Here is a 57362-nt window from a genome sequence, read left to right on the forward strand (position 1 = left end):
GCCATGTGGGCGACGAATTGAAGCACCAGCCGGTGGTACTGTCCTCGTTGATGCCGGACGAGACCACAGGTATGGCCGATCGTGAGGGGGGTCGGTCGATAGCTGTCGAACCCGCCGAGGGTGCGCCTCGGTCGGCCCCCATTCCGTCGGTGATCCCGACACCGGACGCGGTCTGTGACGCCCCCGACCCGACCGGTGTCGTGGTCTGGCATCGGAAACACCTCCGGGTGGACGACCACCGGGCGCTGTCACAAGCGGTCGCCGATGGCGACGCGGTCTGCCCGCTTTTCGTCTTCGACCCGGCGTTCTACGGGAGAGACGGACTGGCGTGTGACGCCCGGATCCGGGTCCTCGAAGAAGCGGTCACGAGTCTCGACCGCGTGTACGCCTCGACACCTGCACAGGAGACACGGGTGAAAACAGGGGACACGACAGCCCGCGCCGAGGCGATGATGGCGGCAGACTCGTCGGACAGATCAGCAGAGACTGACGCGACATCGACCGACACCGACTCGATGTCGACTGGTTCAGCTGTGACGCCACCGGACACCCTTCGCCGGCCAGAATCGCCGGGGATGACGTTCGGCTACGGCGATCCGGTCGAGCTCCTGGCTCGGTTCGTCGAGCAGGGCTGGACCGTCGTGACGATGGCCACACCGACGAGCCGGTACGGAAAGCGACGAGACGAGCGGGTTCGGGACGCCTGTGGAGACGCGGTCACGTTTGTCTCTGGTGACGGGCTCGTCCGCGGCGAAGAATGGTCGCGATCGAACTGGCAGACACACGTTACGGAGTGGCTCGAATCACCCCAACACGACCCTGCGTGGGACGCCACCGAGACGCGCCGCGTCACGATCGAGACTGGGGTCACCCCGGCAGCGGTGGACCGTCACTTCGATATCACGCCAACGAAGACGCAGGTCCCCACAGGGACACACCGCGCCGCGAACGCCGCGTTATGCGCGTTCACAGACCGGATTCAGTCGTATCCCAGCGCCATCTCGGCGCCACAAGACGCAAGAGAGGGAACGAGTGGCCTCTCACCGTACCTCAACTTCGGGCTGTTGTCGGTTCGGCAGGTGTATCAGTACGTCACCGAACACGCGCCGTCATGCCGGGGGGCGTCGATGTTCGAGAGTCGGCTGTTCTGGAACCTCCACTACAATCAGAAGCTGGTCGACTGGCCGGGGTGGACAGAGCGTGCGGTCAACCCAGCATTCGAAGGCCAAAACGAGCCGCACCGCGACGACGAGCTCGTGACCGCCTGGAAGCGCGGACAGACGGGGTTTCCGATGGTCGACGCGTCGATGCGGTGTCTCCGGCAGACCGGGTGGCTCAACTTCCGGATGCGCGCGATGTGCGCATCGATGTTTACACACGTGTTACACCAGCCGTGGTGGATCGGCGCAGACTGGTATCACCACCACCTGCTCGACAGCGACGTCGGGATCAACTACACGCAGTGGCAGAGCCAGGCAGGGCTTATCGGGAGGCCATCCCAGCGCGTGTACAACCCGCGAAAGCAGGTCCGCGACCAGGACCCCGACGGCGAGTGGATCACACGGTGGGTGCCAGAGCTCGCCGATCTGCCGAGCCAGTTTCTCGACCAACCCGAGAAGACGCCGATCGCGGTCCAACGAGCGTGTGGCGTCCACGTCGGCGAGACGTACCCGCGACCGATCGTCGACTTCGAGGCCAGACGCGAGCAGTTCTGGTCTCGATACGAGACCCGGCGCGCCGCGGCCGCCCGGGAGCTTCGCCGCCCGGCAATCGCAAAGCGCGCCTCGTTCTCGGGCGGATACAACGCCGCACGCGCGATCGCAGACGCCCACGGCGATGCCGCAGCCGACGCCCCCGACGGAACACAGCTCTCGCTCGAGGCGGTCGCCGAGGAGACATCAGGTGTAGACGCCGACGATCGGTCCAGTTCCGAGTCGGAGGCGACGTCAGCGAACACGACGTCAGCGAACACGACGTTAGCGAACGCGCCACCGGCGGGAGCGAGCGCGGCTGACCCGTCCGACCCGGATCGGCAGGTAACGCTCCCGACGGGCGTCGGACGCCACGCGGGTGACCCCTCACCCGATGACCGCGCGGCCGCACCCGGAGGCTCGGCGCGTGTCGAGCGCGACGACAGCGGGGAGGGCGACGACAGCGAGAAGCGCGACGACAGCGGCAAGGGCGACGACAGCGAGAAGAGTGCGGACAGGACGGCCGACGGTTCGTCGGGCGAGACGTCGAGGCGGTCGACCGGCCAGACCCGGGTGCACGACTTCGAGTAAGGGCTCGCGAAGCGTTGGAAGGTGGACAAGATTCATCCGTTTAGGGGTGTGTAATCCGATATCTCGATGGATGCGCTCGACCGGGTGCAAAAGCGATTCGCGACGAGCCAGGCGCTCATGGATCAGGTTCGGTACGCCGCCGAGTCGCTGAGTCTGAACTTCGACCGGTGGGACGAACCGCACGTCTCTGGACCCAGTCTCTACGTACTCATCGTCGCCGAGATGAGCTTCGATCACTACACCGACCCGCTCGGTGGCAACGAGTGGCCGACGGACCGTTGTCAACTCGTCACCGACTCGTTGGACAAGTTCACCGAGGTCGCCCGCGACGTCGCGCTCACGCGAGACGGTGCGGTCGTCGTCACCGCGGACGGGACGATCCAGCAACAGATGGTGCGTGTGCGGAATCCGTCACGGCCGAGCGCGACCGAGAACACCGACGTCACGCCGACCGAATGGATGGGGACGAAACACCTGAGCGCGCTGGAGACCTCACTCCGTGAGGAGGTCATCTGGGCGATCACGCTCAGCGAAGAGGACGGGCGGGTCACCACGTTCTTCGACGGGGAGTATCAGGATTACCCTCGCAGCGAGATTGGCGGCCGGTGGCGGCCGAGCTGACGAGACCGACAGCAGTATCCGATCGGCGGTGTACACGACCGCACGTGGCCCCCTTCATGTCACTCGGTAGCATCCTAACGACGGTCGCGCAGTACCTCGTCGGTGTCGGTATCGTGGCACTCGGGTGTCTCCCGCTTCTCGAGATTGGGCCCGTCTACACCCGACTCACACGGTGGCCGACTGATCGACTAGCGGTGAACTATCTCTTGTTCGCGGTGGTGGTCGCGGTCGGCCAGTGGGCGCTCGTCCTCATCGGGTGGCAGGTACTGCAGATCGGGTCGACGGCGGCCGACCCGCAGTTCCGTGCGGGGCGACTCGTCGCGCTCGTGATCGGCTACCCCGTGGCACTCGTCGCTGCTGGGCTCATCGGCGACCGGCTGTCCGCGACCGACCCGTGGCTGACGCGTCGGGCGATCGCTGGGCTCGGCGTCACGGTCGTGTTCTACATCGTCACCGTGCTCGGGGCGGTCCTCGTCGTCGCCATCGTCGCGCTGTTCACCGCGCTCCCGACGTGAGGGGTTCGGGGTGGATCGGTGATGGCTGGCAAAAACAAGACTCGTACGCAAAATAGAACCTGGGGGAGGGGGGTGCGTCCGACAAGTTCTTTCGAATGGAACACACCTACAAAGTGAGTTCATCACATCGGTAGAGTCAGCGATCAGTTGGATCCGAGAAGCCGAAATACCATGATTCGAACTCCGTCAAGAATTTGTCCGTCACATCTGCTCCCCACTCACACAGGTCGTCTTGGTGGTCAACAGCTCACTGATAAGAAACCTACAGGAAGGCTCCGACCCCTGTTACGTATCATACCGAAATCACTCGTATCCGGTGGCGTTGGTGATACCCGATGTACTACCGTCTAACGGATGTGCATCGACATAAAGCAACACAGGGCGCGACGGGATCCACGCGAGCGTAGCGAGCGTGGGTCAGTCGCGCCCGTGACTGAGCGAAGCGAAGGAACGGGCGCGACGGGATTTGAACCCGCGGCATCTTGGTCCGGAACCAAGTGCTCTGTCCGCTGAGCTACGCGCCCTCGGCGGCAGTACTGGTGGCGGCTGTTTAATGCTTCTGACACGGGGCGAGGTGCCGATTACCCCGCATCAGCGTCCGGCTCGAAGAGCCCGTCGACGAGCGTCTCGATGAGCCGGGACTCGACGTCCTCGTACGCAGAGACGTGGAGTGCGTCGATGGATGAGTCGTTGGCGCGGGTGACGAACACGAGCGACCGAACCAACCCGCTGATGAGGTCGGGGTCGTCGTATCGGAACGCGTCCATCGCGGCCCACCGTTCGGCGTACGGGAGGTCGGTCTCGTGGGTGTCAGAGCCAATGGATTGCCGCTCCGACTCGGAAAGCTGGTCGGCGAGGAGGTGGAGCTCGCCGTCGACGATGAGCCGCGAGGCGAGCGGGTTCGACCGGACCTCGGTGAACATCGTCCGAAGCATCGTCGCCACCTCCTCACGCGGGGTGTCCGCACCGGAGACGGCCGCGTCGACACGGGCCTCGAGCTCCTCGCGCTCGGCTCTGAGCACCGCGGCGTACAGCGCCGCCTTCGAGTCGAAAAATTGGTAGAAAGTGCTCGTGCCGATTCCGACCGCGTCGGTGACGTCTTTCACCCGTGTTCGCTCGAAGCCGAAGCGAGCGAACAGCTCGCGGCCCTCGACGACGAGGTCCGATCGAATCCGCTCTCTGTCGGCCGGCGAAAACCGGCTCATCACGACGACACACCGGCGGACGTAGCTGATCGCGCGACGCTCATGCTGTGCTCTCTGTGAACCACGAATAAAAACGTGTTCCGTTCTCGTGTGCCACGAGGGGAGCCAGCGGCACGAGCACTACCCCGTCGCGTTTATTCACGCGGCAGCCGAACGAGTGGTGTGACACCCGACGCGGCGGCGATCCGGCCGGTCGAGCGCGCCGACCTCCTCACGGTGGTGCGCATCGAGCGGGCGTGCTTCGACGACCCTTGGCCGTACGACGCCTTCGAGCGGCTGCTCAATGCGCCGGCGTTTCTCGTCGCCGAGTGCGACCGAGAGGTCTGCGGCTACGTCGTCGCCGACGTCACCCCAAATGCAGGCCGGGACATCGGCCACATCAAAGACCTGGCCGTGCGGCCGGACGCCCGGGGTCGCGGCCTCGGGCGGCAGCTCCTGCACGCTGGTCTCACCCGACTGTGTACACACGGGGCCGCGGTCGCGAAACTCGAGGTCCGCGAGGGCAACGCAGTCGCCCGATCGCTGTACGCCTCAGAGGGCTTCGAGCCGATTAGACGGGCGCGTCGGTACTACCGCGACGGTGAGGACGCGCTCGTACTCGCTGTCGACCTCGGGACGTGGGCGAGCGGTTCGCCGGTTGACAAGGCTTAGTGTTCGCGGGGTTCAGGGATCGGTATGAGTTCGGTTCCCGAGCGGTCCGAGATCGACGACACAGACAAGTGGGACCTCCAAAGCGTGTACGCCGACGACGAGGCGTGGGAGGCGGCGTACGTCGACGTCGAGGGGCGGATCGACGAACTTCGGGCGTACGAGGGGCGCGTGACCGAAGACGCCGAGACGCTGCTCGAACTGCTCGAGCTTCGTGAAGCGGTGTTCCGGGATCTCTCACAGGTCGCCGTGTACGCTCGGCTCCGCAGCGCCGAGGACACCCGCAATCAGACGTATCAAGCGATGTCGGCGAAGGCGTCCTCGCTCCAGTCGACGGCCTCGAGTGCCATCTCGTACCTGCGGCCGGCACTGCAGTCGCTGACCGAGTCGCAGGTCGCGGCGTTCAAATCGGACGCGCCCGGGCTCTCCGAGTACGACCACTACCTCGATGACGTGTTGCGGACGAAACCGCACACGCGGTCGGCCGCCGTAGAGGAGGTCCTCGCAGACCTCTCCGAGGTCACGAGCGCGCCGAGTGAGATTTACTCAATGCTGACGAACGCGGACATGCGCTACGGCGTCGTCGAGGGCCCCGAGGGCGACGACGTCGAGATCACCCAGGCGAACTTCACCAAGCTTCAGACGAACCCGGACCGTGCGTTCCGCGAGCGGGTCCACGAGACGTTCTACGACGAGTGGGCGAGCGTGCGGAACACGGTTGGAACGGCACTCGAGAAGGCAGTTCGCAAACACGTCGCAAGCGCGGAGATCCGCGACTACGGGAGCGCCCGGGCGGCTGCACTCGACGGACCGAACGTCCCAGGAGCCGTGTACGACACGCTCGTGGAGACCGTCGACGACAACCTCGACGTCCTCCACCGGCACGCAGAGCTGAAGCGAGCTGCCCTCGACGTCGACACGCTCCAGAGCCACGACCTCTACATGTCGCTGACCGGTGACCAAGGCCCCGACGTCTCCTACGAGCAGGCGGTCGAGTGGGTAACAGACGCGGTCGAGCCGTTGGGTGAGGCGTACCAGTCACGGATGCAAGCAGGGCTCGAGTCACAGTGGGTCGACGTGTACGAGAACCGCGGGAAGCGCTCTGGAGCGTTCTCGTCGGGGACGTACGACACCCAGCCGTTCATCATGATGAACTACCAGGACGACGTAGCCTCGATGTACACCCTGGCCCACGAGCTCGGCCACTCGATGCACTCGGAGTTGGCCGCGGACGCCCAGCCGTGGCACGACGCGAGCTACGAGATTTTCGTCGCGGAGATCGCTTCGACCGTGAACGAGACACTGCTCACCCACCACCTGCTCGAGACGGTCGACGACGAGGTGCTCCGGACACACGTGCTCGACGAGTACCTCGAGCGGTTCCGGTCGACGTTGTTCCGCCAGACGATGTTCGCGACGTTCGAACAACAGATCCACGAGCGCGTCGAAGACGGCGGGGCGTTGACCCCAGACGCACTCGACGAGATGTACGCCGAGCTGAAGGGCACGTACTACGAGCCGGCCGAGCTGGGCGGCGGCATCAAGCGCGAGTGGCAGCGTATTCCGCACTTTTATTACGACTTCTACGTCTACCAGTACGCGACCGGTATCTCTGCGGCGGCGGCGATCGTCGAGCGGATCCTCACCGAGGGTGAGCCGGCCGCCGCCGACTACCGCGAGATGCTGGCCGCGGGCGGGGCCGACTACCCGCTTGCGGTCGTTGAGCGCGCCGGCATCGACATGGCGAGCCCCGAACCGATCGAGTCGGCCGTGGGCATCTACGAGACGTACCTCGAGGAGATCGCGACGCTACTCAACCTCGCGTGAGCGAGCACTGGCCCCGGGTCGGTCTCACCGAAGCGCAGCGTAGGCGTAGCTGTCGTCACCCGCAGTGGGACGGTGGTCGTCGAGGGTGATCTGCCACCCGTCGAGCCGGGAGGCGTCTCTGAGTGCTAGCGCGAGGGCGTGGCGAACGTTTGAAACGTTGACACCGTAGTAGTCGGCCGGAACCCCGCGGAGGTACTGCAGCGCCGTGGTGAACAGCGACTGCATGCCGTCGTCGTCGAGAAAGTCGACGTGTTTGTACGCCCCGGCGGCGACTTGGACCATCCCGTGGAGGAAGGCACTCTCGGTCGAGCCGCGGCCGTAGTTGTACCACTCGTCTTCGAAACAGTCGTGGGACTCGTGGTACGCGCCGTCGTTGTAGAGCCGAACGCCGTGGACCACCGCCCGTCGAAGCGTCCCGTGTTCCCACCCGTTGGAGGCCACGCGGTCGGGACACCACCCGGTCGGGGCGCCGACCGCCGGGGGCGCGACGTCGGGATCGCGGGTGTGATCGTCCATACGGTTCGTCTCGTTCGCGACGTGCTAACGGTTTCGCCGGCACGCCCAGGACACGCCACGGTTCCATACCCGATTATGTAGAACACGCGCAATTTTCATACCGGCGACCGACGTATCATAGCGTATGTTCGATTCGATCGAGACGCCGTGTACGGGGATGGATGATGGCGAAAAGCGCAAGCTCGGGTCGCTGCTTGTGATCGGGCAGGGACTGCTCACCGCGCTCGCGCCGTCGCTGTCTGTTCGGCTGATCAAAAAGATGCTGTCGAAGAACTTCGAAAACACAGGTGAGCTCGAGGCCACGCCCGAATACCGCCGGCAGCTGCGCGCGATCGGCATCGGGACGGCTGCGGCGGGTATCGCCGGGTACGCGATGGAGACCGTCGCGGGGCGGGCCGACGAAGCGGTCGTCGAGGACACAGCCGACGACGAGACGGTCGACGCGTCGGCGTGAGCGACCGACGACCGAAGCGAAACCGGTGGATTGAATCCCTTCGGGTGAGTATCACGGTCTGCGTGCGAGGGTAGCCAAGCCCGGAAACGGCGGCGGACTCAAGATCCGCTCCTGTAGAGGTCCGTGGGTTCAAATCCCTCCCCTCGCATCGCCGGGGTCCACCCCCGTGATGCGGAAGACGCTCTCGGAGCGCTCTTCCCTCGCAATATGCTGTCACACTCACACTGGTAGCCACGCCCCGACCCGGCGATCTCCGAGGGCCGTGGCACCATCAAAAAGTGCCCGATCGATCGCCGCCAACAGCGTTATACTTACAGAACCACTATTTGAGTGTACACAGTGTCAATTCACCACCCCTCTGTCGATGCGGTACCGCGGCCGAAGACGGTGCTCTTCTGCCCGGAGTGCGGCCACGAAAGCGGTCTCCACGGCGACTGGATCCTCGACGACGATGCGGTTCGACCGACACGGATCTGTCCGGTCTGTGAGACGGCCCTCGGTACTCGTCGGTAGCGACGGACGAGACGACGGACCCGCGTCGCTGTCCGGTTCGCGCTGCGCTTGCGGTTGCTGCATCCGACCATTCGAAAAGTAACGAACGATCATTTTTCTCGGCGCGTAAGCCACCCCTCCGAAACGGTTTTGACCGCCCCTCACACACGGTCGATATGCCAACGGATCCCGACACGGGGTACGATCCCTCGCTGGGTCGGAAGTTCATTTTCGTCACGGGCGGAGTCATGTCCGGACTGGGGAAGGGAATCACTGCCGCAAGCACCGGCCGACTGCTCGCGAACGCGGGGTTCGACGTTACCGCAGTGAAAGTCGACCCGTACCTCAACGTCGACGCCGGGACGATGAATCCGTACGAACACGGCGAGGTGTACGTGTTGAAGGACGGTGGCGAGGTCGATTTAGACCTCGGTAACTACGAGCGGTTCCTCGGAACCGACATGACGTTCGATCACAACGTCACGACCGGCAAAACATACCAGCACGTTATCGAGCGTGAGCGCGCCGGCGATTACCTCGGGAAGACCGTCCAGATCATCCCGCACGTCACCGACGACATCAAGCGCCGTATTCGCGAGGCGGCAGACGGAAGTGACGTCTGTATCGTAGAGATCGGCGGCACGGTCGGCGACATCGAGTCGATGCCGTTCCTTGAGGCGCTTCGCCAGTTCGCACACGAGGAGGACGACGAGGACATCCTCTTCGCACACGTCACGCTCGTGCCGTACTCGAAGAACGGCGAGCAAAAGACGAAGCCGACCCAACACTCAGTAAAAGAGCTCCGGTCGATCGGCCTCCAGCCCGACATCCTCGTTGGGCGGTGTGACGACGAACTCGAGCCTGAGACCAAAGAAAAGATCGCCCTCTTCTGTGACGTCCCGACGGATGCCGTCTTCTCGAACCCGGACGTCGAGGATATCTACCACGTGCCGCTGGTGGTCGAATCGGAGGGGCTCGACGAGTACGTGATGGAGCGGTTCGAACTGACTGACGAGGCCGTACCCAGTGCGGAGCGATCGACGGCGTGGCGCGACCTCGTCACTCGTGACCGCGATCAGGAGATCGAGGTAGCACTCGTCGGCAAGTACGCCTTAGAGGACGCGTACATGTCGATCCACGAGGCGTTGAAACACGCCGGTATCCAGACGCAGACCGAAGTCGAGGTCCTCTGGGTCGACGCCGACGAGACCAGAGACCACCACAAAGAGCGGCTCCGGTCGGCAGACGCGGTCGTCGTCCCTGGCGGCTTCGGCTCACGGGGCACCGACGGCAAAGTCGAAGCAGTGCGGTACGCCCGCGAGAACGACGTGCCGTTCCTCGGGCTTTGTTTGGGCTTCCAGCTGGCGGTCGTCGAACACGCGCGCAACGTGGTCGGATTGGCGCATGCCCACTCCGCCGAGCTCGACCCAGAGACGCCCCACCCCGTCATCGATCTACTACCTGAGCAGTACGAGACCGAAACGATGGGCGGAACGATGCGACTCGGTGCCCACGAGACCGCGATCGAACCGGGGACACTCGCAGCCGCGGTGTACGGCGCCGAGTCGTGTACGGAACGGCATCGCCACCGCTACGAGGTGAACCCCGAGTACATCGACGCGCTGTCGGCTGATGGCCTCGTCTTCTCCGGCCGTGCGGACAATCGGATGGAGATCCTCGAGCGCGAGGACCACCCGTTCTTTTTCGGCACCCAGGCGCACCCCGAGTTCCGCTCGCGACCGGACCGGGCGAGCCCCCCGTTCGTCGCTCTCGTAGAGGCGGCGCTCGGATCGACGAACACAACGGCGCAGAACGCAGACGTGAGGTTATAGATGGTCGAAACGGACGCGTTTATCGACGAGGCGGTAGCGGGGATTCGCGAGGAGATCGGCGACGCAAAAGCGGTGATAGCGCTCTCGGGCGGGGTCGACTCCTCGGTTGCTGCCACCCTGGCATACGAGGCGGTCGGCGACCAGCTCACGCCGGTGTACGTCGACACGGGACTGATGCGAAAAGGCGAGACCGAGCAGGTCCGAGAGACGTTCTCGTTCATGGAGTCGCTCCGCGTCGTCGACGCCGCCGACCGGTTCTTCGACCGGCTGGCGGGCGTCACCGACCCCGAGGCAAAGCGGCACGCCATCGGTGAGGGGTTCATCGACGAGTTCGAGACGGTCGCTCGCGAGGTCGACGCCGACTACCTCGTTCAGGGGACGATCTACCCCGACCGCATCGAGTCGGAGGGCAACATCAAGTCTCACCACAATGTGGGCGGGCTGCCCGAAGTCGTCGACTTCGACGGGATCGTCGAGCCGGTTCGTGACCTATACAAAGACGAGGTGCGCGAGGTAGCCCGCACACTCGACCTCGAGGCAGTCATCGCAGAGCGAATGCCGTTTCCCGGGCCCGGTCTCGCGGTGCGGGTCGTCGGCGAGGTGACACCAGAGAAGGCGGCCGTCGCCCGTGAGGCGTGTCATGTCGTCGAAGACGAACTCGAGGCGTACGAGCCTTGGCAGGCGTTCGCGGCCGTGATCGGGAAGGCAACCGGCGTGAAAGGCGACAACCGAGTCCACGGCTGGGTGGTCGCGGTGCGCTCAGTTGAGAGCCGCGACGGGATGACGGCCCGTGCACAGGAGATCGACTGGAGTACCCTCCAACGGATCCAAAGTCGGATCACCGGCGAGAACGAGAACGTCGCCCGGGTGCTCTACGACGTCACGCACAAGCCGCCAGCGACGATCGAATACGAGTGATGATGGACACACGGAGCAACCCATGGCGGTGACCGAGTCGCCCATCGTGATCGTCGCCGGTCCCGACGAACACGGCGTGGGCGAGGAACTGTCGGCACTCGGTGCAACAGTGTCGCGGATCGAAGACGTAGTATCGACAGCAACGCTCGAGGCGGCCGGAATCGACGAGGCCACATACCTCGTGTTGACCGACGTTGAGGAGGCAACCGGGATTCCTGTCGCAAAGGAGCTGAATCCGGCGGTCACGGTGGTGACCTACGCAGACGCCTCACTGCCGGCGTTCGTTGCGGCTGTCGCTGACCTGGCCGTCGACCCGGCGCTTGTCGGCCCTATAGTCGTCGCTGAGGAGGTCTTCGCCGGCGACGTCGGGGGCGACCGAGTGGACGCTGACGGGGATTGACTTCCTCCCTCGGCTGACGTCATAGGCTCTCTCCTCGTCTCTTTGTAACCCGCAGACCGAAGCCGACGGTACGTGAATTGACGTCGCCGGCGGTGTAGTGGCGACGCCCGTGCACTGGCGCCGTCCTCGTGCCGACCGCTTATGTACGCGGGCGCGAACACGACGTATGGACGAGGAGTCACGCGCTGACCGGCGGTCTCCGGTCGGCGAGCCGGTGGTGCGGTCGGACCCGGCAGTTACCGGTGAGCGAGCCGGGTCGGCCGTCGAGTTCGACCCGGCGGACCCCGAAAGCGTGGAGACGGCCGCCGAGACCGTCAGGCGCTTTGCGGCCGGCGACGTCGGCGATGAAGACCAAGTATTGATGCTTCGGGGTGCGGCCGCGTGTGCGGCGCTCGTCCGTGGCGTCGGCTCGTACAAGGACGCTGTCGACCGCGCTGGCGACGGCGTCTCGGTTTCGTTCGTGCGCAAGTGGGCGCGGGTCCACGACCTCCCACAGGAGATCCGGCGACAAGTCGCCCGGGGCCAGATCGCACCGAGCGCCGCCAAACACGTCGCACGGCTTGGCGGTCGCGACCGCTACCTACTGTCGTGGGCCGCGATAGACGGCGGACTGACCGTAAGAGAGGTGCGCGCGGTCGCCTCAGCGGTCAACGATGGCATCGACATCGAAGCGGCACTCGCCGACACCGGAGTAACCCTCGGTGAAGTGACACTCGATCTGCCGGTCGAAACCTACCTCGAGCTTCGGCGACGGGCATCGATGGAGAACGCCGCGCCCGGTGTGATCGTCGCGGAAGCGCTGGGTGAGAGCTTCGACGCAGATGAACCGTAGCCCGCCACGCCGGCCCGGCATTCTAAACGTTTATCCGTCGTCTAGCCTAATATATGCTTGCGGGCCGGTAGCTCAGTTAGGGAGAGCGTCCGGCTTTTAACCGGACGGTCGGGGGTTCGAATCCCTCCCGGCCCGTCTTTCTGCGACCAACGGAAACAGTGAAACCGCTAGCGGGTTTCGGATCGGAGAGCCACCACTACGTCCAGCAAAAAAACGCATAATCGAGCTCCGTACCGGAGTGGTCGTCGAGACGATCGCGAGTCGTCGGTGGTGGATGGGTGTCGTCGCCGGCGTTTACATCGCGCCGCCCATGCCACCCATGCCGCCCATGCCGCCGCCCATGCCACCGGCACCGCCGGCAGGCATGTCGTCGCCCTCGTCGTCGTCGGTGCCGCCGCCCTTGAGGTCGCCGGCTGCAATGACGTCGTCGATACGGAGGATCATGACGGCCGCCTCGGTGGCGGACTCGATCGCCTGCGTCTTGACGCGGAGCGGCTCAACGACACCCTCAGCTTCCATGTCGATCACGTCGCCCGTGTAGGCGTCGAGACCGGCACCGAACTCGCCGCCATCGTGGCGCGAGCGGAGGTCGACGAGCGAGTCGATGGGGTCAAGCCCGGCGTTCTCAGCGAGCGTGCGCGGGATGACTTCGAGCGCGTCGGCAAACGCCTCAACGGCGAGCTGCTCACGACCGCCGACGGAGTCAGCAAAGTCACGCAGCTGCAGTGCGAGTTCGGCTTCGGGGGCGCCACCGCCGGGCAGGACCTGCCCGTCGACGAGCGTCGTCCGAACAACACCGAGTGAGTCGTCGATGGCGCGCTCGATCTCGTCGACAACGTGCTCCGTGCCGCCACGGAGAATGAGCGTCACGGACTTCGCTTCTTCGACGTCCTCGACGAAGATGCGCTCGTCGCCGCCAATGTCTTTCTGGGCGACAGAGCCAGCGAATCCGAGGTCCTCGGACTCGATGTCATCGAGGTTGGAGACGACGCGACCACCGGTCGCACGGGCGAGCCCCTTGAGGTCGTCGGATTTCGCGCGACGGACGGCGAGGATGCCTTCCTGAGCGAGGTAATGCTGAGCCATGTCGTCGATACCGTCGCCGACGAAGACGACGTCCGCACCGATGTCGACGAGGTGGTCGACCATCTCACGGAGCTGTGCTTCCTCTTGATCAAGGAACTGCTGGAGCTGGTCGGGGTCGGTGACATTGACCTCGGCGTCGATCTCGGTCTCTTGTACCTCGATGTCGCCGTCGAACAGCGCGACGTTCGCGTCTTCGACTGCGTACGGCATGTTCTCGTCGACGCGCTCTTTGTCGACGATGACTCCCTCGACGAGCTCGGACTGGTCGATCGAGCTGCCGACGACCTTCTCGACGGAGACGTTGTCGACGTCGATGCTCTCGTCGTCTGCGACAGCGAGTACGGCATCGACGACGAGGTCAGCGAGCAGGTCCTTCGAGTTCTCCGCGCCCTTCCCCGTCATCGCCGTGGCGGCGATCTCGACGAGTGTCTCGCGGTCGTCCTCGGTGACCTCGATGGCGTCCTCCTCAAGGATCGATTTTGCTTCCTCTGCGGCCTGACGGTACCCCTGTGCCAGCGTCGTCGCGTGGATATCCTGGTCAAGGAGCTCCTCGGCCTGATCGAGAAGCTCACCGGCGACGACGACGGCACTTGTGGTACCGTCGCCGACCTCGTCTTCCTGGGTCTCAGAGACCTCGACGATCATGTTCGCCGCCGGGTGGTCGATATCCATCTCTTTGAGGATGGTGACGCCGTCGTTCGTGACGACGACGGATCCGCCCGAGTCGACGAGCATCTTGTCCATCCCCTTCGGGCCGAGCGTCGTGCGGACGGACTCCGCGACCGCCTTGCCGGCTGTGATGTTCATGTTCTGGGCGTCTTCTCCAGAGGTGCGCTGTGACTCCTCGGAAAGTACTATCATCGGCTGGTTACCCATCCGCTGTCGCTGGGACATAATCACTCATTGATTGATTGTGATTCTATATAAACCCATCGTTACTGTCGGACAGAATCGCCGCACGAGGGGGCTTCACACGGCATCGTGTGTCGAGGCATCACGCGGCTTTTATACAACAACATAGCCCGTCGTCGACGGCACACCGATGACAAATGTGACCGAGACAGACGCATCGTTCGGTGCCACCGACCGAGGTCAGCGGCCGTCTCTATCCGGCCCAGAAGTTCTCGCGGTGTCGCGTCACTGCGGCGGCTGGAAACTGACGTCGTCGTTCAGTTCGTTCGATTTGCGCTCGAGGTACGAGTACACCGCACCGTGGGGGGCCCCATCGAGGAGCATCCCGACCGCCCGCCGCACGACCTGAAGCTCTTCTGGTCCGCCGACGGCACCGACAGTGCTCCCGTAGATGACGACGTCGGCCCCGGTGAGTTCTTCAAGCAGCTCGCGAGTACGGCCGTTCTCACCGATGATGCGTCCCTTTTTGCGCTGGAGGTCGTTGTCGTTGCGAGTGTGTTCGGTGAGGTCGATGAGCTCCAGGGTCCGGAGGTCGTGATCGAGGATCGAAAGGGCCGTCTCGGGTTTGAATCCACGACCGATCGCCTTGACGACATCCGGTGCGACTAGTGCGGCTACGGGGTCGTCCGTCTCCTCAATTGCGACGCTACCCGACTCCGAGTCGATATCGAGTCGCACGCCCGCCCGGGATTCAATCTCCCGCATCGTCTCGCCACCGGCGCCAATCACCACGCCGATCCGGTCCTGCGGAACCGTCACGTGTTGCATGCTAGTGTGTACCCGGTCGAACTGTTTAAGCGTGTTCCGACGCGTTCTCGCCGTCCGACACGGCGTCATTGTCTGACACGGCTTCACGATTCGAGACAGCATCATCGTCCGGCCCGGTAGGCTCGTCAGTGTCCGCTGACGCCGGTGCTGTCACGTACGCCTGGAGGGCCTCGGCATCGACCGTGAGCCCCTGCCGAGTAAAGAAGGTCGCCACGTTCACGCAGTCGCGTTTGAGGAACTCACCGGCATTCGGGTGGTGGACTGTGACGGCTTGGCCAAGGTCGATAACGACGAGTTCGCCGTCGTGGATGATCATGTTGTACTCTGAGAGGTCACCGTGGATCAGTCCGGCGCGGTAGAGCCGGCGCATATACTCGCGGACGACCGTGTACGCGGTCTCAGGGTTCTCGACGTCGACCTCGTTCAGCCGGCGCGCCCGGTCATCGGCATGCCCGACGAGTTCCATGACGAGGACGTTCCGCTGGACCGCGATCGGCTCGGGGACGCGGACGCCGGCAGCCCGGGCGCGCAGGAGGTTCGCAAACTCCTTTTTCGTCCACGCTAGTACGACCGCTTTCTTGTCGTTCGCGATGCCCTCGAACCGCGGGTCCCCCTCGAGATAGTCGCGCATCTGCCTGAAGTTCGAGGAGTTGATCCGGTACACTTTCACCGCCACCTCACGGGCATATTCGTCAGCAGCCGCTTTTGACCCCGGTGCCGGTCGCTCACCCGCCTCGCCGCCGAGCGCCTCGAAAACACTCGCTTCTTTCCCAGTCGACACGGGCCCGCCAAAGGCATCGACATAGCCGTCTTGTACCAGCTTGTACACCGCTGCGAGAGTCGCGTCGTCGAACACCGACGCCTGGAGTTTGAACTGCTCTGTGTCTTTCACCCGGGTTCGGAATTCGCTGAACTCGCGGTCCTGCCGCCTAGCGATACGGTCGGCCTCGGTGTCAGAGACATCGAGAGACTCCCACTCATCACCGGGCTGATCGTCGGGCTCGAGCAGTACGAACTCCTCACTCATTCGGCTGATCGTATGCCGCCACGAGGCATAAGCGGGCGGGTCGGTACCGCCATCTGGACGGGTGACAGACCCCGTCTCGGCGTGGAGTATATACGGCCGACCGACCTATCAAGTGCTGTGACATCCCGAACCATCCGCGCCCGCGACCGGCCGGTGTTCGGCGTCGACGTGCAAAGCGGCGACGTTCGCGGTGACGCTCCCTCCTACGCGCTCGTGGTGCTCGACCCGGTCGACGACGACGACCCCGATGCGCCGGACGTCGACGGCCCACTCGCGCGGGTCACCCGTGACGTCGTCTCGCTCCGGAAGCTCCGCCGGCTGATCGACGACCGTGAGCCGTTGTACGTCGCGACCGACAACGCCTACGAGCTGGCACCCGACAAGAACGCGCTCGTAGGGTTGTTGCGGTCATTGCCGGACGGGACACGACTGGTGCAGGTGACGGGAGCCGAGCGGCCGGAGCCGCTCTCGCGGGTGGCATCTCGACACGGAATACCATACGGCAAACAGCCGATGAAGGAGGCGGAGGCGGCCGCACGGCTCGCCGCCGCGAACGTCGGTCACGCGGTGACGGCATTCACAGACGAGACGCGGGTGAAGGTCGCACGCGGGCGGTCGACTGGAAAGGGCGGGTGGAGTCAGGACCGCTACACCCGGCGGATCCACGGCAACGTCCGAAAGCGGACGCGACAGGTACAGTCGAAGCTGGACGAGACGGACCTCACCTACGATCGCGAGGTGACAGAGAAGTACGGCGGCTTCGCGAACGCGGTCTTCACCGTGCAAGCTCGTCCCGAAGACATCCCGGTCTCCACCTCCCGGGCCGGCGACGTGCGCGTCGAGATCGAACGAGAGCGTCGAGACGGCATCGAGTACGAGCCACTCGTCAAGCGGCGTGACCGCGTCATCGTCGGGATCGACCCGGGAACGACCACGGCTGCTGCTGTCGTCGGGCTCGACGGCACGGTCCACGCACGTCTCTCCTCGCGGACCGCCGACACCGCGGCGGTGACCGAGTGGATCATCGAACAAGGGCGCCCGATCATCGTCGCGGCCGACGTCGAGCCGATGCCGGAGACCGTCGAGAAGTTTCGCCGGTCCTTCGACGCCACCGGCTGGCACCCGACGACGGACCTTCCGGTCGACGAGAAGCTCCATCGAACCCGCGAGGTGGGCTACGAGAACGACCACGAACGGGACGCGCTGGCGGCCGCCCTCTACGCGTACGATGCCCACGTCGACCAGTTCGAACGGATCTCAGAGAAGACCCCACCGCGAATCGATAGAGAGGCCGTGATAGCCGGCGTCGTTGCCGGTGAGAAGTCGGTGGAGACGGTCGTCGAAGAGCTTCGCGACGACGGGGACGCTGAAGACGAGGACGGAAACGACGATGGGGGCGACCCGACCGCACCGGAGCGGAGCCCCGAAGAAGAGACAATTCGTCGACTCCGCAACCGCGTCGACCGGTTAGAGTCGTACACCGATCGGCTCGAGTCGGATCTCGAAGCGCGTGACGAGCGGATCGACGAACTCGAAAGCGAGCTTGAGACGGCCAAACGCGAGGAGCGGATCGAAGCCCGCACGCGGCGCATCGTCTCCCGAGTCGAACGAGAATCCGACCGGGTCAAGCGCGAGCGCGATGAGGCGCGTGAAGAGGTGACACAACTCGAGCGGAAACTCGAGACGCTCAAAGAGCTGTGGAAACTCGACCACTCGAACTTCACCGACGTGGCCGACGACGAGGGGCTCGTCAGTGTGAAGGTAGTTGAGCAGTTCACCCTCGACGCCATCGACGCCGCCGACGACGCCTACGGACTCGTCGCCGGCGACGTCGTCTACCTGCGAGACGCCTCTGGGGCGGGCCGGCGGACCGCAGAGCGGCTGGCGAGCACCAAGCCGCGGGCGGTTATCCGCGATGGGAACCTCTCAGAGGTCGCAGACCAGGTGCTCTTCGACCACGACGTGCCGGTCGTCCCCGCCGATGCGGTATCGGTCCGTGAGGTGGACGAGTTGGCGGTCGCCGCCGAGGCCGACGTCGAGACGGCCGTCACCGAGTGGGAGTCGCGTGCCGAACAACGTCGCCGCGAAGCGAAGGCGGCCCGGCTCGACCGCATCATCTCCGAACACCGTGCGGGAACGACGCTCCCCGAAAGCGAGGAGTGAGGCGCTCGGTCGGCCGACTTCCAGAAGTCATATGCCGAACGGACGTGCTACCGTACGCATGGACGCCTACGAGCGGATCACCCGGAACACGGCCGAGGTGGTCACGGACGCGGAGATCGAGACGCTGGCTGCCGACCCAGACGGCAAGCGGGCGTACGTCGGATACGAGCCATCGGGCGTCCTCCACATCGGGCACATGCTCACCGCAAACAAGCTGATCGACCTCCAAGAGGCCGGCTTTGAGGTCACCGTACTCTTAGCGGACGTCCACGCGTACCTGAACGACAAGGGGTCGTTCGCGTCCATCCGGAGCACCGCAGAGCGGATGCGCGATCAGTTCATCGCGTACGGGCTCGATGAATCGAACACCCAATTCGTGCTCGGATCCGACTTTCAGCTCGACGAGGACTACACGCTCGACCTCCACGCGCTCGAGCTCGAGACGACGCTCGCCCGCGCCGAACGCGCCATGTCGGAGATCAAATCGGGTGACTCCGTCCACGTCTCACAGGCGGTGTACCCGCTCATGCAGGCGCTCGACATCCCGTACCTCGGCGTCGACCTCGCGGTCGGTGGGTTAGAACAACGAAAGGTGCACATGCTCGCCCGCGACGTGCTCCCCAGCATCGATCGTGAGCCGCCGACGAGCCTCCACACCCCGCTCATCGCCGATCTCGCGACAGGCGAGGGGAAGATGTCCTCGAGTGCCGGCGTCACCATCTCGATGGAGGACGACCGCGAGGCAATCACCGAGAAGGTGAACAGCGCGTACTGTCCGCCCACCGCGGACCCCGAGCCGACCGACGACGGCACCGAACGGGAGAACCCAGTCCTCCAGGTGTTCGAGTACCACGTGTTCCCGCGGTTCGAGACCGTCGTCGTCAAACGGCCCGAAGAGTACGGCGGCGATCTCGAGTACGAGGCGTACGAGAGCCTCGAGACGGATCTTGAATCTGGCGAGCTCCACCCAGCCGACGCAAAAGGCGCGCTCGCCGAGTACCTCGATCGGCTCGTCGCTCCCGGGCGTGAGCAGCTCGTCGAGTGACGCTCGGTCTCAATCGGGTGTCGAGTCCCCTGTGGCAGCCGAACCACCGTTGAGAGAACACGTCGGGTCGAGACACCGCCGGCCGGTGGCCGTCTCGAAGATGGGAAGCCCGCAGGCGCACTCGTCGACGGCGACACCGGCGGGAATCGAGAGCGTCGTCTCACACGCTGGGTACCGCTCGCAGCCGAAAAACACCCGTCCAGGTGCTGACTGAACGGTCAGCCGTCCTTCGCAGTCTGGACACCCCCACACCCGATCGAATCGGTCCCGAACTGCATCCTCGAGCGGGTCACACCCTGGATCGAGACAGAGATGGAAGGGTTCGCCTCGCTCGACGCGGATCTTCGGGAGGCCACAGTCGTCACACGTCGCGTCGGTGACGCTCGCACCGGCCGGAAGTCCCCACCGGCGTTCACAGTCGAGACACACCACGTCGCCACGCGAGCGGATGAGCGGGCCGCCGTCTGCTGGGCAGGTGCCGACGGGGATCCCGGCTTCGGTGACCGGCAGGTCACGGGTGGCCGTCGCGGTCTCGGCGACGACGCGGAGCCGACGGGAGCCGTCTCGAGCGGTGACGGTGAAGCCGTCGTCGTCCGATTCGACGACGACCGTATCCGGGCGGGTGAGCCACGCGACGGGCTGGTAGCCGTCTGCATCGTGGACTAAGGTGGTGTTGTCGGGTTTGACGATGACGACGACGTGACCGCGATGAGTGTGCGTCCGATCACCGCGTTCGGTCACCTGACAGTCGCCGGCGAGGACACGGAGGCGTGCTGGCATGGGCCTCCTGGCCGCGGCATCCGCTATAACGAGTCGGGTGGACTAGACTGATGGTGGGATCGGGTTTCGTAGGTGGTGGTACTCCCGATACCACGACTGACAGGCGAGAACGGGTGTAGACGCCGGAACGTCTCGGTACGCAGAATGCAACCCGAAACCTCACTCCTCAGCGCAGAGAAACCGGTGAAACACGGCCAGTGCCTGCTCTCAGCCCGGCGCGACGGCCGAGACGGCCGAGACGGCCCGCAACGGTACACCACCTCCTCGCGACCGCTCACATCGACTCGGGTGCCTCGATACCCAGCGCGTCGAGCGCGTTCGCCATCGTGTGTTTGGCGGCCGCGACGACCACCAGCCGCGCGTCACGGAGCGCGTCGGTCTCGGCGGTGACGACCGGACACTCTCGGTAGAACGCGTTGTACGCGTCCGCGAACTCGCGGGTGAACGTCGCGACGGTGTGGGGTGCAAGGTCGTCGGCCGCGGCCTCGATCACCGCGGGGAACCGAGCGATAGCCCGGAGGAGGTCGCGCGCTGCCGCCGTCTCGAGGACGCCTGCATCGACGTCGACCGACGCCTCGGACTCGGGGACGGCGACACCGGCCGCGGCGGCCTCCTCGAGAATGCCACAACACCGAGCGTGGACGTACTGGACGAACGGCGCCGACTGCGCCTCGAAGTCGAGCGCCTCCTCCCACTCGAAGGTGATCGCCTTCGCGGGCTGTTTCGAGACGATGTCGTACCGCACCGCCCCGATCCCCACCTGGTGGGCGATGCGTTCGACGTCCGCGTCGGTGAGGTCGTCGTCGCGTATCCGGTCGTCGAGCCGCGATTCGACGGCCTCGCGGGCCCGGTCGATCGCCTCGTCGAGCAGGTCGTCGAGCATGACGCCGGTGCCGCGCCGGGTCGACATCTTCCCCTCGGGGAGGTTCACGTACGAGTAGATGACGTGACCGAGCTGGTCGGTGTCGTTGCCGAGCAGCTCGAGGGCCGCCTCAAGCTGGTCTGCTTGGAGCTTGTGGTCTTCGCCGAGTACCGTGACGGCGCGGTCGTAGTTCGCGAACTTCCACTCGTGGTGTGCCAAATCGCGGGTGGTGTACAGGCTCGTGTCGTCGGCGCGGAGAAAGACCAGGTTCTTCTCGATGTCGAACGCGTCGAGCTCAAGCTGCCAGGCGTCCTCCTCGTACACCGCGTGGTCCGTTGCTTTGAGCCGGTCCGCGACCTTGTCGGTCGAGCCGTCGCGCATGAACTGCGTCTCCTTGACGAACGCGTCGAACTCGGCCGGGAGGCGCGCGAGGCAGTCTTTCATCCCGCCGAGAACGGCATCGACGACCGTGCCGACCCGCTCGTAGGTCGCCTCGTCGCCCGCTTCGAGCCCCTGGAGGATGGCTGCGATCTCGGCTTCGGCCTCCTCGACGGCCGCCGCGTCGGCGTCTTCGAGGTACGCGTTTCCCCGTCGGTAGTACCGGACGAGGTCGTACTCGATCCGGTCGCGGGCCGGCTCCGCTTCGAGGTCAGCTTCGTCGAAGGTCTCGTACGCCCAGGTGAACACGGCCATCTGTCGACCCGCGTCGTTCACGTAGTAGTGGCGGTCGACGTCGTAGCCGGCGTACGCGAGGACGTTCGCGACCGCGTCGCCGACGATCGGGTTGCGTGCACGGCCGACGTGAACCGGCCCGGTCGGGTTCGCGCTCGTGTGTTCGACGACGACGCTCGTGTCACGGTCCGGCAGCGAGCCGTACGCCGCGTCGCTGGCGGCGTCAGCAAGCGTGTCGGAGAGGTAGCGCTCACCGGCGTGGAAGTTGACGTATGGCCCCGCGGTGTCGACGGCGACGAGGTACGCGTGTGTCTCGACGTCTATCGCGTCCGCCACTCGGTCGGCGACGGCCGGGGGCGCCTCACCGATGGTCCCCGCGAGCCGGAAGGCGACACTCGAGGCGAGCGTCGCGTCCATGTCGTCCGGGGGGCGTTCGATGCCGAGGTCGTCGGTCGGGAGATCGAGCGCCTCGAGCGCTGTCTCGAGCGCCGTGGCGACCTCCGACCGGAACTGTCTGAACATACGGGTGATTCTGCGGGCGGGCTAAAAGGCCCTTCCGAACCGCCGCGTGGTCGTGGGGTGACGGCCGTCGCCGGCCATCTCCATGTGGAACTGAACGTAGCGGCTTCCGCTGTGTGGTCCACAAACATCGTCGCGTAGCCGCACTCACACCGATTTTGCACTGGTGATGGGTGTTCCTCTCCGAGCGACTACATGGCACCGCTTGTTCGCCGCTGCCAAGTCACAGACCAGCGGCGGCAACGGCCGTCCCTACCCGACGATCTCTTCGACCAACTGGCGTGCCGACCGGCGGACGGCCGCGTCGCTCTCGATCGACGGCTCCCAGCCGAGCGCCGCGAGCTTCTCGATCGAGAGGCGCATCTTCGGGACGTCGCCGGTCCAGCCGCGGTCGCCGCCGGTGTACGTGTACGCCGGGTTGACGCCGACCGCCTCGCTCACGATGTCGGCGATGTCGGTGACAGAGGTGGTCGTGCGGGTGCCGAGGTTGTACACGTTGAACGGGTCGGTCGCGTGCTCGACCACGTGACACATCGCGTCGACGCAGTCGGTGACGTGCATGTACGACTTCTCCTGGCGGCCGTCGCCGAGGATCTCGAGTTCGGTCGGGTCAGCGGCGAGCTTCTCGATGAAGTCGGGGATCACGTTCCCGCGCTGGCCCGGCCCGACGATGTTAGCGAAGCGGAACACCCACGACCGGACCCCGTACGAGTGTGCGTACGTCGAGCAGAGCGCCTCGTCGGCGAGCTTCGAGGAGCCGTAGATCGAAATCGGCTCCAGTGGCGCGTGGTCTTCAGGTGTCGGCCGCGGCGCCTCGCCGTACACCGTCGACGAGGAAGTGAACGCGACGCCGTCGACGTCGACCGCGCGGGCCTGCTCGAGAACGGTGTGTGTCATCGCCGTGTTCGCCTCGAACAGCTCACGGTCGTGCTCGTAGTTCGTGTCGGTGTACGCCGCGAGGTGAAACACCACGTCGACCTCCTCGGTGAGGACCTCGGCGGCGGCCGCGGGGTCGCGTACGTCGGCCTTGTAAAGCGTCGCGTCGTCCGGCACGCGGGCGGGGTCGCCCTTCGAGCAGTCGTCTACGACTCGGACGGTCGCGCCGTCGGCGAGCAGGCGAGCGGTTAGGTGGCTCCCGACGAGCCCGGCACCCCCGGTGACGAGCACGTGTGCGTCATTGAGCATACACGTTCCTCGTGGGAGGGCGGTAAGTACGTGTGGAAAGTCGACGACAGGTGGCTCACAGCCCGCCACCCTCGGCGCTCTCGCCGGCGAGGATGATGACCATCGAGAGCCCGGAGATGACGAGCAACAACAGCGTCGGGACGACGGCGTACTGATAGAGTGCAGTTTCTTGGGCGCGCCAGATCTGTGTGACGATCGTCTCGAAGCCAGACGGGCGGAGGACGAGCGTAACCGGGAGCTCTTTCATTGTTGTCAAGAAGACGAGGGCGGCACCGGCGATGATGCCCGATCGAGTGAGCGGGAACGTCACCCGCCGGAACGAGCCGAGTGACGACTCACCGAGCGCGCGACTCGCCTCAACGAGCCGCGGGTCGACCCCGAGAATCGACGCCCGCGAGGAGCCGACCGCCTGCGGGAGGAATCGAACGACGTACGCGAACACCAAAAGCGGGAGCGTCTGGTAGATCCAGGGGAGGTACCCGGTACCGAACGAGACGAGTGCGAGCGCCAACACGATACCGGGAACCGCGAACCCAACGTACGTCACGCGCTCGAAGAGCGTCGAGAGCGGGGAGTCGGAGGTCGCAGCGAAGTAAGCGATAGGGATCGCAGCGAGCGCGGCGACGACGGCGGCCGCAGCCGCGACGGACACCGAGTTGAGCACTTGGACCCACTCGAACGCCATCGAGGGGCGACGGCCGGCCTCCGCGCGAACGAGCCATAATGAGAGGATCCATAGCGGGACCGCGAGCGCGAATCCGACGACGGTCGCCGGCACGAGCGTCGCCACCCAGCGCCAGCGACCGAGTCGAATTCGCTCGTCGGTCTGGCCGGCGTCGTCACCAGCAGTTGTCCGGTCGGTGCGGACGAGCCACTCCAACGCGAGCACGAGCAACACCACCGCGAGCAACTGTAACGAGAGTAGCGCGGCGTAATCGCGGCCGAACGCGTTGTACTCAACGTAGATCTGTCGGGTAAAGACGGGCAGCCGCATGATCGCCGGGGTGCCAAAATCTGAGACCGCATACAGCGCGGTGAGGAGGGCACCGGCGGCAACAGCCGGACGGATCACCGGAAGCGTCACCCGGCGGAAGGCGGCGATCCGACCGTGGTTGAGCGTGCGAGCCGCCTCGATGAGCGTCGTGTCGAACGACCGCAACGCTGCCCGGGTAGTCAAAAAGACGTACGGGTAGGTGTACAACGTGATCACGAACACCGCCCCGGGAAGCCCGTACACGTCTGGGAGCCGCTCGATGCCGAGCGGGGCGAGGACGTCGTGGAACTCGCCGCGGGGTCCGAACGCAGAGACGAACGCGAACGCTCCGACGTAGCTGGGGATGACGAGCGGGAGCGAGACCGCGATCGCCCAGAATCGTCGGAAGGGAAGGTCGGTGCGGACGGTGAGATACGCCAGCGGGACGCCGAGCAGGATCGACCCCCCGGTGACGCCGGCCATCAACAGCAGGCTGTTGATCACGACCTCGACGGTTCCTCGGCTGAAAAGCAGCTCCTGGGCCCGAGACGGCTCAACGGTAATGGCCTCGAACACGAGCCAGACGACCGGGATGGCGAGCGTCGCCGCGATCGCCGCAGAGAGCAGCGTCAGTCCCGGCGGCGGCCGTTCATCACCAAAGAGGCGCGCGGTGATCTGATCTCTCGTTCCCATGATCGATGACAGGTCTACCGAGAGGTGAGGGCGGGTCGGGGATTAGGCGTTCCGATCCACACCCCGCCGACTCCGATGGGTACAAGTATTTAGGTGAGCCTAAACTAGATCATGGAGCTGACGAGACGCGACGCCATGGCCGCGCTGGCGGCCGTCGGGGCGACCGGCGCCGCGGTCCTCGCCGGAGAGCGGGCGATCGACCACGCCGCGGGGAACGCCGACAACGGGGGACGCGGCGAGGGTGCGGCCGGGCCGACGGCAGACAGCGAGGACCACGCCGACACCGAGACGGTTCGGACCACGATGCGGGCAGTTGCGGCGGTCGTGTACCCCGACGAGCTCACCGGGGTCGACACATTCCTCCAGCGCTATCTCGACGGTCGACTCGATGGCGGCGACCACGCTCTCGCGCTACGGCAGACGGTCGCCGAGCTCGAGGAGCTGGCCGAGGCGTGGTACGGGGACTCGGTCGCGGCGCTTCCGGCCGCGGACCGCGATTCGCTCCTGCGTGAAGTCGGCGCCGACACCGCCGAGGAGGACCCCGACGGCACGACCGCAGAGCGCGTGCGGTACTACGTGGTGAACGACCTCCTGCTCGCGCTGTACGCCTCACCAACCGGGGGCGAACTGGTCGGTCTCGAAAATCCCCGTGGGCACCCGGGCGGGATCACGAGCTACGCGCGAGGACCGCAGTGAGCCACGAGCGGACGGCTCGGACGACGCAGGCGGACGCGGCCGGCGACACCAACCGCGACCGCACACCCATCTCTGGGGCCGACGTCTGTGTGGTGGGAGCGGGGCCGGCTGGCGCACTCGTCGCCGATCGGCTCGCCGACGACCACGAGGTGGTGGTATTGGAGGCGGGTCCTCGATTCGACCCATCGAGCCGGATCGACCGCCAAGAGCGCGCACTCCGCCCGGCGTTCGACCGACCGGACGTGTGGGACGTCGGTGGCGACCGAGACGCTCACACGAACTCCGGCGAGCGCTTTTATCCGCTGAACCACGCGCGAGTGAAAGGGGTCGGCGGCTCCACGCTCCACTGGCAGGGGATGGTGATGCGGCTACACGAAGACGACTTCGCCTCGGGGACGACCCGCGGTGTCGGCCCGGATTGGCCGATCACGTACACCGACCTCCAGCCGTACTACCGGGAAGCAGAGCGAGAACTCGGCGTCGCCGGCGCGTCGGACAACCCGTACGCGCCTCCGCGAGAGGCGCCGCACCCGATGCCGGCGTTTGAACCCTCCTACAGTGATTCGCTGTTCGCGGAGGCGTGTGCGTCCCTCGGGCTCGACATGCACTCGGTCCCAAACGCGCGCAACTCCGAGCCGTACGGGGATCGCTCGCCGTGCGTCGGCTACGGGACGTGTCAGCCGGTGTGTCCGAGCGGGGCGAAGTACGACGCGACCGTCCACGTTGAGCGGGCCGAAGCGGCAGGGGCGACGGTGATCGACCAAGCGCCGGTCGAGCGACTCGACCACGAGGCCGACCGCGTCACCGCCGCAGTGTACACGACGCCGGACGGCGAGACCCACCGGCAGGCGGCCGACGCCTTCGTCCTCGCCGGCGGTGGGGTCGAGACGCCGAGGCTGTTGTTGTTGTCTGAGTCTGCGGCGTACCCGGACGGCCTCGCGAACAGCAGTGGGCACGTGGGCGCGTTCTTCACTGACCACCTTTTCGCGGGCGTAGGCGGGGTGATTGAGGAACCGACGAGACAACACCACGTCGGCTTCTACACGAGCGGGTGTGACCAGTTCTACGACGAGGCCGACGAGCGGTTTGCCCCGTTCAAACTGGAGTTCTTCAACTACGCCGGCCCCACGCCGGTCGGCATGGCGCTGACGGGCGACAACTGGGGTGACGCCTTACTCGAGCGACTCCGAACGGAATACGGCGGCCACGTCGCCGTCGGCGGGCTCGTCGAACAGCTCCCACAGGCAGACAGCCGGATTCGACTCCATCCGGATCGGACCGACGACCGCGGCAACCCGGTCCCGGACGTTCACTGGCGGGTCGGCGACCGGGCGCTGCGGACGGTAGCGCGGGCAAACGAGATACAACGCGCGATCCTCGAGGAGCTCGGTGCGGAGATTGAGTGGGTCGCCGGCCCCGACGCGACCGGCCCCGCGTACCACCACATGGGAACGACACGGATGAGCACGGATCCCGCAGCGGGCGTCGTCGACGCCGACTGTCGCACCCACGACCTCGACAACTGCTGGATTGCCTCGAGTAGCGTCTTCCCGACCGGCGGCGCGATGAATCCCACGCTGACGATCGCCGCGCTCGCCCTCCGCGTTGCCGACCACGTCAAGTCGACGCACTGACACTGTTTTAGGTCGACCTAAAAGCTCAAGTGGGTGCGGCGCAACTCCCGCGATATGAGTGATGCACCCGCCACGGACGGCACGACGGACGACGAGACGCCGACGACAGACTCGTCGATCACGGACACGGCGACCACGGACTCGTCGATCACGGACACGACGACCAGAGACGCGACAGGCGACATAACGACTGCGGACACAACTGGCGTAAACACGGCACCCGAGACGACCCCGACCGATGACGGCGACTACACCTTCGACGACGTGAGCGTCGTGATGGGCACGTACAACGAGGAGGCGGCGATAGCGACCGTCCTCGCGGACATCAACGCGGTCACCGACGGGCGCGCCGAGGTCGTCTGTGTCGACGGCTCGTCGGACCGAACCCCCGAGATAGCCCGCGAGCACGGCGCACGCGTGGTTGAGCAGGAGCCACAGGGATACGGCGTCGCCGTCCGCGAGGCGATCCTCACGCCCGACCGACCGGTGGTCGTCACCACCGACTGCGACGACACCTACCCGATGGAGGCGCTCCCCGCGTTCCTCAAGGCGATCAACGCGGGCGCCGACGTCGTCAGCGGTGACCGGCTCTACCACGGCGCGGAGACGATGCCGGCGTTCAACCGCCTCGGTAACCACGCGTTCGCCGCGGTCGCGTCGCTACTGATGGGCGAGCGCGTCCACGACACCACCACCGGAATGCGCGCGTACCGCCGCGAGGTGGTCGAGTCGATCGGGTGGACGGAGAACACCGGCCTCTCCGCAGAGCTGCTCATCCGGCCGCTGATGCGCGGCTACGACGTCCACGAGCGGCCGATCGCGTACGCAGAGCGGCTCGGTGAGACAAAACTCGACCCGATCGAAGGCGGCGCCGCGATCGCGACGTCGATCCTGACGGTCTGTCTCGAAGAGCGGCTCCGGTGATCAGCCGGGCGATTCGCGCGAGACCCCGGTTCAGGTGTCTTCGGCGGTGACCTGCGTCTCGAAGACGACCCACGAGGGGTGGGAATCGGGGTCGTCCGGCAGATACGTGCCGTCGGTCCCGCAGTCGGTGACCAGCCGACACACCGACCGTTCCGGCGGCCAGACGACCGAGATGCGATCGCCATCGGCCCGAACCGTCGCTTCCTGTCTGTACGTCAGCGTGGAGCCGTCCGGCTGGACGAGCGTCACGGTCACCACGACTCGGTCCGTGTCGTCGAGGAGAACGGCCCCGGATCGGGGAGCGCTCGTCCCGTGCTCGCTCGGCTCATCGAGTAGCCGGGCTGCGTCCCCAGAGAGCGCCCAGTCGACCGTGACGGTCTCGCCCGGCGACGAGACTGTGTAACTCGTCGCGTCGTTACCGGGAGTTTCGAGCCGAACGCGGGCGCGGTCGACGCGGTCGGGCACCCCGACGGTGGTGGTCGCGTCGAGCCGATCACCCGTGGGGACCGTGATCGGTTCGAGTGTCGGCTCGACGTGGCGGGTCGGGTCGGGGACCCACTCCCCACGGTAGGTGTACCGGTACGCGGTCCGGTTCGGGTACGCCTCGAGCACGGCGAAGTCGCCCGTCGGACCCCGGTCGAGCGCATACACCACCTCGCCCGCGAGGTCGGGCTCGTTTCGCAGCGACTGGAACGGGTGGTGCTGCCAGGAGCCGTACGGGGTCGGCAAGAACACGAGCGCGTCCGAGAGGTCGGTCGACGCGAACGGCTCGTAGGCCGCCTCGTACTTCGCCGTCTGAGCCGCGTTCCGCTCAAGAGGGGTCGAGACGACCGCGGCCCCGGCGACGACCCCGACGAGCACCGCGACCGCGAGTCCTAGCGAGACGACGGCGCGAGCACGCCGCGGCGAGACCACCGCGCTGAGTCGCCGCCGAGCCACGTCGCGTGTCTCCCAGCCGGCGACGACGGCGGCCCCGCCGAAGACGGCGAACGGAACGAGCAGGTCAAAGTGATAGAACGGCCCGAGCGAGGCGACGAGGCCGTCAGTCGGGTCCGAAAGCGTCGCAAGGAGGTTGTGGGTACCCCAGAAGAACCCGTTACCGACGACGACCGAGCCGGCAACGCCCCCAAGTAGGAGACCGCCGATCCGTTCTGTGTCGCCGGCCGGCAATCCATAATCGACCCACCGACGGACCGCCAGCCCGCCACCGACGACCGCGAGGAAGGTCCCGAGCGGCCCGGCGGCGACCCAGCGGGTGAAAAGAAACCACACGCCGTAGGCATTCGAGCGAAGCGCAAGTGCCGGCGTGTACGTCTCGCGGTGACCGAGGATCCGTCGCTCGCCGAACCCCGGGCCGTCCATCGGCGCAAACACCTGGTAGGGAAACGTCAGCGGGGAGCCGGTCAGCCGGAGGTTGTACGCGAGCGTCACGCCAACAAAAAGCATGCCGAAGAGCGCTGTGAGACCGTGCCGCTGGATGGGACCCGGAAGGGGACGGATCCCGCGTTCGCGAAGCACCGAGCCGACTCGAACGAGTGCGTGGAGGATGAACGGGGTCGCAAACAACACCGCGGTGTACGGGCGCGCAAAGAAGGCGAGTCCGATCGCGACGCCAGCGACCCCAGCCATGCTGTGTGACCCATCGCGGACGCCGCGGAGGTACGCGACCGCGAAGGTGAGGTTCAGGGCCGTCGTCGGCGCGTATGGGAGAAACGTCGCGCCCGTCACGAGCGCGAGCGGCGAGGCCGCAAACAGGATCGCGGCCACCAGTCCGACGCGCCGGTCGAATACAAGCCCGCCGAGCACGTAGACGAGCGCCGTGTTGGCGCCCGCGACGACAGCGAGGGTGACGCGTGGTTCCCCAAAGAGCGCCATCGAGACCGTGTACATCGCCGCCGGCACCGGGGTGTACTTCGGGTAGAGCCGGCCACCGTCCTGCACGAAGAACCACGGGCGGAACGCCTCGGCGAGCCCGCCGGCAACGAGCTCTAGGCGTCCCGAAAGCAGCATCGCGGCCTGTGTGAGGTACACTGCCTCGTCGTGGTTGACGGAGTGGTGTGTAAAGACCGTAGACGCGACGACGAAGGTGGTCGTCGCGGTGAGCAGTGAGACGGCCGCGGCCGCAAGCGTGACCCGATCGGTCGCAGCGAGTCGCGTACGGCCACGGCTCACGACCCGGCTGATCCGACGACGGTCGAGCGGGGGTGACACGGCGGGGCGTAGTGGCCGCAGCTACACCTCGGCGCCGGCGTCACGCATGAGGTCGATCGTGGGTTCGAGGTCCGAGAGCGCGGCGAGGTCGACGTCGGGGACGTCGAGTTCGTCGATAGTGGGGAGGTCGCCGATCGGCTCAACGTCCGGGATGAGCGGGTACTCGAAGGTGGTCCGCGCGAAGTAGTCCTGGGCCTCGGCCGAGAGCAGGTGGCGCACGAAGTTCTCCGCGAGCGTCGCGTCGGTCGCGGTGTCGACGACAGCTGCGCCAGCGACGTTGAACATCGTGCCGGCGTCACCGCGGGTGAACGCGGCCGCAAGCGAGGCGTCGGGCGAACCGTCGAGGACGCGCTGGATGTAATAGTGGTTCGCAAACGCCGCGTCTATCTCGCCGTCGGCGACCGCCTGACACGCCGCGAACTCGTCTGCATACGCGGTGATCCCGCCGTCGACAACCGACCCGACCCACTCGCGGGTGGCGTCTTCGCCCTCGATGAGCCGCATGGCGGTGACGAACGCCTGACAGGAGCCGTACGACGGCGCCCAGCCGAGGTCGCCGTCGAACTCGGTCGGGAACGCCATCACGTCTGTTGGGATGTCGCTTTCGTCGAGGGCTTCGGTGTTGTATGGAACCGTCCGGGCGCGACCGGAGGTACCGATCCACTGGTCGGTGTGGAACTCGCCGCGAACCAGGTCGGTGAGCGACGATGGGAGCGAGCGCGCGCGCCCGGCGTCGGCGAGCGCGCCGAGCGCTCCGGCGTTGACCGAGTAGAATACGTCCGCGGGCGATCCGTCGCCTTCGTTGACTATCTGATTAACCAGGTCGGTCGAGCCGGCATACCGAACCGTCAACGAGAAGTCGTCGTACTGGTCGTCGATATACTCGACGAGTTCGCCGACGAGGAACTCCCCGCGACCGGAGTACACCGTGAGCTCTCCGGAGAGATCGGGCATCTCCGCGATCGACGTGCCGCCGGGGGCGTCGCGGCCGGCCCGACCCGAGCCGATCTGGCCGATCGACGACGTCGTCGCCTCGTCGGTGTCTTCGCTCTCGTCGGCACACCCGGCGAGTCCGGCGACGCCGAGCGCCCCCGTGGCCGCGAGGAACCGTCGTCGAGCAGCGTCGTGTCCGTCTGTATCGTGATGACTCATATTTTTAGGGTGGCCTAAAATAACTTAGTCGTGTCGGTTCAGTCGTCCGCGGCCGCTGGCGTCCGGCGAATCGTGTCGAGACAGTCGAGCCACTCGCGCATGTGTTCACCGATGTACCGCAAGAACGCGCCGTTTCGGTACGACTCGAACGTGCCGTCGGCGAGCCGGTCGGCCATCGACGCGTAGACCGCAGCGTAGTCGGTGGCGTCTGGGTGACCGCCCGTCTCGGCGCGGCCCGCGATGTCGCTGTCGATGTCTGCAGGCTCCACGTCGTCAACGAGCTCCCAGAGGTGTTCGTTCAACTCGAGGCCGGCGACCTCGTTGTGGAGGTCGTCGAACGTTGACCGCGGGGCCTTGTTGTGTTCACAAAGCGGGCCTCCGGAGTAGATCTGGGTGCCGAGTAGGTCACAGGCGCGTTTCAAGAACACTCCACTCCAGATGTCGTCGAACCGGCCCACCTCCCACTCGTTGTCGTCCATCGGCAGCTGGTAGAACGCGGGTACGGCCTCGCGGCGGAACGCGAGGTTCATCGAACACACCGTGAGGTAGTGCCCGCGGGCGGCGACAAAGTCACGCTCGAAGTCGGCCGCCGTCGTCCGAGTTTGCGCCTGTCCCTCGAGGTCGCCGTCCATCAGGATCCGGACAGCATCGAGGTCGGGGACGTTCGTCCACAACCCCTGTGAGGCGACGACGCTCCCGCGCTTGAGTGCGACGGTGTCGGTCTCGACCGTCTCGTCCATCGCCGCATAGGGGTATCCGCGCGGGTAGAGGCCGTGTTCGTCGGCGCGCTGGTAGAGTACGTTCACCCACTGGGTATCAGATCGAACGCGCTCGACGTCGCCAGCGAACGCGAGGTTTTGTAGGTGTCGACCGAAGTAGTCAGCGTCCTCGTGTGGCAGCGTGTCGTCGTCGATGAACACGCCGTACTCGAACGTCGGGTCCGCCCACATGTACAACAGCCCGAAGCTGGTTTCAGCGTGGCTAGCGGCCGGGATCAACTCGCTGTACTCCGCGACGTCGTGACGGTCGTACCACGCCTCACGGCGGGTCCCATCGAACACCTCGCCGGCGACGTCGAGGTCCACCAGCATGTCGGTCATCGCCTCGGTCTCACAGAAGTCCTCGGTCACGAGCACAAAGTGGAGCCGAGAGACGTCGAAGTCGTGAGCGTGGGCGTTCTCGACGTACGCGCGAACGCAGTCGTACTCGCGGATCGTCGGCACGATCACGCAGATGTCTCGGTCGGTCGGGTCGGCGAGTTGGGTGACCATTGTCACACTATTTTTTAGGTCAGCCTAAAACTTTGACGATCGGTCGACCGGTTCCTCACGCGGTGATGAGAGCGAGATGTTAAGCCCCATCGCAGCAACCCCGCCACCGACGAGGGTGACGGCGTTTTTCAGCGCGTGGTCGACGATCGCAGCAGCGACCGCTACCGCGAGCGGAATAGGCGTCACAGCCGCGATGATCCCCGCGAATACCGCCTCGTAGAGTCCGACACCGCCCTGTGAGAGCGGGAAGACTTTCGCAAGGTTGCCGGCGCTAACCGCGAGCGTGCCGGCTGCAGCAAGCAGCACCGGCGTGAGGCCACTGCCGGTCACCCCGACGAGTGCGGCGAGCACGGCCACCGCGGTCGCAACATCGAGTGCCCAGATCGTGAGACTCGAGCCGCCGACGGCCACGACCCGGCGCGGACGCGACACGACGTCACGAACTCCCTCCCCGAACCGAAGCGCACCCGTAACGATCCGTGAGATACCGGTGGTCGACGAGAGGCCCACTCGAGTTACCCACGCACGAATTGCGGGCGCGTACCGACGGTCCGCCTGGGCGAGCACCACCGTTACCCCTGCTAACAGTACGGCCCCGACACCGAGTCCACCCGCAACCACGAGCGTGCTGTGGGCGCCGACCACCAGAGATGATCGGCCGCCAGCGACGAGCACCGCGAAACCGATGCCGCCGAGTACCCCGAGCGCGAGCAGGTCGAAGACCCGCTCTACGGCCAGCGCCGCGCCGCCGGTTGCGTATCTGACCGCGCGGTGGCGCTTAAGCAGGTACGCGCGGAGACCGTCCCCGGCCCGAGCGGGCACCACGAGGTTCGCGGTCTGGCTCACGAAGACGAGTGCGGTGAGGTACCTTAGGCCGTGTCGCTCACCCATCGCGGCGAGCACGTCACCGAACCGACGGCCGCGAAGCGGCCACGACGCCGCGTAGAGGCAGACCGCGAGCGCGAGCAGCCACCGATCTGCGCGGAGGACCGCGTCGACCGCACGCCCGACATCGAGTGTTCGGGCTGCGACGGCGCCTCCACCGACGAGGAGCACGAGTGTCCCCGCGACGGCGAGCCGACCGTCCGTGGCCGACGCCCGGACTCTCGTCCAGCTGCTCATCGCCGGCGCCTCCCGGTCTCGGTTGCCGCCCCGTGGCTCATTCGTTAGTTTAGGCCAGCCTAAATAATATAAGCGTGGCGGTCGCGACCGGCCCACCGATCCGGAGGGCACACCGTCTCACATAGATGCAAGGAGGAAGCCCACGACTTCAGTCGTGGGTCGATGACGCGGTGCTGCTAAGTGGAGGAGTTACGTCTGTGCAGTCATGCGTGCCACACTCGAGACGCTCGGGCTCGCCTGTCTGGTCGGGCTCGCACAGACGGCAGCTGGCGTCGTCGGTCTCGGCCGCCTCTTCGCGCTGTCGGCGCCGTTCGACGTCGCCCCGTGGACGCTCGTGACGAGCGTGTACGCGCACGCCTCCGTCGGTCACCTGCTCGCAAACGCTCTCGCGCTCGGACTCGTTGGTCCACTGGTTGAGCGACGGACGACCCGCCTACGATTCCACGCGTTTGTCGTCGCGAGCGGCGGGCTCGCCGGTGTTGGACAGGTGGTCGTGAGTGGCGTGATCGGCCCTGGAGCGGCGGTGCTCGGACTGAGTGGCGCGGTGTTTGCACTCGGCGGCTACGCCCTGACCGGTAACAAGGTCGCCGACACGGCTGTGGGCCGGCTCTCACCGCGGACGCAGTTGGGACTCTTCATCGGTGTCGCAGTGCTCGGAGCGCTCCTCACGGCAGCGCCCGGCGTGGCGCTCGTCGCACACGCGACGGGTGCATTGTGTGGGCTGCTCGCAGGGCGAGCGCGGGTGCTCGACGTACGGTGACGGACGAAAACGAGAGCGTGGCGCGAATGCGCCTCAGCGCTTAGTCTTCGAGAACGATCTCGATGCTGACGTCGTTCGGCACCTGGACGCGCATGAGCTGTCGGAGCGCGCGCTCGTCCGCATCGATGTCGATCAGCCGCTTGTGAACGCGCATTTCCCAGTGCTCCCACGTCGCCGTCCCCTCACCGTCCGGAGACTTACGCGATGGGATCTCGAGCGTCTTCGTCGGCAGCGGGATCGGACCCGCCAGCGCGACGCCGGTCGAGTCAGCGATCTCGCGGACGTCGTCGCAGATGTCGTCGAGGTCCTCGGGGCTGGTACCGGCGAGGCGGACGCGTGCCTGCTGCATCGATTATCGCTCGTCGACGGAGAGCACTTTCCCGGCCGCGATGGTCTGACCCATGTCGCGGATGGCGAAGCTGCCGAGCTCCGGAATGTCACCGGACGGCTCGATGCTGAGTGGCTTCTGCGGGCGAACGGTGACGACCGCGGCATCGCCGGACTTGATGAAGTCCGGGTTCTCTTCGGCGACCTCTCCGGAGGCCGGGTCGATCTTCTGGTCGATCGACTCGATCGTACACGCGACCTGTGCCGTGTGCGCGTGGAACACCGGGGTGTACCCGGCGGTGATCACGCTGGGGTGCTGCATGACGACGATCTGGGCCTGGAACGTCTCTGCGACGCTCGGCGGGTCGTCGGCCGGGCCACAGACGTCGCCACGGCGGATGTCGTCTTTGCCGAGGCCACGGACATTGAACCCGACGTTGTCACCGGGGCCGGCCTCTGGGACCTCCTCGTGGTGCATCTCAACCGTCTTCACCTCGCCGCCCACATCGGAGGGCTGGAACGAGACGTTGTCACCGGTCCGGAGCATACCCGTCTCAACGCGTCCGACGGGGACGGTTCCGATACCGGAGATGGTGTAGACGTCCTGGATTGGGAGTCGGAGCGGCGCGTCCGTCGGCGGCTCGGACTCCGGCAGGTCGTTGAGCGAGTCAAGCAGGGTCGGTCCGTCGTACCACGAAGTGTTCTCGGACTCCTCGGCGATGTTGTCGCCTTCGAACGCCGAGATCGGCACAAACGTGGTGTCGTCGGTCGCGAACCGGACCTGCTTGAGGAGGTTTTTGACCTCTTCGACGACGTCGTCGTAGGCAGACTCCTCGTAGTCGACGAGGTCCATCTTGTTGACGCCGATGATGAGCTCGTTGATACCCAGGGTACGAGCCAGGAAGACGTGCTCGCGGGTCTGGGGGGCGACGCCGTCGTCTGCGGCGACGACAAGCACCGCGTTGTCGGCCTGGGAGGCGCCCGTGATCATGTTCTTCACGAAGTCACGGTGGCCCGGGCAGTCGACGATGGTGAAGTAGTAGTTGTCCGTGTCGAACTCCTGGTGGGCGATATCGATCGTGACACCACGCTCGCGCTCTTCGGCGAGGTTGTCCATCACATAGGCGAACTCGAAGCCGCCTTTGCCCTTCTCTTCTGCTTCTTCTCGGTGCTGCTCAATTACGTGCTCGGGGACGCTCCCCGTTTCGAAGAGGAGTCGACCCACGAGCGTACTCTTGCCGTGGTCGACGTGGCCGATAATGGCCAGATTCTGGTGCGGTTTGTCACTCATGGGGTAATCACGCGCTAAGGCGCTCTGTGAGTACATTTTCGGTAGATTCCACTAAAACGGTTTCGATACGCCGCACAGGCGATGGCGCCGCCGTCCCGTGATCTTCGTCACACTGACCCACGAGATCACGTCGCACGGGTTCGCACGTCACGTCGGTCCCAGACACGCCGTACAACGACGGCAACCTGGGACCGTGTGACCGTCCGAACGGCGCCACCTCAGCTGAGACGACCGACGTCACCAAGGATTGCGCTTGCCGTCTCTGGACCGCCGGCGCCGCGCCCAGAGATGTTGAGCCGCCCCGCGTGGGTGGTCTCGATCTGCACAATGTTCTGAGTGCCCGAGACCGCGAGCGTCCCATTCTCTGGGACGAGCCGGGGGGCAACCCGCACGGTCTCGCCGGTCGCCTCCCCGATGAGACGGACAGTCCGCCCGTCCTCGGCCGCGAGCCGGAGCGCGGAGCCCGGTACGTCACGTATCCCCTCAACCGATGCATCTGCAAGCGTGAACTCTCGGGCGTCGGCTGGCTCGTCAGCCCCACCGAACGAGAGCACGTTCGCGAGGATTACGCACTTCAGTGCGGCATCAGTGCCCTCAACATCGAAGGAGGGATCTGCTTCCGCGACACCGAGGTCTTGAGCCTCCGCGAGCACGTGGTCGTAGTCGAGCCCCTCGGCCGCCATCCGGGTGAGGATGAAGTTTGCGGTCCCGTTGAGCACTCCTCGGACCGCCGTGACGTGGCTTGGCTCGATATCCTCAACGGTGGACACCGCCGGGATCGCCCCGCCGACGGTCGCCTCGAACCGGATGTCACCGTCGCTCTCGGCGACGAGCGCCTGGAGATCACCATACCGCTCTGCGACCGGCCCTTTGTTCGCCAACACGACGTGTCGATCCCGCTCTAATGCGGTGCGCGCGTGTGAGAATCCAGGCTCTGCGTCACCGAGTGTCGTCGGTGTCGCCTCGATGAGGGCGTCGTAGTCGGCCGCGAGCGCGTCAGCCGGATCGTCGTCGCCGACGATGCCTGCCTCTGCTTTTCGGGTTACGACTGCTTCGGCGTCAACTCCACCCGAGTCGGCTCCGTCCGCGACGATCGCAGTTGAGGAGTCGGCGACAGCGACGACGTCGTGACCGTGCTCGCCCGCCAGCTCGACGACCGACCGGCCCACCGCACCCGCCCCGATGACGGCGAGTCTCACGCCTCCACCCCCACGAGCGGCGCAACAACACGGAGTCCCTTCTCCGCGGCGATGTCTCGAACCGCGTCGAGCGCTGTCGCCGTCTCACCGGCGCGTGCCTCAAGTCGAAGCCGCGCGCTAGAGGCGTCTTCGGTCCCTCGGGGTGCCGCAAGCGACACGTCGGCCACCGACGTCGACGCCGACGCCTCGATCTGCGAGAGCGTGTCCGAGAGGTCGGTGTCGATGAGGTGTCCGTACACAAGCAGTGTGAGCTCCTCGGCGTACCGCTCGGTTCCCGCCTGGATCACGGTGACGCCCTCGTCGTGGAACGCATCGACGATGGCGTCGAAGTGGTCGGGTGTCGCCTCGAAATCGACCTCCACAGGGATTCGCCCGCGCGGCGTCTTGTTTCCGCGCTCGTGGTAAATCGAGAGCAGATTGCCGCCGTTTGTTGCGATCGGCTGAAGTGCCGCGAGGAGCTGGCCTGGCTCGTCGTCGAGCTCGAGTCGAACCGTGTGTGTCGACGATCCCGGCTCGTGGCCGCCGTCAACCGCAGGATCGGTGTCGTCGGTCGGCTCCGCGGGGGCGCCGTCACGACGGTCGCTCACGCGATCACCTCAGCGCCGGCGGCGACCACCCGGCGCATTGGTGTATCAGACACGGAGTGACTGGGTAGTTCCGTGCCGATGCGCCGAGCGAGAGTCGTGCCCGTCTGCATACGCGTACCGAGTCGCCGGGGCAGATATAAGCCTTCGGCGATAGACCGAAAAATCGAGTGGGCCAACGGCTCCCGTGGCCTCAGATGTAGTCGATCGACGACGGCAGTTCGAGCTTCATCCCTTTCCGCTCACGGATCTCCATGATCTGTTCGCGCTGGAGGTTGTCGACGAGCACCCGGAAGCCGGCGTTCTCCGTGTTCCAGGAGGCACGCCCTTCGGTCGCCGAGCGGATGTCCGATGAAAATCCGATCATCTCTTCGACCGGAGCGATTCCTTCGACGACCATGAGGTCACCTTCTTGATACATGTCGTCGACGCGGCCGCGGCGGCCCTGGATCTCACCAGAGGCGGCACCCATGTGTTCGGAGGGCACGTCGATGCGGACGTCCTGGATCGGCTCGAGCAGGCGGACCTCGCCGTCGATGAGCGACCGGTGGACCGCGTCGCGGACCGCAGGGATGACCTGCGCGGGCCCGCGGTGAATCGTGTCCTCGTGCAGCTTCGCGTCGTGGAGACGGAACAACGAACCCTGGACCGGCTCGGCGGCCAGCGGCCCGTCGTCGAGCGCCTCCTGAAGCCCTTCCAGAACGAGCTCCATCGTCTCATTGAGGTGCTGAATACCCTTTGTGTCGTCGATGAGAATGTTCGTCCGGTGGATATCCTCGACGTTCTGGGAGGTGTCTTTGTCCATGCCGGCATCCTGCAGCGCTTCGCGGCGCTCGAGTTCGGGCATGTCCATCGAGACCTCACCGAGCTGGATGGCGTCGACGATCTCCTGGTTCATCGGCTCGACGGTAAGGTAGAACTTGTTGTGGCGGTTCGGCGAGACACCCTCGACCTCGCGGGAGGCCTCCTGTGGCTGCTCGCGGTAGACCACGATCGGCTCGCCGGTGATGACCGGGATACCCTGGTTGTCGCGGATTCGCTGGGTGATGACCTCGAGGTGGAGCTCACCCTGACCGCTGATGAGGTGCTCACCAGTGTCCTCGTTGATCTCGATCTGGATGGTCGGGTCCTCTTTGGCGACCTGCTGGAGCGTCTCGATGAGCTTCGGCAGGTCGTCCATGTTCTGTGCCTCGACGGACTTCGTGATGACCGGCTCAGAGATGTGCTCTATCGACTCGAACGGCGTCATCTCGATCGACGACACCGTCGAGCCGGCGATAGCGTCGCGTAGTCCCGTGACAGAGGCGATGTTCCCAGCCGGGACACGCTCAACTTCTTCCCGCTCGGACCCCATGAACAGCCCGACGCTCTGGATCCGGTTCTTGCCTGCGGTGCCAGAGACGTACAGCTCCTGGCCCTTCTCGAGCGTCCCCGAGAAGACACGACCCGTGGCGATCTCGCCGGCGTGCGGATCCATCGAGATGTCGGTCACCATGAAGACGACGTCGCCGTCCTCGTTGACCAGCTGCATCCCCTCGGCGAGCTCGGAGTCTGCGTCCCCGCGCCAGATACGCGGCACCCGGCGGGGCTGAGCGTCAATCGGGTTGGGGAAGTGTTTACACACCATGTCAAGCACGACGTCCGAGAGTGGAGTCCGGTCGTGGAGCTCGTCGCGCTTGTCGGCCTGCTCAAGATCGATGATGTCGCCAAAGTCCATTCCGGTTCGCTGCATCGAGGGGAGCGAGACGCCCCACTTGTACAGCGCGGAGCCGAATCCGACGGTGCCGTCCTCAACGGAGACACTCCAGTCGTTCGGGATGTCGTCCATGTTCTCGGCCATCCCGCGGATGAGCTCGTTGACGTCGGCGATGACGGCGAGGAGCCGTTCTTGCATCTCCTGGGGACCCTCCTGCAGCTCGGAGATGAGCCGGTCGACCTTGTTAATGAACAGCGTCGGCTTTACGCCCTCACGGAGCGCTTGGCGGAGCACTGTCTCGGTCTGGGGCATCGCGCCCTCAACTGCGTCGACGACCACAAGTGCCCCGTCGACCGCCCGCATCGCGCGGGTGACGTCTCCGCCGAAGTCGACGTGGCCGGGCGTGTCGATGAGGTTAATGAGGTGGTTCGTTTCCTCGTACTCATGAGTCATCGACACATTTGCCGCGTCGATGGTGATACCGCGCTCCTGTTCGTCCTCTTTGGTGTCCATCGCAAGCTGTTCACCCGCGGTGTCCTGTGAGATCATCCCTGCACCGGCGAGCAGGTTGTCTGAGAGGGTCGTCTTGCCGTGATCGACGTGGGCGGCGATGGCGATGTTCCGGATGTACTCCGGGTTGTCCATCAGCCGCTCACACTCTTGTACGATCTTTTTGCGTCGGCCCATTATACCGGTTTGTACCGACAGCAGGGTCAAAAGGGTAGTGTTTCGTCTCGGCCGTGAGGCGGCGTGGGCCCGCCGATCCGGCCGGATCCCCTGTGGCACCGTCTCATACGGAGTCGTCTACACATCCCCCGGCCGGCACCCGGCTTTAAGTAACCGCTCGGCGACAGCCGAGACATGAACGAGACGCTCTCGCAGATCGCCGACGGCGGGGTCGTCGCCGTCTTACGCGGGGTTGACGCCGACCAGCTCGTCGCGATCGCCGAGGCGCTCCAGGCGGGTGGCGTCGACGTCGTCGAAATCACGGCCGACACGCCGGCCGTCACCGACCTGATCGAGACGCTCACCGGCACGTTCGACGACCTCGTCGTCGGCACGGGCACGGTGCTGGACGCCGAGACCGCCCAGTCGACGATCGCCGCTGGTGCCGCCTTCGTCGTCTCGCCGAGTCTCCACGAAGACGTCATCGAGACGTGTAACCGATACGGCGTCGTGTGTGCGCCCGGCGTCATGACGCCGACCGAAGCGATCCGCGGCTACGAGGCGGGTGCCGACTTCGTGAAGGTGTTCCCCGCGAAGACGGTCGGACCAGACCACCTCGCGGCGATGAAGGGCCCCCTCGGCCAAATCCCGATGATGCCGACCGGTGGCGTTGGCCCTGACAACGCCGGCGACTACGTCGAGGCCGGTGCGTTCGCGGTCGGGGCCGGAGGCGCACTCGTCGATTACGAGGCGGCCGCCCGCGGCGACTACGAGGTCATCACTGAGACCGCACGGGAGTTCACGCGGGTCGTAGAGGATGCTCGCAGCGAGGGATGAGCGAGTCGCCGGGGCGACGAGCGAATCGGCTGGGGAGGGTGTGGCTAACTGGTGTCTGGGGGTTGCGCGGTCTCATCCGTCACACAGACACCACCACTCTCGGAATTGACCCACCCACACGGTCCGTAGTCGACCCGCTCACACGGTATCACATAAAATCAGCAATCCCCGACTGCTTGTTCGTATCATCTTCGAACACCGACTCGAGCGCGCTCTCGAGCACGTAGAGCCGCTGTTTCGTATACGGCCGACAGTCGAATCGCTCGGCTACCTCGATCGCCGTGTCGACGTACTTGCTCACAGATCCCTGATGGACCGTCAAGTTCACCCGCCCACCGCACTCGCGACACTCGCCGGTCAGCGGCATCCGGCGGTACTTCTCTCCACAGTCGAGACACCGTGTCTCCTGCCGGGAGAACGCTCGCAGGTTTCCGATGATGTCGGGCAGAAAGTGATACTCGATCACCCGCTCTGCGACGTCCGTCTCGTCGACCGCCCGGAGCTTCCGAGCCAGCTCCAGCTGTGCGTCCATCTTCTCCATCATATCGCCAAGCGTCTTGTACGCCGACAGGTCCGGGCCCATCGCGATATTCGTCGTGTCGTGCGTGTGGTCGAAGCCACGGTACTCCTCGTCGGTCCCGAGTGTGTCCTCGCCGAGTTGGATCAGCTCTTCGACCGTCTCTGGGTCGGCCATCTCGCGCGTCGCCTCGTAAAAGGCGAGCGGGTACCGCCGCACGATGTCCATGTTGTGCGCCTCGTCGTCGATTTCCGAGGGGTCGATCCGCGAGGACATGACGAGAGGTGCATCCATTTTCCCACCCCTTTGATTCGGCAAATAGGTCTTAGAGAAGTTGAGAAGGCCGTCCATGAGAAGCATCACGCAGTCCTCGTCACCGTCACACTGAGCGACCAACAGATCGTTCGCCGCGAGTGTGTGCGTCTCGGCGACGGTGAGATTGTACGTGTACTCGACGTCGCTTTCGAGCAAGGAAACCGACGTCACCTCGTCGGTCTCGATTCCTCCGTCCGTCGCCGTGCTCGTGGCGGCACCAATCGGTGTGTCCTGCTGGGAGGGGTTCGACGGAACCGTATCGCCGGCCGCCAGTTCGTTCGCGGCAACTGTTCGAACGCCATCGTCCACGACGCGCAGCATCGCGTGGTCGGGCGTCACGCGAATTGAACGCCCACGGCGCGTCTCAATCTGAACGAGATGATCCTGACTCGGGTGTTTCGAGACGGCAGTCACCGACTGTGTCGACCGGGTTCCGTGCTCGTCGATGGACGGGACGGCGATCGCACCGTCGAGTTCCTCAACGAGCGTTCCGAAGTCGTCGGTCCGCGGGTCGTCCAGCCGGTCCTCAACGAACGTCTCGATCGGTTCGCGGTGCCACCCCGTGCCGTCTCGGTACTCGATTTCGGTTTCCGGGTGGAAGCAGTTCCGCCGTTTCGCGGCGTGAAAGTACGGGTGTGCGTACCCGACCGCTGCGGAGGTGAACCCGACCACCCGGCCCACAGTCGCCGCGCTCGTGTGTGGTGCCATGCCGAAGACGAGTTCACCAACGAGGTCGTCGCGCTCGGCCACCTCGTAGAAACGGTCGAGCCCGTAGAACTGTTCGAGGAGATCGTCGACGAAGTCGGCCGTCCGCAAGAGATGCTCTGCAGCTCCCTCTGAGAGCACGATGTCTTGAACCTGTAGCTCGACGAGCTGGTCGTCGTGGCGGAGCGGCTCGCCGTCGATATCCGTCTCGTAGCCCAGCTCGCGGAAGTGGTCAGCCGTGACGTCGAGCTCGACGGGGCGAACCGCGGTGACCGGCAGGTCGGTCATGTCGTACCGAACCGTCCCGTCTTTGAACGCGGTGACGCCGTTTTTCGCCCGAAGAACCCCCTTCTCGATCGGCTCAGGGGTTTTGTTCGTCGAGGTGAGCCCCTTCACGCCCTTGAGGATCTCGAAGGCGGTCTCGCGCTCGCCGACCGTCTCCAGCGCCGAGTGGTAGCCATCTCCCACGTCGACCGTCTGGTGGGTCGCTGCGGTCACCTCCCACTCACACCGCGGGCAGACGACGCGACCGGCTTCGTCCGGCTCACAGACGGTGCCACAGTCGCCACACTCGTAGTGTGGCTCGGTGTGGACGTCGCAGTCGGGACACATCGTCCCATGGGTGTGTTCACCGCAGTCGGGACACACACGGTCGGCCACCTCAAGCTCGAGGTGACCGCGATGGCCCTTGTCGTCCATCGTGCGGGCGGCCGCAGTCACGTCTCGCTGGGGGCCGCCCGCCTCCCCGATCGGAAACAGCGTGTGGACCGCCGGCGAGAGGTCGCGGCTCTCTGATTTCTCCGGGCGGCCCATCCGATTGCCGATCCGAACCGGCGCTCGCTCGCGAACGGTGAACGGAGCGACCGCGTCGACCGCCCGCACCGCGTTCTCCCCGTCGTCCCACGTACGAGCCTCGCGGGGGATGTCATCGCGGTTCCACGGCATCCGGAGTCCATCGTCGAGTCCGAGCGACTGCGCGAGTGGCCGCCACGTCGGAATCCGGAGCGCGTCCGCGGTGGCGGTATGCTCGACGAGCAGCCGCTCTAGCGTCCGCGCCGTCTCAGGGGTGTGTTCGATCGCCAGCACGCCCTCAACGACCGCACCGTCGGCGACGGCCTCGGCAAGCGACACGAACGCCTCAACGGAGATGTCGTGCCAGAGGTAGGTGTACTCGGGGTGGAGCGGACAGTCGTACGACGTCGCCCACTCGAGCGCAAGCGCCGGCTCCGGATGTTCAAGATCGATCGCGGGGTCGTCTGCGAGCGCCTGGACGTCGGCACCGGCTGCCTCGAACTCCTGAATCCACCACTCGTAGACGTACGAGGCGGGGACGAGCGGATGGTTGTTCTCGACGAACTCGCCGTAGTTCACGAGGTACTCGCCGAGGTCGAGGATCGCTTCGATCCCGTTGCGCAGCTCGAGTGCCGTCTCGGGGTCGTCGATCCGTCGCACCTCGCCGGTCGCGAGCCGGACGGTGGGGCCGTCTATCGAGTCGACCGGGACGACCCCGTGAGCCTTGCCCGGTCGCTCCGTTTTGATCTGTGTGCCGGTCGCGAGGAAGTCGTCGACGATGTGCATCGTCGCCGGGTGGACGCCCCCGGTCGCGAACCCGTGGTTTCGCGCTCGGCCGTACCGGAGCCGGAACCCCCCCGGCTCCGACGGATGCGTGAACACTGGCCGCCCGGCGATCAGGTCCCGGAGGAACTTCGTCGACGGCTCCGGGCGCGGCGGGCCCGCTGGCTCGTCGCGGTCGGTCTCGCTGCGGTCGGTCTCGTCGCCGTCGATTGCATCGCTTCTACTGCCGTCGTCCTCGGTGGAATCGCCGCCGTCGCTGTCACCACTGTCAGCCCCATCGCCGGCGCCAGCCGCTGACTTCCCGATCGTCCCGTCAATCAGGTCTTGGAGCCACGGCCAATCGACCTCGTCCAGCTTGCGGGTGTACCGCTGGATCTTCGGGGCCTTGAGCGCGATCCCTTCGGCTGCGACGAGACACATTCCGCCGCGTGCCGAGTTGGTGTCCACTCGCTCGAGATCACGGAAGCCAGAGACCTCCTCGTCGCCGGTTGCCTCCCCGTCGAGCATGATGGGGATATGCTTGGCGATGAACTTCGACTCCGCGTCTTTTGGGGTGTACTGGAGCCCGGTTTCGCGGTCGTAAAGCGCGATCTCCTCCGCGTAGCGCTCGACCTCCTCGGTTCGTGCGTGGTACTCGTCGATCCCGAGAAGCGCCCGGGCGTAGTCTGCGACGAGCACCGAGAGTGCCTGTGCGGTCCCACCGGCCGATCGGATCGGGCCGGCATAATAGACGTTGACGAACTCCGTGCCGTCATCGTTCGTCAACAGCTCGACGCGGTCGATCCCTTCGATCGGCGCCGCAACGACGCCTTCGGTGAGCAGCGCGACAGCCGTTCTGACCGCCCCCTCGATTTTCCCCTCACGGGAGTCGTAGTCGCCGACGGTGCCATCAACGAAGTCATACACGAGCTCCAGTGCTGCCTCCTCGCGCGACATCTGCCCGTCGAGTTCGCGGACGCGCGCTGCGACCCCATCGATCCCGAGGATGTTCTCAACGCGGTCGGCCATGTCGCGGGCGACCGGGATTTCGATCTGCGGCACGGGGTCGTGTCCCTGCGCTTTTGCCGTCTCGGCCACGTCGAACGCCTCGTCGAGACGCTCTTCGAGCCGAGCGAAGTACCGCTCGTCGGCCGGTCTCATCGGATCCAGGTGCCGGCCACTGTCGGTGAGATGTGGACGCTCACAGCCACAGGTCGAGATCGGTGACCGGGTCGTGTGTGCGCTCCAGCGGCTCGGCGAACGCGCGGAGGTGACACTCACCGGCCCACACGGTCGCCGCGTCGAGGTGGCCAGCAACCGCCTGCCCGCTCGGCCGCGACAACACCGCGTGGGTGTGTGCGAAGACGTCGTCGTTGAGCACGGAGACGTTGCCGACGCAGGCGGCGACCTCCAGCGGCTCGTCGAACGTCACCGACCGGTACTCGGTCGCCTCTTGATCGTAGAACCACACCTCGGCGTCCTGTACCGCGCCAAGCGCGGTGAACCAGCCCGCCTCGACGGCTTCCTCACGTGCGAGCGTCTCTATCTCCTCGCGCCAGTCGGCGCCCGTCTCGAACCGCGCGACGTACTCGGCCGTCGCGTCGACTTCGCGATACTGCATGCACCTCCATGGCTCGTCACCGGACAAAAAGGTTCACTCGCCGGCGGTCGCCGGCTCGACTGGCGGAGTCGGCTCGGCCGTCGACCGATCGTCGACCGCGATCCACTCGCCTGCGCCGGCGTAGCGGAACGCGCGGTGCTCGCGGGTCGGGTCGACGACGGTAAGCGAGAGCCACCCGTTGTCGAGCAGCGTCTGGACCGTCTCGACGGACGCACACACCGCATCGACACGGTCGACCGGCGCGTGTACGACCGTCGAGAGCCGAATGGGCTGGTGATACGGCTCGCCGTCGGTCGCTTCGAGCGACTGAAGCGGGAGGCCGCCCATGAGGTCGCCGCCGTTGCCCTGGTAGACGCCGACGTTGCCGACCGGGTTTTGTGTGACCTTCGAGCCGCTGCCGAAGACGGCGTTGTCCACGGTCGCGAAGTAGTACTGTGCGTTGATCCACTGCGTGACGACCATCGGGCCACTCACGATCGCCTCGAGTGCGTCGCCGTCGGGATCGGTCCGCCAGTCGTACGAGTGGAGGAACGACCGACCGTCGAGGTCGAGGTCGGTGGTGAGGTCGCGCGGACCGACCACGAACGCGGCGTTACCGGCGAGTCCCCACTCCGGCCGGGTCTCCGCCCAGTCGGCCGCACGACGCTCAGTTTCGCGGGTACTGGCCTCGGACGCGTCGGTAGCGGCACCGAGGTCGGCAGCCCGCTCCGCGGTCGCACCGGCCCGTGCGGTCTCGAGGTCCGCTCGAAGCGCAGCAAGGTCATCGGCGTGCGTCTCGGGGACATGGTCGGCGTACAACTCGATGGTATCGGTCGTCGTGTCGTGCTCGCCCGCGACGAACACGGTGTCGGCCGGGACGTTGATTCCGCGGTCGCGCAGGCGAGCTCTGACAGCGTCGTCGTTACAGATGGCCGCGAGCACACGGGCGCTGGGGCCGCCCGGATTCCCGGCGCACGCCCCACAGTCGAGACTCGATCCGAACGGGTTGTTCGTCGTGTGGCTGGCGTGGCCCGCGAAGACGACGAGGCGAGCGAAGTCGTCCCATCCCATCAGCTCGAACGCCGCGGCCGCGTACTCGACGCGTTCCTCGAGGGAGAGTCCAGCAGGGAGCGCGTCTGCGCCGTCATCGGCGACGACATTGTGCTCCGCGTCGAACGTCGGCGTACAGAACGCGTGGACATCTGGAACGCGTTCGTCGGCCGCGCTCGCGAGGTCATACACCCGCGCCGGCAACAGCGTCCGGGCGGCGAGTGCCACACCGTAGCCGACGCCCGTACTCTCGACGTAGCTGAACGCAGCCGCCGCGTTCGACTCGAGACTCTCGACGATCGACTCGGCCGCCTCGACCGCGCCATGCCACCGGTCGTGTGCCGCGGTGTCGGCGTCGGCCGTCTCCGCGGGTCGCTCGGCGACGTGGTGACACGCGTCGACAATCGGGGGACAAGCGTCGACGGTCACCTCGGAGTCGTGGCCGTCGTATCGCATCGGAACCCCGAAGAACCCGGCGTAGCCGTGGGTCTCGTACGGGCCGGTCGACTCGATGTGTCGACGGATGATCTCAGAGCGGGTGTCGATACAGAACACGAGCTGTGCGGCCGGGCGCCCCTCGTCGGATACGTCGACATCGGTCGCCGACGCGTCGAGCGACGCGCTCGCGTCCGAGAGCGCATTAACGAGCGAGACTCGATAAGTCGCCTCCCATGCACGGAGCCACACCTCGGCGAGCGGGATCTCGGGCTCGGTACTCGAATCGGCGTCAGCACCGGCAGTCGCAGTCGACTCCGCCGGCACAAGCGGTACGCCGAACTGGGCTGCAAGTGCCATCCGCGCGGCAAGGTACCCCGTCAGTGTGATCGGGTATGCGGACTGCCAGTCGCCGCCGTCGGCCGCCCGACGCTTGATCAGCCCGGTCCATCCAGGCAGCGAGGCAAGGTGCCGTTCGAATCCGACAGTCCACCGGTCGGTGGGATGATCAGCGAGCAGCTCACGGATCGCGTCGGCCGGGTCCGCGGGCAGCGCCGCAATTGCGGCGCCGTCAGGCACGTCGGCGTCGTGGCGAGCGACCGAACGAAACGCCTCGTAGAAACCGCGGTTGCGGTTCGGCATCGACCACGCCGCCGTGCCCTGCTCGAGAAACGCCGCCAGCCACTTGCTCGCGACCGCGTCGACGCGGTCCATCGGTGACAGGTCACTCGACGCAGAATCCGACCGAGTCCCGGCTGCGAGGCGGTTGAGCGACGCCTCGGGGTCGGGATCGTACCCGTGGTCGGCCAGCCGCTCGCACAGTAGGTCCCGGTCGATCCGACCCGTCTCGAGGGCACGACGGAATGTGTCGGCGCTCGGGTACCCGTCGGCGCCGAGCGTCTCGGCGGCCGCCTCGACGGCCTCGTGGAACGGTCGGTCCTCGTAGCCCCCAAGCGGGTTCGCCGTCACGAACGAGTGGAGCGGCCAGACGGCACCGACCGTCTCGGCCGCGTCCTCGACGCGCTCGCGAAGCGTCACCTCAGGAGGCATCGTACTCCTCCGTCGTGGTGAGCTGTGTGTTCGTCGGCGGCTGTGTCGCGTTCACCAACGCGACGTACAGCCGAGTGCTTCGCCGGTACACGCCAGTCTCGACGGCGATGTACGCCGCAATGAACGCGAGCGCCACGACGACGTGGCCGGCCCCGAGTGCGGCCGGCTCGCCAACCGCTGGGAGGCCGCCGAGGAGCGCGGAGAACGCTCGGTACACGAGCGCGTACACGGTGATGGCCGGGATCGCGACGATCGGAACCGCTCCGTACCGGAGCCGCGGCGACAGCGTGGCCCGCGCGATTGTCTCGCGTGCCGCGTGAAGGACCGTCACGACGACCAGGAGCGTCAACAAGAGCCCTGTATCGACGCTCGTCCCCTTCCCCGTGAGCACCGCGAACACGACACCACCGGCGACCGCGGTACCGGTGACGATGACACCATCGAGCACCCCGGTCGAGGCCTGCTCGGTGCCCGCCACCGGCGACGTGTGTTCGACGCGGTCACCCGACGAGAGGAACTGATACGCCTTATAAAAGCCGTGGAGGACGAGGTGGGCGACGGCGGCGGCGAAAAAGCCTAGCCCGGCCTGGACGATCATGAATCCCATCTGTCCAATCGTCGAGCAACCGAGCGCTCGCTTGACGTCGGTCTGGACCGTCTTCAACAGCTTGCCAAAGATTGCGCTCGCCGCGCCGATGGCGACGATGGCGAGCATGAGGCCGGCGTCCGAAGAGACCACCGGCGCGAAACGAACGAGGAGGATGCCGCCCGCGTTGACGAATCCAGCGTGCATCAGCGCCGAGGCGGGTGTCGGTGCAGTCATCGACGAGAGCAGCCAGGTGTGAAACGGAATCAGCGCAGACTGCACCATCGCTGCGAGCAGCAACAGCGCGCCAGCCGCGACGACGACTGTCGGGGTCGCTGCCGCGAGTTCGTCGGGGACCGCTGAGACGCTCGTGACGCCGGTGTGCCACCAGAGGGTGGTGAGTGCGGCGGCAACGAGCACCCCGCTCGCGAAGAAGTATCGGCCTGCGAGCCGGGCGGCCGTCTGAGCCTGTGGCCAGCCGTCGACGTGGCCGATGAGTCCCGCCATCGCGGCGCCCATCGTGAGCCACGCGAGCACGAAGAGAGCGAACGCGTCCGCCGCGACGAGCACCATCACCGCGATCGTGAATCCGAACACCAGTCCGAAGAACCGGTCGACGTGTGCGTCACCGGCCATGTACCGTCGCGAGTAGCTGTGGACGATACCGCTGAAGAAGGTGACGGCGGTCCACATCACGGCCGTCAGCCCATCGACGCGCATACCAAATACGTCCACGGAGGCGACACCAGCGGAGACGGCTGCCAGCACGCCGAGAGACGCGACCCACAGGAGCCATACGAGCCGTGTCGACACGGCCGCAAGCCGTGACCGAGCGCTCGAGTGGGTCGGAAGCGGTCCAATCGTCGTTGCCTGGGTATCTCCGCGCATCGTGTGATCGATTCCTGACCGAGCCGGCAGTGGCGCGCAACACGGCACGTAATGTATGCCAGTTCGGTCGTATCTAGACTAGATTACGAACAGATTACGTATTAAGTCTGTCTATACGACCAAATTGTTCGATTGAACCAAATAAACGACCGTGATGGTCTCACCGTTAACCCCGCGTCGATGATCGGCAGATACCTGATGAAAAGCCCTATCGGGGTCCGATCCGGATAGGTGGTATGACCGTACTGGAGGGAACGGTGCTCGCCGGGCGCTCGTTCGACCCGATTACCGGCCGCGTTGTCGTCGAGGACGGACGGATTGCGGCCGTCGAGGAGGGCGAGACCGATTCGACCGACATCATCTTGCCGGCATTTGTCAACGCGCACACGCACGTGGGCGACTCCGTCGCCAAGGAGGCCGCGGTCGGTCTCGACCTCGAAGCGGCGGTCGCCCCGCCAAATAGCCTCAAACACCGCCGACTGGCGGCCGCAAGCCACGAAGCGCTTGTGACCGCGATGCGCCGGACCCTGCAGTTCATGCGCCAGACCGGGACCGTGACGTGTATGGATTTCCGCGAGTCGGGCGTCGAGGGAGCACGAGCGCTGCGAGAGGCGGCGGCCCCGCTCGCAGTCGAACCGTTCATCTTTGGCAGCGATGACCCAGCCGTGCTCGACGTCGCCGACGGCTTCGGCGCGAGTGGCGCGAACGACGACGACTTCACCGACCAGCGCGCCGCAGCCCGAACCGCCGACGTCCCCTTTGCGATCCACGCCGGCGAGCCAGACGCGAGTGACATTCATCCCGCGCTCGCGTACGACCCGGAGCTGCTCGTACACATGGTCCACGCCGAGCCTGACCACCTCGAGCAGGTCCGAGACCAGTCGATCCCCATCGCTGTCTGTCCACGGGCGAACACGGTACTCGACGTCGGGACGCCACCGGTACGCGAGCTTCTCGACTACACGACCGTCGCACTCGGGACGGACAACGTCATGTTGAACCCGCCGTCGATGCTCCAAGAGATGGCGTATACGGTGAAACACCACGACGTGACCGAACGAGAGGTTCTCCGGATGGCGACGACGGCTGGCGCCGAGGTCGCCGGGCTCGACTGTGGCGTCGTCGAAGCCGGACGACGTGCCGCGCTCACCGTGATCGACGGCGACTCCGACAACCTCGTCGGCACGGCAGACCCAGTCCGCGCAGTCGTCCGCCGCGCGACTGCCCTCGACGTGACCGACGTGTTGGTGTGACCGACGCCACCTCACTGCTCGGATACAGACTCACTAGCTGCGTGCCTCTCCGGGTCGAAGCCGCCGAACGGCGTCGTCTCGTGGCTCCGAACGAGCACCTCATCGGCGACGGTAAGACCCATGTCGAGTAACGCCTGTGCGACTGGCGTGATATCGCTGTCCGATTCTCCGACGGCCGTTACCAAGAGGTTCTGCTCGCCAGTGACCAGCTCCTGTACCGAGACGACGCCGTCGATTGCGAGGATGTTGTCGACGTGCTCGCCTCGCTCGGGTATCGGCGCAGTGCAGTACAAAAGCATGCGGAGCGGGTAGCCCGACCGCTGGTAGTCGACTTCGACGCCGTATCCCTTGATCACGCCGTCGGCTTCGAGCCGACCGATTCGCTTACGAACCGTACTGTCGGAGATCCCCGTTCGAGCCGCGATGTCTCCGGAGGCAGTGTTTCGTGCGTCCTCTTGGAGCGCGTAGAGGATCGCCGCGTCGACGTCGTCGATGGTCGGGTCGCTCATACGCGTACGTCGGCACCGCCCATACTTGATTGTTCGACCGGGAGGGCCCAACACGTCTACACTCCTCAATAGCGGTCCGGAGTGCTCTCTAGTAACGGTTTACTGACGGCCGAGCATAGACCATGACAGCGGCCCGGATGCGATACCAATCGATCACGACATGCCAGCCCTACCCGACACCCAACCATGACAGACCACGACACTGATCCGACGCGGCTTGCGTTCGTCTGCGTCCAAAACGCGGGACGATCACAAATGTCGGCCGTCTTTGCCGAACGAGAACGGGACCAACGCGGCCTTGACGCCGAGGTGGAGATCCTGACTGGAGGGACCCATCCAGCAGATCACGTACACGAACCGGTCGTCGATGCGATGGCCGATGCCGGCTTCGACATCGCTGACCGTGTCCCTCGTGCGATCACCGAAGCGGAGCTCCAGTCTGCGGACTACGTCGCGACGATGGGTTGTTCAACGCTCGACGTCGGCACGGTCGGACCCGACACCGAAGTGCGCGACTGGGACCTCGAGGACCCCGACGGCAAGGACCCAGGGCGGGTGCGCGAGATTCGTGACGAGATCGCAGACCGTGTTGCGTCTCTCTTCGACGAAGCGACCGCGACGACCGCTGAGAGCCAGTAGCACGCGCCAAACTCACAGCGACCAGCACGTACTCCGACCGCGATTCACATTGCCGGCGGCTCACTGCAACCGCGGTTCACTCTGAGTAGCCTTCCTGCAAGAACGCACCTTCGGTTTCGTACAGCGAGACTAATTCCTCGATGAACTCCTCGTGTGATTCGTCTTCTTCTAGGTGGTCGTCCAGCCGCGATTTGAGCTCGTCGCTGATTTCGAGTGTATAGGTCATGATCCAAGGTCGACACCCTCACTTTCGGAGTCGACAGGCAAATACCCTGACACTTGTTCTCACTGATCGATATTCACTCACCCCCGGCTGGCGAACAGATCGAACTGGTCGAGAGCGCAATATGGACAAACTGCCGGGTGGCGCGCGCCTCGCGAGCACGCCGGAGGCGGGCTTGCGAGCGCGTGTGAGGGATGAGCGAGTCGCCACAGGCGACGAGCGAATCGGCTGGGGAGGGTGTGGCTGAAAATGGTGTCCGGCGATCACGCAGTTGTGTCGATCACATAACCGATAGCACAGACGTACGGAATCGGCTGGGGAGGGTGTGCCCAAGTAGTGCCCGAGTATCACGCGGACCTGGTCTTCACCCAGCACTGTCTTATTCGTGAGAGCATGTCAGTGGCAAAGTGCGATTGGTTCAAGTTAATTTGTTCTAGTGCAACTGAATTGCATATCTTTATTAGCATCCACGAGACATCATATGTTGCAGTTGATCTACTCCACCCCACACATGCAGCGGTGAATCCGCAAGACATCTCAATACCGTATCAATGAACTGTCCAGACTGCAACAACGATCGCACTCGCGTCCTTGACACAGAAACCAATGTAGATGGGGACGCGGTGCGTCGCCGCCGTGAATGTCAACGCTGCTCGTTCCGCTTCACGACATACGAGCGACCAGAGTGGGATTCGCTTCAAGTAAAGAAGCGAAACGGGAGTATCGAACCGTACGAGCAGGATAAGCTCCGGGGAGGAATCCTTCGATCCGTCGAAAAACGCCCCGTGACCGACACCGAAGTCACCGAGTTAGTGGGTCACATTGAGGCGGATCTGCAAGCGCGTGACGAACGAATTGTTGCGTCCAGTCTCATCGGCGACCTCGTCTCTGAGCGCCTCCGAGACATCGATAAAGTCGCATATATTCGATTCGTCTCCGTGTACAAGGCGTTCTCGGAACCCCAAGAGTTCCTCCGCGAACTCGACGCAGTCTTAGATGCAGAAATAGACGACTTCGAAGCCCCGAACGACCCACAGTGACACACACACAAACATGTCAAATAGAACCACGGTCGATCCTCGACCGGATATGCGTAGACCACAGGCAGACGTACAGATTTCGACACGGGTGCATTCGAGCGCACCGAATCAAGAGCGACGGAAACAGACGCCAACCAACAAAGAATTCCTGAATACGTGCCAATGAGTGAAAGCAAACCCACAGACAGAGATGCAGAGACCGACATTTTCTCGGAACGAACACAGCTAAAGCCGTACGAGTACTCCGATTTCCTCGATTACACTGATGCGATCCGGAGCAGTTACTGGGTTCACACGGAGTTCAACTTCTCAGGAGACGTCCAAGATTTCAAGGTCAACACAACGCCTGCAGAAAAGACCGTCATCAAACGGACGATGTTGGCCATCGCACAGATCGAGGTGCAAGTAAAGACATTCTGGTCAGATGTCTACGAAGAGATGCCTAAAGCAGAGATAGGCAGTGTCGGTATGACCTTCGCAGAGAGTGAAGTGCGGCACATGGACGCCTACAGTCACTTACTCGATGTGTTGGGTATCACCGACGATTTCGAAGAAGTGACCGAAGTGCCAGCGGTAAAAAACAGAATAGAGTATCTCGACGACTGCTTAAAACATACGCAAAGTGAGGATAAAGAATCGTATGTGATGAGCATCCTGTTGTTCAGTACGTTCGTCGAACACGTCTCACTGTTCAGCCAGTTCCTGATAATGACCAGTTTCGACAAGCACGAGAAGAAGTTCAAGGGAATATCCAACGCTGTCGAAGCAACAAGTAAAGAAGAACAGATCCACGGGCTGTTCGGAGTAGAACTGGTGGAAACGATCAGAGAGGAGAACCCAGACCTGTTCGATGAGGAGTTCGAAGCGGAAGTCCAAGCGGCCTGTCAGCAGGCCTACGAGGCAGAGATGGACATACTGGACTGGATATTTAGTGAAGGGGAGCTGGAGTTCCTTCCCAGAGAGCACATAGACGAGTTCATGAAAGACCGGTTCAATCAGAGCCTGGATAATGTCGGAGTCGACCCACTGTTCGAGACGGATGATGACCTGCTCGAGGAGACTCGTTGGTTCGATGAGGACATCATGATGACGAAAGATAACGACTTCTTCAGCAAGCGGTCGACCACGTACAACAAACACACGCAGAGCGTTACGGCCGAGGAGATGTTCTAACAATGGCACAAGCAGAACTCACGCAGGTTAAACAGCAGCATACTGAGCCGTTCTACTGGTTGAACGAAGACAGCAAAGAGTTCCTCGAAGAAGGATACCTGATCGAAGGGGTTGGACCGAAAGAACGAGTCAGACAGATAGCAGAGAACGCCGAAGAGATCCTGGGTACGGAGGGCTTTGCAGACAAGTTCTACGACTACATGAGTCGCGGATTCTACAGTCTCGCAAGCCCAATCTGGGCGAACTTTGGACTGGGCAGAGGCCTCCCTATCAGTTGTTTCGGCAGCTATCTGGAAGACAACATGGAGAGTATTCTCTACACGCACGCCGAAGTGGGTGAGATGACGAAGCTGGGCGGAGGCACGAGCGGATACTTCGGTGAAATACGGCCACGGGGCAGCCCAATAACGAACAACGGGAAGAGTAATGGGAGCTATAGCTTCACCGAACTATTCGACACCGCTATCAATGTTGTGAGTCAGGGCGAAACTCGAAGAGGTCAGTTTGCAGGATATATCGATGTGGAGCATGATGATCTTGAAGAATGGCTCAATATCAAGACAGAAGGTGACCCGATCCAGGATATTTTCTACGGGGTCATCGTCGGTGATGAGTGGTTCCAAGAGATGGTCGATGGTGATGAAGAAAAAAGAGGGACGTGGGCGAAAATCATCGAAACGCGGATCAATATTGGCGTTCCTTACATCATCTTCAGAGGCAATATGAATGAGGGGAAGCCACAGGTCTACAAAGACAAGGACTACGAGATCAACGCTTCAAATCTCTGCACGGAGATCGCCCTTCCGGCCACTCCCGACGAGAGCTTCGTCTGCTGTCTCTCGAGTATGAATGCGCTCCACTATGACGAGTGGAAGGACACGGATGCAGTTGAAACGCTGACACGCTTCCTTGATGCTGTGATGGAGGAATTCATCCAGAAAGCGGACGGGACACAGTTCATGGAACGGGCTGTGCGATTTGCGAAGAGACATAGAGCAATAGGAATCGGTGTCCTCGGTTGGCATAGTTACCTCCAGAGCAACATGATCCCGTTCGACAGCATGGAGGCAATGCAGAAGAATGAACAAGTATTCCAGACAATTAAACAAAAGAGCTACGACGCGAGCGAAGAGCTCGCCGATGAGTTCGGTGAACCAGCGGTGCTCGAGGGATATGGCAGACGGAACACGACGACGATGAGTGTGGCTCCAACAAAATCGAGCAGTGTCATCTTAGGCCAAGTCAGTCCGAGTATCGAACCCTTGAAGTCGAACTACTTCGTGAGAGACGGCGCGAAACTCAAGTCGACACAAAAGAACAGATTCCTCCAAGCGATACTGAAGGAACGAGGCAAAGACGAGCGAGAAGTCTGGGACAGTATCGCAAACAAAGATGGGAGCGTACAGCATCTCGACTGTCTGACGGATGAAGAAAAAGACGTCTTCAAAACGTTCGCTGAGATACCACAGATGGCGATCATCAACCAGGCCGCACAGAGACAAAAGTACATAGACCAAGCACAGAGCCTGAACGTCTCGATCGATCCAGGTGAAGTGAGCGTCAAGGATATCAATCAACTCTACATAGAAGCGTGGGAGAAAGGAGTGAAGAGTCTCTACTATCAGAACAGCGTGAATGCAGCACAGAAGTTCAGCCGAGATATCCTCGAGTGCAAAGCCTGTGAGAGCTGATCACCCGGCAGTCGGTGTGATTGTGTGCGCGCACACGTAGCGCGTTCACACCCCTACAAACTCGGCAGGACGGCTTCCTTGGTGTCCCTAGGCAGTGATTTAGGCACCCGAAAGAATGGGTAATAGTGGGTGAGACACATATAGGCGTGGGCAATAGTGGGTTACAAGATGAAAGTCGACGCCGACAAACTCCAGACGAACGAGACTGACAGCCGGGGGCGGGTATATCTCGGGACTGAGTACGCGAACAAGCGTGTCACAGTGGCTGTCGTCGAGGTCGTGTCCGAGACTCCCGACGAGGAGGAACTAGCCGCTGCGTATCGTGAGGCATCGGAGAGCGCTAGTGAACTTGCCGACGGGTGGGACAACACGTCGGACGAGGCGTGGTCGGGACTTGATGAATGAGCGACGACACCGAGATTCGGCGCGATGATGTCGTTATTGTTCGACTCGATCCTGCCGAGAGCCACAAAATGCGGAAAACACGGCCTGCGGTGGTGGTCCAGAACGATGTCGGGAACAGGAATTCTAATACCA

The 57362-nt window shown here is 64.7% G+C and carries 49 protein-coding genes and 3 tRNA genes (1 of these 52 running past the window's edge); 27 read left to right on the forward strand and 25 right to left on the reverse strand.

All coding sequences use genetic code 11. The features are described from left to right. Positions 1-71 precede the first annotated feature (71 nt). The 3 genes from ACWUI7_RS06035 (at position 72) to ACWUI7_RS06045 (ending at position 3418) form a co-directional block, all read left to right on the forward strand. Entirely contained in the window at positions 72-2282 is a 2211-nt protein-coding gene (locus ACWUI7_RS06035; protein WP_496641318.1) for a cryptochrome/deoxyribodipyrimidine photo-lyase family protein, read from the forward strand. Positions 2283-2348: 66 nt separating this feature from the next. Beyond that, on the forward strand, positions 2349-2903 hold the full coding sequence (locus tag ACWUI7_RS06040; protein ID WP_496641319.1) for a diadenylate cyclase: 555 nt from the start codon (positions 2349-2351) through the stop codon (positions 2901-2903). Positions 2904-2959: 56 nt separating this feature from the next. After that, positions 2960-3418: a hypothetical protein gene (locus ACWUI7_RS06045; RefSeq protein WP_496641320.1), complete on the forward strand. Its 459-nt coding sequence runs from the start codon at positions 2960-2962 to the stop codon at positions 3416-3418. A gap of 451 nt (positions 3419-3869) precedes the next feature. Here ACWUI7_RS06045 and ACWUI7_RS06050 read toward each other — a convergent pair. Both ACWUI7_RS06050 and ACWUI7_RS06055 read right to left on the reverse strand, forming a co-directional pair. Next, positions 3870-3942, reverse strand: a tRNA-Arg gene (locus tag ACWUI7_RS06050). Positions 3943-3999: 57 nt separating this feature from the next. After that, positions 4000-4623 (reverse strand): TetR/AcrR family transcriptional regulator, encoded by a 624-nt coding sequence (locus tag ACWUI7_RS06055; RefSeq protein ID WP_496641321.1) that lies wholly within the window; start codon positions 4621-4623, stop codon positions 4000-4002. Between the two features lie 162 nt (positions 4624-4785). On the opposite strand from ACWUI7_RS06055, the gene rimI reads away from it, so the two are divergent. Both rimI and pepF read left to right on the forward strand, forming a co-directional pair. Beyond that, positions 4786-5274 (forward strand): ribosomal protein S18-alanine N-acetyltransferase, encoded by a 489-nt coding sequence (rimI, locus tag ACWUI7_RS06060; RefSeq protein WP_496641322.1) that lies wholly within the window; start codon positions 4786-4788, stop codon positions 5272-5274. 24 nt (positions 5275-5298) lie between these two features. After that, positions 5299-7098 carry an oligoendopeptidase F gene (pepF, locus tag ACWUI7_RS06065; protein ID WP_496641323.1) on the forward strand — a complete coding sequence of 600 codons (1800 nt, stop codon included), beginning with the start codon at positions 5299-5301 and terminating at the stop codon, positions 7096-7098. Positions 7099-7122: 24 nt separating this feature from the next. Here the strand turns inward: pepF and ACWUI7_RS06070 are convergent, their stop codons facing one another. Beyond that, entirely contained in the window at positions 7123-7614 is a 492-nt protein-coding gene (locus ACWUI7_RS06070) for a DUF309 domain-containing protein (protein ID WP_496641324.1), read from the reverse strand. A gap of 124 nt (positions 7615-7738) precedes the next feature. Between ACWUI7_RS06070 and ACWUI7_RS06075 the strand changes: the two genes are divergently transcribed. The 8 genes from ACWUI7_RS06075 to ACWUI7_RS06110 all read left to right on the forward strand — a co-directional run bounded on the left by ACWUI7_RS06075 (position 7739) and on the right by ACWUI7_RS06110 (position 12677). Next, a complete protein-coding gene (locus tag ACWUI7_RS06075; protein ID WP_496641325.1) occupies positions 7739-8068 on the forward strand; it encodes a DUF2065 domain-containing protein in 330 nt (109 codons plus the stop codon). Positions 8069-8132: 64 nt separating this feature from the next. Then, positions 8133-8216: transfer RNA gene (locus ACWUI7_RS06080), tRNA-Leu, on the forward strand. Between the two features lie 191 nt (positions 8217-8407). After that, positions 8408-8581 (forward strand): DUF8106 domain-containing protein, encoded by a 174-nt coding sequence (locus tag ACWUI7_RS06085; protein ID WP_496641326.1) that lies wholly within the window; start codon positions 8408-8410, stop codon positions 8579-8581. 155 nt (positions 8582-8736) lie between these two features. Next, positions 8737-10392, forward strand: a complete 1656-nt coding sequence (gene pyrG, locus ACWUI7_RS06090) for a CTP synthase (RefSeq protein WP_496641327.1) — start codon at positions 8737-8739, stop codon at positions 10390-10392. Next, the gene (guaA, locus tag ACWUI7_RS06095) at positions 10393-11310 is read left to right on the forward strand and encodes a glutamine-hydrolyzing GMP synthase (protein WP_496641328.1); all 918 of its coding nucleotides are present in this window, start codon (positions 10393-10395) and stop codon (positions 11308-11310) included. A 28-nt stretch (positions 11311-11338) separates the two neighbouring features. Continuing rightward, positions 11339-11710 (forward strand): DUF7126 family protein, encoded by a 372-nt coding sequence (locus tag ACWUI7_RS06100; protein ID WP_496641457.1) that lies wholly within the window; start codon positions 11339-11341, stop codon positions 11708-11710. 166 nt (positions 11711-11876) lie between these two features. Further along, positions 11877-12542: a DUF7119 family protein gene (locus tag ACWUI7_RS06105; protein ID WP_496641329.1), complete on the forward strand. Its 666-nt coding sequence runs from the start codon at positions 11877-11879 to the stop codon at positions 12540-12542. Positions 12543-12603: 61 nt separating this feature from the next. Continuing rightward, positions 12604-12677, forward strand: a tRNA-Lys gene (locus tag ACWUI7_RS06110). A 159-nt stretch (positions 12678-12836) separates the two neighbouring features. On the opposite strand, the gene thsA is transcribed toward ACWUI7_RS06110, so the two are convergent. The 3 genes from thsA to rio1 all read right to left on the reverse strand — a co-directional run bounded on the left by thsA (position 12837) and on the right by rio1 (position 16335). After that, a complete protein-coding gene (gene thsA, locus ACWUI7_RS06115) occupies positions 12837-14489 on the reverse strand; it encodes a thermosome subunit alpha (RefSeq protein ID WP_496641458.1) in 1653 nt (550 codons plus the stop codon). Positions 14490-14765: 276 nt separating this feature from the next. Next, entirely contained in the window at positions 14766-15308 is a 543-nt protein-coding gene (locus ACWUI7_RS06120; RefSeq protein ID WP_496641330.1) for a KH domain-containing protein, read from the reverse strand. A gap of 25 nt (positions 15309-15333) precedes the next feature. Beyond that, the gene (gene rio1, locus ACWUI7_RS06125; protein WP_496641331.1) at positions 15334-16335 is read right to left on the reverse strand and encodes a serine/threonine-protein kinase Rio1; all 1002 of its coding nucleotides are present in this window, start codon (positions 16333-16335) and stop codon (positions 15334-15336) included. Between the two features lie 117 nt (positions 16336-16452). Between rio1 and ACWUI7_RS06130 the strand changes: the two genes are divergently transcribed. Together ACWUI7_RS06130 and ACWUI7_RS06135 are read left to right on the forward strand one after the other, a co-directional pair. After that, complete coding sequence (locus ACWUI7_RS06130; RefSeq protein WP_496641332.1) at positions 16453-18498, forward strand: DUF460 domain-containing protein; 2046 nt, start codon at positions 16453-16455, stop codon at positions 18496-18498. A gap of 58 nt (positions 18499-18556) precedes the next feature. Next, positions 18557-19543, forward strand: coding sequence for a tyrosine--tRNA ligase (locus tag ACWUI7_RS06135; RefSeq protein ID WP_496641333.1), 987 nt, complete (start codon positions 18557-18559; stop codon positions 19541-19543). 9 nt (positions 19544-19552) lie between these two features. Here ACWUI7_RS06135 and ACWUI7_RS06140 read toward each other — a convergent pair whose 3' ends face one another. From ACWUI7_RS06140 to ACWUI7_RS06155, 4 genes are all read right to left on the reverse strand, one after another. Then, the gene (locus tag ACWUI7_RS06140; RefSeq protein ID WP_496641334.1) at positions 19553-20323 is read right to left on the reverse strand and encodes a topoisomerase DNA-binding C4 zinc finger domain-containing protein; all 771 of its coding nucleotides are present in this window, start codon (positions 20321-20323) and stop codon (positions 19553-19555) included. A gap of 274 nt (positions 20324-20597) precedes the next feature. Next, positions 20598-22379, reverse strand: coding sequence for an arginine--tRNA ligase (argS, locus tag ACWUI7_RS06145; RefSeq protein WP_496641335.1), 1782 nt, complete (start codon positions 22377-22379; stop codon positions 20598-20600). Between the two features lie 249 nt (positions 22380-22628). Then, positions 22629-23561, reverse strand: a complete 933-nt coding sequence (locus tag ACWUI7_RS06150) for an NAD-dependent epimerase/dehydratase family protein (protein WP_496641336.1) — start codon at positions 23559-23561, stop codon at positions 22629-22631. A gap of 55 nt (positions 23562-23616) precedes the next feature. Then, positions 23617-25227 carry an ABC transporter permease gene (locus ACWUI7_RS06155; RefSeq protein ID WP_496641337.1) on the reverse strand — a complete coding sequence of 537 codons (1611 nt, stop codon included), beginning with the start codon at positions 25225-25227 and terminating at the stop codon, positions 23617-23619. A gap of 111 nt (positions 25228-25338) precedes the next feature. Here ACWUI7_RS06155 and ACWUI7_RS06160 point away from each other — a divergent pair, with 111 nt between their 5' ends. Genes ACWUI7_RS06160 through ACWUI7_RS06170 form a run of 3 tightly spaced genes read left to right on the forward strand, consistent with a single transcriptional unit; the run spans position 25339 to position 28481 of the window. Continuing rightward, positions 25339-25923, forward strand: coding sequence for a gluconate 2-dehydrogenase subunit 3 family protein (locus ACWUI7_RS06160; RefSeq protein WP_496641338.1), 585 nt, complete (start codon positions 25339-25341; stop codon positions 25921-25923). Continuing rightward, positions 25920-27557 carry a GMC family oxidoreductase gene (locus tag ACWUI7_RS06165; RefSeq protein ID WP_496641339.1) on the forward strand — a complete coding sequence of 546 codons (1638 nt, stop codon included), beginning with the start codon at positions 25920-25922 and terminating at the stop codon, positions 27555-27557. The genes ACWUI7_RS06160 and ACWUI7_RS06165 overlap by 4 nt, the downstream gene beginning before the upstream one ends. A gap of 54 nt (positions 27558-27611) precedes the next feature. Beyond that, a complete protein-coding gene (locus ACWUI7_RS06170; RefSeq protein WP_496641340.1) occupies positions 27612-28481 on the forward strand; it encodes a dolichyl-phosphate hexose transferase in 870 nt (289 codons plus the stop codon). A gap of 30 nt (positions 28482-28511) precedes the next feature. On the opposite strand, the gene ACWUI7_RS06175 is transcribed toward ACWUI7_RS06170, so the two are convergent. The 4 genes from ACWUI7_RS06175 to ACWUI7_RS06190 are packed head-to-tail and all read right to left on the reverse strand — an operon-like array spanning position 28512 to position 34237. Continuing rightward, entirely contained in the window at positions 28512-30653 is a 2142-nt protein-coding gene (locus ACWUI7_RS06175) for an ArnT family glycosyltransferase (RefSeq protein WP_496641341.1), read from the reverse strand. A gap of 60 nt (positions 30654-30713) precedes the next feature. Beyond that, positions 30714-31844, reverse strand: a complete 1131-nt coding sequence (locus tag ACWUI7_RS06180; RefSeq protein ID WP_496641342.1) for an extracellular solute-binding protein — start codon at positions 31842-31844, stop codon at positions 30714-30716. 38 nt (positions 31845-31882) lie between these two features. Continuing rightward, on the reverse strand, positions 31883-33115 hold the full coding sequence (locus ACWUI7_RS06185) for an alpha-1 4-glucan-protein synthase (RefSeq protein WP_496641343.1): 1233 nt from the start codon (positions 33113-33115) through the stop codon (positions 31883-31885). Positions 33116-33139: 24 nt separating this feature from the next. Further along, positions 33140-34237, reverse strand: coding sequence for a lysylphosphatidylglycerol synthase transmembrane domain-containing protein (locus tag ACWUI7_RS06190; RefSeq protein ID WP_496641344.1), 1098 nt, complete (start codon positions 34235-34237; stop codon positions 33140-33142). A gap of 205 nt (positions 34238-34442) precedes the next feature. Between ACWUI7_RS06190 and ACWUI7_RS06195 the strand changes: the two genes are divergently transcribed. Next, complete coding sequence (locus tag ACWUI7_RS06195; protein WP_496641345.1) at positions 34443-34997, forward strand: rhomboid family intramembrane serine protease; 555 nt, start codon at positions 34443-34445, stop codon at positions 34995-34997. 40 nt (positions 34998-35037) lie between these two features. Here the strand turns inward: ACWUI7_RS06195 and rpsJ are convergent, their stop codons facing one another. The 5 genes from rpsJ to ACWUI7_RS06220 form a co-directional block, all read right to left on the reverse strand. Continuing rightward, positions 35038-35346, reverse strand: a complete 309-nt coding sequence (gene rpsJ / locus ACWUI7_RS06200; RefSeq protein ID WP_496641346.1) for a 30S ribosomal protein S10 — start codon at positions 35344-35346, stop codon at positions 35038-35040. 3 nt (positions 35347-35349) lie between these two features. Continuing rightward, positions 35350-36615: a translation elongation factor EF-1 subunit alpha gene (tuf, locus tag ACWUI7_RS06205; RefSeq protein ID WP_496641347.1), complete on the reverse strand. Its 1266-nt coding sequence runs from the start codon at positions 36613-36615 to the stop codon at positions 35350-35352. 218 nt (positions 36616-36833) lie between these two features. After that, positions 36834-37814 carry a homoserine dehydrogenase gene (locus tag ACWUI7_RS06210; protein ID WP_496641348.1) on the reverse strand — a complete coding sequence of 327 codons (981 nt, stop codon included), beginning with the start codon at positions 37812-37814 and terminating at the stop codon, positions 36834-36836. Beyond that, the gene (locus ACWUI7_RS06215) at positions 37811-38401 is read right to left on the reverse strand and encodes an amino acid-binding protein (protein ID WP_496641349.1); all 591 of its coding nucleotides are present in this window, start codon (positions 38399-38401) and stop codon (positions 37811-37813) included. Before ACWUI7_RS06215 ends, ACWUI7_RS06210 begins: the two co-directional genes overlap by 4 nt. Positions 38402-38591: 190 nt before the next feature. Beyond that, complete coding sequence (locus ACWUI7_RS06220) at positions 38592-40781, reverse strand: elongation factor EF-2 (protein WP_496641350.1); 2190 nt, start codon at positions 40779-40781, stop codon at positions 38592-38594. 174 nt (positions 40782-40955) lie between these two features. Between ACWUI7_RS06220 and ACWUI7_RS06225 the strand changes: the two genes are divergently transcribed. Then, positions 40956-41597, forward strand: a complete 642-nt coding sequence (locus ACWUI7_RS06225) for a bifunctional 4-hydroxy-2-oxoglutarate aldolase/2-dehydro-3-deoxy-phosphogluconate aldolase (protein ID WP_496641351.1) — start codon at positions 40956-40958, stop codon at positions 41595-41597. 148 nt (positions 41598-41745) lie between these two features. Here the strand turns inward: ACWUI7_RS06225 and ACWUI7_RS06230 are convergent, their stop codons facing one another. The 4 genes from ACWUI7_RS06230 to ACWUI7_RS06245 are packed head-to-tail and all read right to left on the reverse strand — an operon-like array spanning position 41746 to position 50297. Then, the gene (locus ACWUI7_RS06230; RefSeq protein WP_496641352.1) at positions 41746-45849 is read right to left on the reverse strand and encodes a DNA-directed DNA polymerase II large subunit; all 4104 of its coding nucleotides are present in this window, start codon (positions 45847-45849) and stop codon (positions 41746-41748) included. Between the two features lie 40 nt (positions 45850-45889). Then, positions 45890-46309: a PPC domain-containing DNA-binding protein gene (locus ACWUI7_RS06235; protein ID WP_496641353.1), complete on the reverse strand. Its 420-nt coding sequence runs from the start codon at positions 46307-46309 to the stop codon at positions 45890-45892. Positions 46310-46342: 33 nt separating this feature from the next. Then, entirely contained in the window at positions 46343-48823 is a 2481-nt protein-coding gene (locus ACWUI7_RS06240) for a DUF2309 domain-containing protein (RefSeq protein WP_496641354.1), read from the reverse strand. Then, on the reverse strand, positions 48813-50297 hold the full coding sequence (locus tag ACWUI7_RS06245) for a proton-conducting transporter transmembrane domain-containing protein (RefSeq protein ID WP_496641355.1): 1485 nt from the start codon (positions 50295-50297) through the stop codon (positions 48813-48815). Before ACWUI7_RS06245 ends, ACWUI7_RS06240 begins: the two co-directional genes overlap by 11 nt. A 236-nt stretch (positions 50298-50533) precedes the next feature. Here ACWUI7_RS06245 and ACWUI7_RS06250 point away from each other — a divergent pair, with 236 nt between their 5' ends. Beyond that, positions 50534-51550 carry an amidohydrolase family protein gene (locus tag ACWUI7_RS06250; protein ID WP_496641356.1) on the forward strand — a complete coding sequence of 339 codons (1017 nt, stop codon included), beginning with the start codon at positions 50534-50536 and terminating at the stop codon, positions 51548-51550. Between the two features lie 11 nt (positions 51551-51561). Here the strand turns inward: ACWUI7_RS06250 and ACWUI7_RS06255 are convergent, their stop codons facing one another. Then, the gene (locus ACWUI7_RS06255; protein ID WP_496641357.1) at positions 51562-52059 is read right to left on the reverse strand and encodes an Lrp/AsnC family transcriptional regulator; all 498 of its coding nucleotides are present in this window, start codon (positions 52057-52059) and stop codon (positions 51562-51564) included. A 186-nt stretch (positions 52060-52245) separates the two neighbouring features. On the opposite strand from ACWUI7_RS06255, the gene ACWUI7_RS06260 reads away from it, so the two are divergent. Continuing rightward, complete coding sequence (locus ACWUI7_RS06260; protein ID WP_496641358.1) at positions 52246-52698, forward strand: arsenate-mycothiol transferase ArsC; 453 nt, start codon at positions 52246-52248, stop codon at positions 52696-52698. Positions 52699-52774: 76 nt separating this feature from the next. Here ACWUI7_RS06260 and ACWUI7_RS06265 read toward each other — a convergent pair whose 3' ends face one another. Then, positions 52775-52924, reverse strand: coding sequence for a DUF7557 family protein (locus ACWUI7_RS06265; protein WP_496641359.1), 150 nt, complete (start codon positions 52922-52924; stop codon positions 52775-52777). 548 nt (positions 52925-53472) lie between these two features. Between ACWUI7_RS06265 and nrdR the strand changes: the two genes are divergently transcribed. The 5 genes from nrdR to ACWUI7_RS06290 all read left to right on the forward strand — a co-directional run. Then, a complete protein-coding gene (gene nrdR, locus ACWUI7_RS06270) occupies positions 53473-53961 on the forward strand; it encodes a transcriptional regulator NrdR (RefSeq protein ID WP_496641360.1) in 489 nt (162 codons plus the stop codon). A gap of 162 nt (positions 53962-54123) precedes the next feature. After that, positions 54124-55134, forward strand: a complete 1011-nt coding sequence (locus tag ACWUI7_RS06275; RefSeq protein ID WP_496641361.1) for a ribonucleotide-diphosphate reductase subunit beta — start codon at positions 54124-54126, stop codon at positions 55132-55134. A gap of 2 nt (positions 55135-55136) precedes the next feature. Continuing rightward, on the forward strand, positions 55137-56825 hold the full coding sequence (locus tag ACWUI7_RS06280) for a ribonucleoside-diphosphate reductase subunit alpha (protein WP_496641362.1): 1689 nt from the start codon (positions 55137-55139) through the stop codon (positions 56823-56825). Positions 56826-56993: 168 nt separating this feature from the next. Continuing rightward, the gene (locus ACWUI7_RS06285; protein WP_496641363.1) at positions 56994-57230 is read left to right on the forward strand and encodes a hypothetical protein; all 237 of its coding nucleotides are present in this window, start codon (positions 56994-56996) and stop codon (positions 57228-57230) included. Further along, a protein-coding gene (locus ACWUI7_RS06290) for a type II toxin-antitoxin system PemK/MazF family toxin (RefSeq protein ID WP_496641364.1) crosses the window boundary here: on the forward strand, positions 57227-57362 show its start. Its footprint extends 218 nt past the window's final position; the window shows 136 of its 354 coding nt (coding positions 1-136); the start codon lies at positions 57227-57229; the stop codon falls past the right edge of the window. The genes ACWUI7_RS06285 and ACWUI7_RS06290 overlap by 4 nt, the downstream gene beginning before the upstream one ends.

This window comes from Halorubrum orientale, assembly GCF_059623105.1.

What these genes read in the sequence shown, in the direction of transcription:
- ACWUI7_RS06230 (WP_496641352.1), bottom strand. Translation starts at nt 45,849, where the DNA reads ATGAGACCGGCCGACGAGCGGTACTTCGCTCGGCTCGAAGAGCGTCTC.
- guaA (WP_496641328.1), top strand. Translation starts at nt 10,393, where the DNA reads ATGGTCGAAACGGACGCGTTTATCGACGAGGCGGTAGCGGGGATTCGC.
- ACWUI7_RS06155 (WP_496641337.1), bottom strand. Translation starts at nt 25,227, where the DNA reads ATGGGAACGAGAGATCAGATCACCGCGCGCCTCTTTGGTGATGAACGG.
- pepF (WP_496641323.1), top strand. Translation starts at nt 5,299, where the DNA reads ATGAGTTCGGTTCCCGAGCGGTCCGAGATCGACGACACAGACAAGTGG.
- ACWUI7_RS06225 (WP_496641351.1), top strand. Translation starts at nt 40,956, where the DNA reads ATGAACGAGACGCTCTCGCAGATCGCCGACGGCGGGGTCGTCGCCGTC.
- ACWUI7_RS06040 (WP_496641319.1), top strand. Translation starts at nt 2,349, where the DNA reads ATGGATGCGCTCGACCGGGTGCAAAAGCGATTCGCGACGAGCCAGGCG.
- ACWUI7_RS06275 (WP_496641361.1), top strand. Translation starts at nt 54,124, where the DNA reads ATGAGTGAAAGCAAACCCACAGACAGAGATGCAGAGACCGACATTTTC.
- ACWUI7_RS06075 (WP_496641325.1), top strand. Translation starts at nt 7,739, where the DNA reads ATGTTCGATTCGATCGAGACGCCGTGTACGGGGATGGATGATGGCGAA.
- rio1 (WP_496641331.1), bottom strand. Translation starts at nt 16,335, where the DNA reads ATGAGTGAGGAGTTCGTACTGCTCGAGCCCGACGATCAGCCCGGTGAT.
- ACWUI7_RS06185 (WP_496641343.1), bottom strand. Translation starts at nt 33,115, where the DNA reads ATGGTCACCCAACTCGCCGACCCGACCGACCGAGACATCTGCGTGATC.
- argS (WP_496641335.1), bottom strand. Translation starts at nt 22,379, where the DNA reads ATGTTCAGACAGTTCCGGTCGGAGGTCGCCACGGCGCTCGAGACAGCG.
- nrdR (WP_496641360.1), top strand. Translation starts at nt 53,473, where the DNA reads ATGAACTGTCCAGACTGCAACAACGATCGCACTCGCGTCCTTGACACA.
- ACWUI7_RS06045 (WP_496641320.1), top strand. Translation starts at nt 2,960, where the DNA reads ATGTCACTCGGTAGCATCCTAACGACGGTCGCGCAGTACCTCGTCGGT.
- ACWUI7_RS06285 (WP_496641363.1), top strand. Translation starts at nt 56,994, where the DNA reads ATGAAAGTCGACGCCGACAAACTCCAGACGAACGAGACTGACAGCCGG.
- thsA (WP_496641458.1), bottom strand. Translation starts at nt 14,489, where the DNA reads ATGATAGTACTTTCCGAGGAGTCACAGCGCACCTCTGGAGAAGACGCC.
- pyrG (WP_496641327.1), top strand. Translation starts at nt 8,737, where the DNA reads ATGCCAACGGATCCCGACACGGGGTACGATCCCTCGCTGGGTCGGAAG.
- ACWUI7_RS06135 (WP_496641333.1), top strand. Translation starts at nt 18,557, where the DNA reads ATGGACGCCTACGAGCGGATCACCCGGAACACGGCCGAGGTGGTCACG.
- ACWUI7_RS06105 (WP_496641329.1), top strand. Translation starts at nt 11,877, where the DNA reads ATGGACGAGGAGTCACGCGCTGACCGGCGGTCTCCGGTCGGCGAGCCG.
- ACWUI7_RS06035 (WP_496641318.1), top strand. Translation starts at nt 72, where the DNA reads ATGGCCGATCGTGAGGGGGGTCGGTCGATAGCTGTCGAACCCGCCGAG.
- ACWUI7_RS06245 (WP_496641355.1), bottom strand. Translation starts at nt 50,297, where the DNA reads ATGCGCGGAGATACCCAGGCAACGACGATTGGACCGCTTCCGACCCAC.
- ACWUI7_RS06265 (WP_496641359.1), bottom strand. Translation starts at nt 52,924, where the DNA reads ATGACCTATACACTCGAAATCAGCGACGAGCTCAAATCGCGGCTGGAC.
- ACWUI7_RS06055 (WP_496641321.1), bottom strand. Translation starts at nt 4,623, where the DNA reads ATGAGCCGGTTTTCGCCGGCCGACAGAGAGCGGATTCGATCGGACCTC.
- ACWUI7_RS06180 (WP_496641342.1), bottom strand. Translation starts at nt 31,844, where the DNA reads ATGAGTCATCACGATACAGACGGACACGACGCTGCTCGACGACGGTTC.
- ACWUI7_RS06240 (WP_496641354.1), bottom strand. Translation starts at nt 48,823, where the DNA reads ATGCCTCCTGAGGTGACGCTTCGCGAGCGCGTCGAGGACGCGGCCGAG.
- ACWUI7_RS06120 (WP_496641330.1), bottom strand. Translation starts at nt 15,308, where the DNA reads ATGCAACACGTGACGGTTCCGCAGGACCGGATCGGCGTGGTGATTGGC.
- ACWUI7_RS06070 (WP_496641324.1), bottom strand. Translation starts at nt 7,614, where the DNA reads ATGGACGATCACACCCGCGATCCCGACGTCGCGCCCCCGGCGGTCGGC.
- rpsJ (WP_496641346.1), bottom strand. Translation starts at nt 35,346, where the DNA reads ATGCAGCAGGCACGCGTCCGCCTCGCCGGTACCAGCCCCGAGGACCTC.
- ACWUI7_RS06280 (WP_496641362.1), top strand. Translation starts at nt 55,137, where the DNA reads ATGGCACAAGCAGAACTCACGCAGGTTAAACAGCAGCATACTGAGCCG.
- ACWUI7_RS06150 (WP_496641336.1), bottom strand. Translation starts at nt 23,561, where the DNA reads ATGCTCAATGACGCACACGTGCTCGTCACCGGGGGTGCCGGGCTCGTC.
- ACWUI7_RS06220 (WP_496641350.1), bottom strand. Translation starts at nt 40,781, where the DNA reads ATGGGCCGACGCAAAAAGATCGTACAAGAGTGTGAGCGGCTGATGGAC.
- ACWUI7_RS06170 (WP_496641340.1), top strand. Translation starts at nt 27,612, where the DNA reads ATGAGTGATGCACCCGCCACGGACGGCACGACGGACGACGAGACGCCG.
- ACWUI7_RS06235 (WP_496641353.1), bottom strand. Translation starts at nt 46,309, where the DNA reads ATGCAGTATCGCGAAGTCGACGCGACGGCCGAGTACGTCGCGCGGTTC.
- ACWUI7_RS06160 (WP_496641338.1), top strand. Translation starts at nt 25,339, where the DNA reads ATGGAGCTGACGAGACGCGACGCCATGGCCGCGCTGGCGGCCGTCGGG.
- tuf (WP_496641347.1), bottom strand. Translation starts at nt 36,615, where the DNA reads ATGAGTGACAAACCGCACCAGAATCTGGCCATTATCGGCCACGTCGAC.
- ACWUI7_RS06190 (WP_496641344.1), bottom strand. Translation starts at nt 34,237, where the DNA reads ATGAGCAGCTGGACGAGAGTCCGGGCGTCGGCCACGGACGGTCGGCTC.
- ACWUI7_RS06260 (WP_496641358.1), top strand. Translation starts at nt 52,246, where the DNA reads ATGACAGACCACGACACTGATCCGACGCGGCTTGCGTTCGTCTGCGTC.
- ACWUI7_RS06195 (WP_496641345.1), top strand. Translation starts at nt 34,443, where the DNA reads ATGCGTGCCACACTCGAGACGCTCGGGCTCGCCTGTCTGGTCGGGCTC.
- ACWUI7_RS06140 (WP_496641334.1), bottom strand. Translation starts at nt 20,323, where the DNA reads ATGCCAGCACGCCTCCGTGTCCTCGCCGGCGACTGTCAGGTGACCGAA.
- ACWUI7_RS06250 (WP_496641356.1), top strand. Translation starts at nt 50,534, where the DNA reads ATGACCGTACTGGAGGGAACGGTGCTCGCCGGGCGCTCGTTCGACCCG.
- ACWUI7_RS06255 (WP_496641357.1), bottom strand. Translation starts at nt 52,059, where the DNA reads ATGAGCGACCCGACCATCGACGACGTCGACGCGGCGATCCTCTACGCG.